General features: G+C 42.3%; 49 protein-coding genes, 1 tRNA gene and 2 pseudogenes (1 of these 52 only partly in view). 29 read left to right on the top strand and 23 right to left on the bottom strand.

Annotated features, from left to right (window positions below; all coding sequences use genetic code 11):
* Positions 1-341, bottom strand: the 5' portion of a protein-coding gene (locus D1367_RS24065) for a hypothetical protein (protein ID WP_118168794.1). It extends 55 nt beyond the left edge of the window; 341 of the gene's 396 nt are visible here — the first part of the coding sequence; it begins with the start codon at positions 339-341; its stop codon lies off the left edge, out of view.
* 788 nt (positions 342-1,129) lie between these two features.
* On the opposite strand from D1367_RS24065, the gene blaOXA reads away from it, so the two are divergent.
* Positions 1,130-2,032, top strand: coding sequence for a class D beta-lactamase (gene blaOXA, locus D1367_RS24060; protein WP_220450976.1), 903 nt, complete (start codon positions 1,130-1,132; stop codon positions 2,030-2,032).
* Here the strand turns inward: blaOXA and thiS are convergent.
* Both thiS and D1367_RS24050 read right to left on the bottom strand, forming a co-directional pair.
* Positions 2,029-2,241, bottom strand: a complete 213-nt coding sequence (thiS, locus tag D1367_RS24055; RefSeq protein ID WP_118168792.1) for a sulfur carrier protein ThiS — start codon at positions 2,239-2,241, stop codon at positions 2,029-2,031. The two genes, blaOXA and thiS, sit on opposite strands and share 4 nt — an antisense overlap.
* A gap of 101 nt (positions 2,242-2,342) precedes the next feature.
* The gene (locus D1367_RS24050) at positions 2,343-3,398 is read right to left on the bottom strand and encodes a thiamine phosphate synthase (protein WP_225892427.1); all 1,056 of its coding nucleotides are present in this window, start codon (positions 3,396-3,398) and stop codon (positions 2,343-2,345) included.
* A 617-nt stretch (positions 3,399-4,015) separates the two neighbouring features.
* On the opposite strand from D1367_RS24050, the pseudogene D1367_RS24040 reads away from it, so the two are divergent.
* Positions 4,016-5,242 (top strand): annotated as a pseudogene (locus D1367_RS24040) (RNA-guided endonuclease InsQ/TnpB family protein).
* Between the two features lie 207 nt (positions 5,243-5,449).
* Here D1367_RS24040 and D1367_RS31250 read toward each other — a convergent pair.
* Positions 5,450-5,587, bottom strand: coding sequence for a hypothetical protein (locus D1367_RS31250; protein ID WP_181984947.1), 138 nt, complete (start codon positions 5,585-5,587; stop codon positions 5,450-5,452).
* A 120-nt stretch (positions 5,588-5,707) separates the two neighbouring features.
* Here D1367_RS31250 and D1367_RS24035 point away from each other — a divergent pair, with 120 nt between their 5' ends.
* From D1367_RS24035 to D1367_RS24020, 5 genes are all read left to right on the top strand, one after another.
* Positions 5,708-7,561 carry a DUF1565 domain-containing protein gene (locus tag D1367_RS24035; RefSeq protein ID WP_118168786.1) on the top strand — a complete coding sequence of 618 codons (1,854 nt, stop codon included), beginning with the start codon at positions 5,708-5,710 and terminating at the stop codon, positions 7,559-7,561.
* A 202-nt stretch (positions 7,562-7,763) separates the two neighbouring features.
* Entirely contained in the window at positions 7,764-8,063 is a 300-nt protein-coding gene (locus D1367_RS24030; RefSeq protein WP_118168784.1) for a hypothetical protein, read from the top strand.
* A gap of 51 nt (positions 8,064-8,114) precedes the next feature.
* Positions 8,115-8,459 carry a DUF433 domain-containing protein gene (locus D1367_RS24025; RefSeq protein WP_118168782.1) on the top strand — a complete coding sequence of 115 codons (345 nt, stop codon included), beginning with the start codon at positions 8,115-8,117 and terminating at the stop codon, positions 8,457-8,459.
* 212 nt (positions 8,460-8,671) lie between these two features.
* Positions 8,672-8,848, top strand: a complete 177-nt coding sequence (locus tag D1367_RS31245; protein ID WP_181984946.1) for a DUF6888 family protein — start codon at positions 8,672-8,674, stop codon at positions 8,846-8,848.
* Positions 8,845-9,024 (top strand): DUF6887 family protein, encoded by a 180-nt coding sequence (locus D1367_RS24020; protein ID WP_100899738.1) that lies wholly within the window; start codon positions 8,845-8,847, stop codon positions 9,022-9,024. Before D1367_RS31245 ends, D1367_RS24020 begins: the two co-directional genes overlap by 4 nt.
* Before the next feature lie 580 nt (positions 9,025-9,604).
* On the opposite strand, the gene D1367_RS33450 is transcribed toward D1367_RS24020, so the two are convergent.
* Positions 9,605-9,823: a hypothetical protein gene (locus tag D1367_RS33450; RefSeq protein ID WP_476739231.1), complete on the bottom strand. Its 219-nt coding sequence runs from the start codon at positions 9,821-9,823 to the stop codon at positions 9,605-9,607.
* Positions 9,824-10,041: 218 nt separating this feature from the next.
* Here D1367_RS33450 and D1367_RS24015 point away from each other — a divergent pair, with 218 nt between their 5' ends.
* On the top strand, positions 10,042-10,467 hold the full coding sequence (locus D1367_RS24015) for a hypothetical protein (RefSeq protein ID WP_118168780.1): 426 nt from the start codon (positions 10,042-10,044) through the stop codon (positions 10,465-10,467).
* 134 nt (positions 10,468-10,601) lie between these two features.
* On the opposite strand, the gene D1367_RS24010 is transcribed toward D1367_RS24015, so the two are convergent.
* Positions 10,602-11,831, bottom strand: a complete 1,230-nt coding sequence (locus tag D1367_RS24010) for a TetR family transcriptional regulator (protein ID WP_118168778.1) — start codon at positions 11,829-11,831, stop codon at positions 10,602-10,604.
* A 172-nt stretch (positions 11,832-12,003) separates the two neighbouring features.
* Between D1367_RS24010 and D1367_RS24005 the strand changes: the two genes are divergently transcribed.
* Both D1367_RS24005 and D1367_RS24000 read left to right on the top strand, forming a co-directional pair.
* Positions 12,004-12,861 carry an acyl-CoA desaturase gene (locus tag D1367_RS24005; protein ID WP_118168776.1) on the top strand — a complete coding sequence of 286 codons (858 nt, stop codon included), beginning with the start codon at positions 12,004-12,006 and terminating at the stop codon, positions 12,859-12,861.
* Between the two features lie 161 nt (positions 12,862-13,022).
* On the top strand, positions 13,023-13,469 hold the full coding sequence (locus D1367_RS24000; protein WP_118168774.1) for a DUF29 domain-containing protein: 447 nt from the start codon (positions 13,023-13,025) through the stop codon (positions 13,467-13,469).
* Positions 13,470-14,410: 941 nt separating this feature from the next.
* Here D1367_RS24000 and rppA read toward each other — a convergent pair.
* Entirely contained in the window at positions 14,411-15,109 is a 699-nt protein-coding gene (rppA, locus tag D1367_RS23985) for a two-component system response regulator RppA (RefSeq protein WP_118171636.1), read from the bottom strand.
* Positions 15,110-15,184: 75 nt separating this feature from the next.
* Between rppA and hisG the strand changes: the two genes are divergently transcribed.
* Positions 15,185-15,829 carry an ATP phosphoribosyltransferase gene (gene hisG, locus D1367_RS23980; protein WP_118168770.1) on the top strand — a complete coding sequence of 215 codons (645 nt, stop codon included), beginning with the start codon at positions 15,185-15,187 and terminating at the stop codon, positions 15,827-15,829.
* A 184-nt stretch (positions 15,830-16,013) separates the two neighbouring features.
* Here hisG and D1367_RS23975 read toward each other — a convergent pair whose 3' ends face one another.
* Both D1367_RS23975 and D1367_RS23970 read right to left on the bottom strand, forming a co-directional pair.
* Positions 16,014-16,508 carry a hypothetical protein gene (locus D1367_RS23975; RefSeq protein ID WP_118168769.1) on the bottom strand — a complete coding sequence of 165 codons (495 nt, stop codon included), beginning with the start codon at positions 16,506-16,508 and terminating at the stop codon, positions 16,014-16,016.
* Between the two features lie 357 nt (positions 16,509-16,865).
* Positions 16,866-17,966 carry a D-alanine--D-alanine ligase family protein gene (locus D1367_RS23970; RefSeq protein ID WP_118168767.1) on the bottom strand — a complete coding sequence of 367 codons (1,101 nt, stop codon included), beginning with the start codon at positions 17,964-17,966 and terminating at the stop codon, positions 16,866-16,868.
* Between the two features lie 357 nt (positions 17,967-18,323).
* Between D1367_RS23970 and D1367_RS23965 the strand changes: the two genes are divergently transcribed.
* From D1367_RS23965 to D1367_RS23950, 4 genes are all read left to right on the top strand, one after another.
* Positions 18,324-19,097, top strand: a complete 774-nt coding sequence (locus D1367_RS23965; protein WP_118168765.1) for an S-layer homology domain-containing protein — start codon at positions 18,324-18,326, stop codon at positions 19,095-19,097.
* Between the two features lie 3 nt (positions 19,098-19,100).
* On the top strand, positions 19,101-19,226 hold the full coding sequence (locus tag D1367_RS32920; protein WP_267255615.1) for a hypothetical protein: 126 nt from the start codon (positions 19,101-19,103) through the stop codon (positions 19,224-19,226).
* Positions 19,227-19,324: 98 nt separating this feature from the next.
* Positions 19,325-19,627: a WG repeat-containing protein gene (locus D1367_RS23960; protein WP_244944961.1), complete on the top strand. Its 303-nt coding sequence runs from the start codon at positions 19,325-19,327 to the stop codon at positions 19,625-19,627.
* 622 nt (positions 19,628-20,249) lie between these two features.
* Entirely contained in the window at positions 20,250-21,941 is a 1,692-nt protein-coding gene (locus D1367_RS23950) for an NAD-binding protein (protein ID WP_118168761.1), read from the top strand.
* Positions 21,942-22,150: 209 nt separating this feature from the next.
* Here the strand turns inward: D1367_RS23950 and def are convergent, their stop codons facing one another.
* Together def and D1367_RS23940 are read right to left on the bottom strand one after the other, a co-directional pair.
* Positions 22,151-22,681 (bottom strand): peptide deformylase, encoded by a 531-nt coding sequence (gene def / locus D1367_RS23945; RefSeq protein WP_118168759.1) that lies wholly within the window; start codon positions 22,679-22,681, stop codon positions 22,151-22,153.
* A gap of 162 nt (positions 22,682-22,843) precedes the next feature.
* Positions 22,844-24,094 carry an HhoA/HhoB/HtrA family serine endopeptidase gene (locus D1367_RS23940; protein ID WP_118168757.1) on the bottom strand — a complete coding sequence of 417 codons (1,251 nt, stop codon included), beginning with the start codon at positions 24,092-24,094 and terminating at the stop codon, positions 22,844-22,846.
* 163 nt (positions 24,095-24,257) lie between these two features.
* On the opposite strand from D1367_RS23940, the gene dnaA reads away from it, so the two are divergent.
* On the top strand, positions 24,258-25,637 hold the full coding sequence (dnaA, locus tag D1367_RS23935) for a chromosomal replication initiator protein DnaA (RefSeq protein ID WP_118168755.1): 1,380 nt from the start codon (positions 24,258-24,260) through the stop codon (positions 25,635-25,637).
* Between the two features lie 576 nt (positions 25,638-26,213).
* On the opposite strand, the gene D1367_RS23930 is transcribed toward dnaA, so the two are convergent.
* Together D1367_RS23930 and D1367_RS31240 are read right to left on the bottom strand one after the other, a co-directional pair.
* Positions 26,214-26,465, bottom strand: a complete 252-nt coding sequence (locus D1367_RS23930; RefSeq protein WP_323808666.1) for a ferritin family protein — start codon at positions 26,463-26,465, stop codon at positions 26,214-26,216.
* A gap of 8 nt (positions 26,466-26,473) precedes the next feature.
* Positions 26,474-26,629: a hypothetical protein gene (locus D1367_RS31240; RefSeq protein ID WP_181984945.1), complete on the bottom strand. Its 156-nt coding sequence runs from the start codon at positions 26,627-26,629 to the stop codon at positions 26,474-26,476.
* A 484-nt stretch (positions 26,630-27,113) separates the two neighbouring features.
* On the opposite strand from D1367_RS31240, the gene D1367_RS23925 reads away from it, so the two are divergent.
* From D1367_RS23925 to D1367_RS23905, 5 genes are all read left to right on the top strand, one after another.
* Positions 27,114-27,791 (top strand): biliverdin-producing heme oxygenase, encoded by a 678-nt coding sequence (locus D1367_RS23925; protein ID WP_118168753.1) that lies wholly within the window; start codon positions 27,114-27,116, stop codon positions 27,789-27,791.
* A 90-nt stretch (positions 27,792-27,881) separates the two neighbouring features.
* Positions 27,882-29,264, top strand: a complete 1,383-nt coding sequence (hemN, locus tag D1367_RS23920) for an oxygen-independent coproporphyrinogen III oxidase (RefSeq protein ID WP_118168751.1) — start codon at positions 27,882-27,884, stop codon at positions 29,262-29,264.
* Positions 29,265-30,163: 899 nt separating this feature from the next.
* Positions 30,164-30,442, top strand: a complete 279-nt coding sequence (locus tag D1367_RS23915) for a GlsB/YeaQ/YmgE family stress response membrane protein (RefSeq protein ID WP_118168749.1) — start codon at positions 30,164-30,166, stop codon at positions 30,440-30,442.
* 172 nt (positions 30,443-30,614) lie between these two features.
* Positions 30,615-31,307: a manganese catalase family protein gene (locus D1367_RS23910; RefSeq protein WP_118168747.1), complete on the top strand. Its 693-nt coding sequence runs from the start codon at positions 30,615-30,617 to the stop codon at positions 31,305-31,307.
* A gap of 275 nt (positions 31,308-31,582) precedes the next feature.
* Positions 31,583-32,323: a DUF3891 family protein gene (locus D1367_RS23905; protein WP_118168745.1), complete on the top strand. Its 741-nt coding sequence runs from the start codon at positions 31,583-31,585 to the stop codon at positions 32,321-32,323.
* A 90-nt stretch (positions 32,324-32,413) separates the two neighbouring features.
* Here D1367_RS23905 and psaK read toward each other — a convergent pair whose 3' ends face one another.
* Positions 32,414-32,674: a photosystem I reaction center subunit PsaK gene (psaK, locus tag D1367_RS23900; RefSeq protein WP_118168743.1), complete on the bottom strand. Its 261-nt coding sequence runs from the start codon at positions 32,672-32,674 to the stop codon at positions 32,414-32,416.
* A 782-nt stretch (positions 32,675-33,456) separates the two neighbouring features.
* Here psaK and D1367_RS23895 point away from each other — a divergent pair.
* A pseudogene (locus D1367_RS23895) lies at positions 33,457-34,698 on the top strand (glycosyltransferase family 4 protein); the annotation flags it as partial.
* Positions 34,699-35,418: 720 nt separating this feature from the next.
* Positions 35,419-37,146 (top strand): Rqc2 family fibronectin-binding protein, encoded by a 1,728-nt coding sequence (locus D1367_RS23890; protein WP_118168739.1) that lies wholly within the window; start codon positions 35,419-35,421, stop codon positions 37,144-37,146.
* A gap of 617 nt (positions 37,147-37,763) precedes the next feature.
* Here the strand turns inward: D1367_RS23890 and D1367_RS23885 are convergent.
* From D1367_RS23885 to D1367_RS23870, 4 genes are all read right to left on the bottom strand, one after another.
* A tRNA-Phe gene (locus D1367_RS23885) sits at positions 37,764-37,836 on the bottom strand.
* A 75-nt stretch (positions 37,837-37,911) separates the two neighbouring features.
* Entirely contained in the window at positions 37,912-38,793 is an 882-nt protein-coding gene (locus D1367_RS23880; RefSeq protein WP_118168737.1) for a metal ABC transporter permease, read from the bottom strand.
* Positions 38,794-38,826: 33 nt separating this feature from the next.
* Positions 38,827-39,603, bottom strand: a complete 777-nt coding sequence (locus D1367_RS23875) for a metal ABC transporter ATP-binding protein (protein WP_118168735.1) — start codon at positions 39,601-39,603, stop codon at positions 38,827-38,829.
* A gap of 74 nt (positions 39,604-39,677) precedes the next feature.
* A complete protein-coding gene (locus D1367_RS23870; protein WP_410477594.1) occupies positions 39,678-40,625 on the bottom strand; it encodes a metal ABC transporter substrate-binding protein in 948 nt (315 codons plus the stop codon).
* A 405-nt stretch (positions 40,626-41,030) separates the two neighbouring features.
* Between D1367_RS23870 and D1367_RS23865 the strand changes: the two genes are divergently transcribed.
* The gene (locus D1367_RS23865; RefSeq protein WP_118168731.1) at positions 41,031-42,650 is read left to right on the top strand and encodes an iron uptake porin; all 1,620 of its coding nucleotides are present in this window, start codon (positions 41,031-41,033) and stop codon (positions 42,648-42,650) included.
* A 191-nt stretch (positions 42,651-42,841) separates the two neighbouring features.
* Here the strand turns inward: D1367_RS23865 and D1367_RS30200 are convergent, their stop codons facing one another.
* The 3 genes from D1367_RS30200 to D1367_RS23855 form a co-directional block, all read right to left on the bottom strand.
* Positions 42,842-43,060: a hypothetical protein gene (locus tag D1367_RS30200; RefSeq protein ID WP_147337393.1), complete on the bottom strand. Its 219-nt coding sequence runs from the start codon at positions 43,058-43,060 to the stop codon at positions 42,842-42,844.
* Between the two features lie 328 nt (positions 43,061-43,388).
* Positions 43,389-44,477, bottom strand: a complete 1,089-nt coding sequence (locus D1367_RS23860; protein ID WP_118168729.1) for a DUF6745 domain-containing protein — start codon at positions 44,475-44,477, stop codon at positions 43,389-43,391.
* Complete coding sequence (locus D1367_RS23855; RefSeq protein WP_228674756.1) at positions 44,464-44,901, bottom strand: hypothetical protein; 438 nt, start codon at positions 44,899-44,901, stop codon at positions 44,464-44,466. Before D1367_RS23855 ends, D1367_RS23860 begins: the two co-directional genes overlap by 14 nt.
* 352 nt (positions 44,902-45,253) lie before the next feature.
* Here D1367_RS23855 and topA point away from each other — a divergent pair, with 352 nt between their 5' ends.
* From topA to D1367_RS23835, 5 genes are all read left to right on the top strand, one after another.
* The gene (gene topA / locus D1367_RS23850) at positions 45,254-47,902 is read left to right on the top strand and encodes a type I DNA topoisomerase (protein WP_118168727.1); all 2,649 of its coding nucleotides are present in this window, start codon (positions 45,254-45,256) and stop codon (positions 47,900-47,902) included.
* A gap of 417 nt (positions 47,903-48,319) precedes the next feature.
* Positions 48,320-48,460, top strand: a complete 141-nt coding sequence (locus D1367_RS31235) for a hypothetical protein (RefSeq protein WP_167407621.1) — start codon at positions 48,320-48,322, stop codon at positions 48,458-48,460.
* A 7-nt stretch (positions 48,461-48,467) separates the two neighbouring features.
* Complete coding sequence (gene aroQ / locus D1367_RS23845; RefSeq protein WP_228674757.1) at positions 48,468-48,956, top strand: type II 3-dehydroquinate dehydratase; 489 nt, start codon at positions 48,468-48,470, stop codon at positions 48,954-48,956.
* 176 nt (positions 48,957-49,132) lie between these two features.
* Positions 49,133-50,077: an ADP-ribosylglycohydrolase family protein gene (locus tag D1367_RS23840; protein WP_118168723.1), complete on the top strand. Its 945-nt coding sequence runs from the start codon at positions 49,133-49,135 to the stop codon at positions 50,075-50,077.
* Positions 50,078-50,534: 457 nt separating this feature from the next.
* A complete protein-coding gene (locus tag D1367_RS23835) occupies positions 50,535-53,198 on the top strand; it encodes an HD family phosphohydrolase (RefSeq protein ID WP_118168721.1) in 2,664 nt (887 codons plus the stop codon).
* 379 nt (positions 53,199-53,577) lie between these two features.
* On the opposite strand, the gene D1367_RS23830 is transcribed toward D1367_RS23835, so the two are convergent.
* Together D1367_RS23830 and D1367_RS23825 are read right to left on the bottom strand one after the other, a co-directional pair.
* On the bottom strand, positions 53,578-54,072 hold the full coding sequence (locus D1367_RS23830) for a hypothetical protein (RefSeq protein ID WP_118168719.1): 495 nt from the start codon (positions 54,070-54,072) through the stop codon (positions 53,578-53,580).
* 465 nt (positions 54,073-54,537) lie between these two features.
* A complete protein-coding gene (locus D1367_RS23825) occupies positions 54,538-57,591 on the bottom strand; it encodes a beta strand repeat-containing protein (protein ID WP_118168717.1) in 3,054 nt (1,017 codons plus the stop codon).
* Positions 57,592-57,671 lie beyond the last annotated feature (80 nt).

The following is a 57,671-nucleotide window of genomic DNA, read 5'->3' as shown; positions in this document are numbered from 1 at the left end:
AGAACTATGGTATTACTTCCCTGCCGACGAAAACTTACAAAGTCATCTGAAGCAAGCCTCGGTGACAATCTTGGTTGAAATGAGGTTCTTGAAGAATTATATAAAATATATTCTCCATCATAATCACCAGTTTCTCCAGGTTGTAAAACTTGGCGTTCTGCCAGTACGGACGCTCCAAAATTATAAAAAGCTCTCGTCTCACCTGAATCATTGATAACTTGAAAACCTCCAGTAATTTCAGAGGCTTCGTCGAAGCTTAATTCAGATAATGAACCTTCATTAAGGTCATCAAATCTAATAGAAAAAGAATCTTTTTCAGTTTGAGAAGTTGTTTTCAGCATTATAGTACTCCAAAAATACTTCAGCTAATAAAACATAATTCAGTAGCCAGAATTAAGAAATTTAATTCTGTGTAACTGGTGGATAAATAAATGGGTTGAAGCCTCACACCGAAATAAAAGTTTGGTGCTTTAGTAGAAAGTGACGGTTTTGAATTTTCTACTAATTGATTCTAAATTCTGAATTCTGAATTTTGTATTATTATTGATAATGATGCCAAAATATAAGAATTCTGTCAATCAACTTAAAGTTGTTTAATAACTCTCTAAAAAGAATAATCTAGGCGGCTGGAAATCGATTCTATGTAAGCAAAGTCTGCTTCCGCGCCCTAATACTAAAATAGGGGTTTTAATTTTATTTGATGAGAGTATTTTGAGAAATTTTCCACGCTGCTTTAACTAATTCTGGCGATAATCCAGCAGTCTGCCAAAGCAATTATCGCTTTTCTCTGCGCCTCTGTATAAGATTAATATAAGTGCTATTGATAAATAACCTATAATACTAATTCACAAAAACTCTGATATAGGACTCATATTTGATTTTTGAACAAAACTCAGTACACCTTTATTCTTTGTTCCCAGTCCCCAGTCCCCAATCCCCAGTCCCTTACCTCTACAAGTGATTCAGAAATCAAATCGGATTGCTATACATATATATTTATTAAAATGGCAATGCCATGCCATTAGCAACTCATTTGTATGATTCTTCAACTTAAATTGTATAATCAATAGCTTTGAAAATGAGCAATATTGCAGTGTAGAATCTTGCTGGTGATTCCATGAAATATGCAATGAAAAATATCTTGTTTCGTATGTGGCGATCTCTTGGGCGTTACCGAACACAAGCTGTTATATTTACAGTTATTGGATGTATTGCTGTATTAAGTGTAATTACCTTTGGGGCAATGTATGTTGTGGCTCAACCTGCTTCAACCTCATCTGAACGTCTTACTATTAAAACACCAAATTTGGGGCGACACTTTCAAGAATTCGGGCGTGAAGGCTCAATATTGATTTACGATTCAAAAAATAACCGCTTCTATGAACACAATCCTCAACGTAATGTAACTGCGATCGCTCCAGCTTCGACATTCAAAATTTTTAACGCGCTGGTAGCTTTAGAAATAGGTATAGTCCCTGATGATGTGGCGGTTCTAACTTGGGATGGAATTCACCGAGAAATTGATGCTTGGAATCATGATACGAATTTGCGTCAAGCCTTTAAAGATTCAACTGTTTGGTTCTATCAAGTACTAGCACGTAGGGCTGGATATGAACGAATGCAGCAATTTATTAACAAAGTAGGTTACGGAAACCGTCAAATTGGCACAGCCGCAGACATTGATCGTTTTTGGCTACAACAGCAGTTATTGCAAATTACACCCAAAGAGCAAATTAAGTTTTTGCAACGGTTATATCAAGGCGATTTGCCTTTCTCCCAAAGGACAATAAATCTTGTCAAAGATATTATGATACGCGAACAAACTCCAGACTACACACTGCGGGGGAAGACGGGATGGTTAACAAGTACCAAACCAAACATTGGTTGGTTCGTAGGTTATTTAGAGCAAAATAAAAACGTCTACTTTTTCGCAACAACCCTTGATATGGATAAAGCAGAGGATGCACCCGCCCGCATCGAAATTACACGACGTAGCTTGAAAGATTTGGGCTTGCTGACTCAAATCAACTAACCACCGCCAACAATAGTTACCACTTCTAAGCGATCGCCTGGTTGCACTTTTGTTTGCGCCCAAAACTGGCGGTGTAAAATTTCGCCATTATATTCTACAGCCACCAAGCGGGGATTGAAACCCAATTCTTGGAGCAAGTCGGGTAAAAAAGTTTGAAACAAACAGCTATGGGTTTCCCCATTTACCTGAATGGTAATCTCATTAGACATAAATAATGTGGGGAGTGGGGAATGGGGAATGGGGAATGGGGTATTAGGTATTGGTTACTTACTAATGACAAAGGACTAATGACTAATGACTAATGACTCTTTTAAAATTCTGGTTTAATGCGATTGAGTTGGGAGAGCAAATATTGAGTCACTAGGGTGGGCTGTTCGGCTTGCATGAGCGATCGCACCACCGCTACACGTTCGGCTCCCGCATCGATCACATCATTGATATTATTGGCATCTATTCCTCCAATGGCAAACCAGGGAATTGAGCAGTTTTTAGCAGCATAGCTGACATATTCTAAACCTGTGGCTGCCTTACCTACTTTTGTCGGAGTTTCATAAACTGGCCCCACGCCAATATAATCTACACCTTCCGCAATTGCTGCTTGCATTTCTTCCTTATTTGTGGTAGAAAGACCTATCAGACGTTGCGAACCGAGTAATTGCCGAGCAACAGCAATGGGCATATCTTGTTGTCCTAGATGCACCCCATCTGCATCGACAGCTAAAGCTACATCCACGCGATCGTTCACAATGAACAAAGCACCGTAGATATGGCATAACTGGCGAAGTTTTCTAGCTTGTTCCAGACGCAAAGAATCATCGGCGGTTTTGTCGCGGTATTGTAAAAGCGTTAAGCCCCCTTTGAGTGCAGCTTCGACGTTGTTCAACAAAGTTTCATGTGGGGAAGTAACAAGATACAAATGCGATCGCCATAACAATTGATGGCGCTGATGACCCATTAAACTACTTTCTAGGGTATAAACCTGATAGCGCATCTGCTTACAAGCTTTGGCCATAGTTGGGTGATAAAGCTTGCTGTATTCTTCCAACACCCGTAATGCTTCTTCTATCCGGCAAAAATTAGCTTGTAACACCGATTTGATACTAGCTCGTTGTTCTTCTTGAGGATGGGTTAACTCAGTCCCAGGATCGCCTGGTGTATCTCGCGCCGCCCGCAATTCTGAAGTATGCCACTTGGCTACCTCTTGTCGCAAACGCTTACATTCAAGAGCCAGCTGGGCATTATTCAACCCAAAGCGACACCATTCCTCAATAATTCGCAAGCCCTCACGAGCGCGATCTAAATTGGCATCTAAAATGCGGTAGACAACTTGTTGTATCTGCTCTTTTTGGCTGTATGGCTCGACCATTAAAACAACCCCGTTAGTGCTTTCATCGAAGTGTGAATGATCATATATCCTAGTTACCATAAGTTAATTAATTTGCTTTTTTTTACTCAAGTTTTGCAGAATATACGTAAAATACGTAGTAGCAAGGGTTACGGGAAATTATCCCATTTTCCTATAGGCAGTGATAAGGGTAGTTTGAGGCTACAGTTTTGCACTAAGGTTAGTCAAGTATTTTAGGGTAAACAACAAGCCTACAAACGACTAGCGCCGCAAGGCGGAAGTCAAAAGTATTATGGTATGGAATCGGCTTTTTAGCTAAATCAAAAAGAAGCCCCACATCTGACCGAAGGCAGTGTGGGATGAATTTTTGGATGATGACGAATTGACCAACAACTAATTCAATCCTACGGATTGAGAGGGCAGTTGGTCGATGAGGAATCATCAGTCTTGGAGCTTGGCAACCTATCGATCCAATCCTCAATTATTTGTGTCACTGTTTTATCCTTATTTGCTGCATACTGCCTCAGCTTGTTTAATCTACGTGTTGACATTCTGACACTTAATCTAGAATTTTTCATAATGGGTACACAATGTTTACCCTTTTAGGATAAAGTATATCTGGTGCTGAGAATCAAGAAATGAGGATTGCATACCAGTACAAGCTACGTCCAACAAAAGTGCAAGCCGCAGAGATAGATAGATGGTTATCTATGTTGTGCGCTCAGTATAACTATTTGTTGGCAGATAGATTTAATTGGTACGAACAAAACCGTAGTCCTGTCAATGCTTGTCCACTAGTTTGTCATCTCCCAGAATTAAGAGATAATCCAGACTACTACTCTCAAAAGAAAACATTGCCTGAACTGAAGAAAAGTCATCCCCATTACGGTGATATTTATTCACAAGTTTTGCAAGATGTTGTCAAGCGAGTTAAGGTAACTTTTGACAGATTTCTGAAAGGTGATAGCAACGGTCAGAAAAGTGGCAAACCAAGGTTTAAATCTAGAAGTAGATACAAAACCTTCACTTATCCTCAGATGAAAGAAGACTGCTTGCAGGATAACTTGATTAATCTCCCAAAGTTGGGGTTAATAAAAGTTGTTTTGCATCGTCAACTACCTACTGGTTTCAAAATTAAAACTGCTGCTGTCACCAAAAAAGCAGATGGATACTACATCACTTTAAGTCTAGAAGACCCTACAGTTCCTACTGTTAAGCCCGACGTTAATCCCGAATCGATTACTGGCATTGACTTGGGATTAAAAGAGTTCTTAACAACTTCTGAAGGTGAAGTTGTTGCTATTCCAAAACATTATAGAAAAGCACAAAAACGCAACATAGTGGTTCAGAAGCGAGTATCTAGACGTAAAAAGGGCAGTAAAGGGAGACAAAAAGCAGTTAAGCAACTAGGTAGGCAACATAAAAAAGTTGCTGACAAACGTCGGGATTTTCACTTCAAAACTGCTAATGATTTACTCAAAAAATATGATGTCATAGTCCATGAGGGTTTAAACATCAAAGGACTTTCAAAGTCCAAACTAGCAAAGTCAGTTCATGATGCTGGGTGGTCAAGCTTTTGATCAATTCTTGCAAATAAAGCCGAAAATGCTGGTTTGCTTGTGATAGCTGTTAACCCAAAAAACACATCTCAAGATTGTTCTAATTGTGGGGCTAAAGTTCCTAAAAAGCTGCATGAGAGATGGCATAGTTGTCCTCATTGTTCATGCAACTTGGATAGGGATCATAATGCTGCGATTAATATAAAGAAAAGGGCGGTAGGGCATTCCGTTCTTAAAGCCAAGAGTCTCCTAAGCAATAGCCGGATTGTCTTGGAAGCCTACACTTACTGCGAAGCAGAAGTGTAGGAGATGTCACGGATTTTAATTGGCGATCGCCTAGCGTGTCCTTGAGGACAAGGTATTCTTGAACAGACACAATATCATTTAGGGACTTCCAATAAATAAATTATCCATCTTGTGGGGTGGGCATCCTGCCCGCCCTGAATACGGGACGGGTGAGGACACCCATCCCACAAAAAAATTTGGGATGTTTTTTTATTTGTCAGTCCCTTATTACCCTGTTTTAAAAATCGCCACTCGCTCAATATGTAAGGGAACTCCAAAAAATAAATTATTCCACATTAAAGTCGTTGACTGTTGACTGTTGACTGTTGACTGTTGACTGTTGACTGAAAACTCGTGAACCGTCAACGGTCAACAGTGAACAATAGCAATGGAATATTTTTTTACTTGGAAGTCCCTAATATTATCGACATAATACTCTTAGAGAGTATAAGAATATATGGTTACTTGCGAGGAGTTGTGTTAAATATGATTCACCATCGTGTGTTACCTAAGTACCATAGAGTAGATATTATGCTTGCGAAGCTTAAGTTTATGAAATCAGCAAGGCTTTTATTTTTTAGTTTATCAGTATTATCTTTTACCGTAGGCATGGGAACGGCGTCCCTGAGTAGCGCGTTAGCGGAGCTCGCCGGAGGCATCGCTCAGATGCCATCGACACCAAATTCAGCACCTCTGGTTGAGAAAAAAAATTCTCATAACGTGCTGTTTGTCAACCCAAATGGTGGAGATGACACAGGCAATGGCAGCGAATCCGCTCCTGTGAAAACGATTACTCAAGCGTTGCGATTAGCTAACGCCAACACTGTAATTATGCTCTCCACGGGCAGTTATAGCGCCGAGACAGGAGAAGAATTTCCCTTAATAATGAAACCGGGTATTTCAATTCAAGGCAACCCTAGCAATCAAGGTAAGGATATTGTAATTCAGGGAGGTGGTGATTACCTGAGCCGGAGCTTTGCCGGTCAAAATGTCACAATTGTTGGAGCAAACCAAACCTTGCTCACTGGGGTAACGGTGACGAACCCAAACCGCCGTGGTTACGGTTTATGGATTGAATCAAGTAATCCGGTAATCGCAGACAATACATTTACTGGCAGTACCCAAGATGGTATTTCTGTCTGTGGTAATGCTGCACCTACCATTAGTAAGAATTATTTTGATCGCAATGGAGCCAATGGCATCACAATTGCTGGTAACTCCAGTCCCAAAGTAAAGGAAAATGTATTTCACGAAACGGGTTTTGGCATCAATATTGCCCAAAATGCCACTCCTATAGTCATAGGGAATCAAATTCAGAACAATAGATCGGGAATTGTAGTGCAAGCAAATGCCCGCCCGATTTTACGGAATAATATTATTCAAGATAATAAAGAAGATGGTTTAGTTGCGATCGCTCAAGCAATGCCAGATTTGGGTAGTGCATCCGAACCTGGGGGTAATCAATTTCAAAATAATGCTCGCTACGATATTAACGCCAGCGCTGCTAAACAGGTGATTTCTGCTGCTGGTAACAACCTGGTGAGCGATCGCATCACTGGTAAGGTAGATATCAATGGTACAACAGCACTTGCAACCCAAAATTCTCAACCTGCCCCTGTCTCTAACAATGTGTTACGAGAAATACCACCAAGCGGGGAAATCACCTTCTCGGCTCCCGAAATATCTGAAACTACTAATAGGCAAACCAGCAACAGCATTTCAGCAAATAATCCTGTTCCTAGACAATTAAACAGTCAATTGCTGCCATTGTTGCCAGCTAAAGTACCGCTTTCCACGCCCATATCCAATCAACAGCAACCCACCTCTAAAGTTGCCGGCTTTCCTACTCCTAGCAGCTTGTCGGCTAGACAAATACCAACTAACACTTCAAGAGTTGCAACTCCCAGTCCAGCCCAGCCATCTGATACACCACAGTTGAATTATGTGCGGATTGAGCCTAATACGATTGAGTTTACTGCTCCTGAGTACCCATCCAATTCAGTTGCACAGCAGCCATTACCAATACAAGAAACTGCTGCTCCAGGTGCTTCTGCACTTTTACCACTTCCTGATAACAATATCCAAACAAGTTCTGCAAGTATTCCAGATGGCGGTAACTCTGCAAGAGAATTTGGTGTACGTTATCGCGTAGTAGTGCCATTAGCAACTAATAAAGATCAAGATTTAGTGCGATTCCTTGCTCCTGGTGCGTTTCCCACTGTTTGGCAAGGTCAAAAAGTTATGCAAGCAGGAGTATTTAGCAGTGAATATAACGCTAAAGAAATGCTCAAAACACTCTATACCAACGGTTTAAGAGCCATTATGGAGCCGTTGAATTGAGTAGGGAATTGGGCACTTGTACTGAGCGACTTGTGCCGAGCGACTTGTGCCGAGCGACTTGTGCCGAGCGACTTGTGCCGAGGTAAGCCGAGGTAAGCCGAGGTAAGCCGAAGTATGGGGCAAAAGAGGCGGAGGATACTTTCACGCTTTGATCGCCCCTGAATTCAAATAGCATAGAAGCAGATAACCACAAAACCGCACTATGACTCCACAACTCGAAGCTGCGATCGCTGCCATCCAACTGCTCTCATCTACAGAACGTCAACAACTGCTGCAAATCCTTACCCAAAGCAATTCATCCTCATCCTCTCAAACCGATCTTAAAAATCTTAGTAATCAGTTTTGGCAAGACACCACGCTCAAGCAGCTACTCGCCACCCAGACCCCTATTACCGTTCATAACCTCAAATATCTCGCTGCTAACTTTTGGCCTGAAGAAGACTCCATTGAGGATTTTCTCACCTTCCTGCGACAGCAGCGCCAAGAAGCGATCGCTCTTTAACGGGTAAAGTAAACTGAAGACAGAAATACCACAAATCCAAGAATTGCCCCCATGAGCGTTCAAATCGAATTTCAGGTTACCGCTCCACCGTTTCGTTGGGATGAAGCTGGAGGTATTCGCATTGGTCAGAGCCGCGTTACTCTCGATAGCTTGCTAGCAACATACCATAACGGCTCTACACCTGAAGAAATTGCTGTTCAGTATCCCGTTCTCTGTTTAGGGGAGATATACGCAGCGATCGCATATTATCTCACCCATCGCCAAGAAATCGACAATTACCTAGAGCAGCGTCGCAAAAAAGCTCAACAACAGCGAAATCAATTTGTCCAGCAGTATAATTTAGCTAATCTTAGGCAGCGCTTACGCGATCGCTATCAGCCCCAAGGAGAATTATAGCCAGTGCGTCTATTGACTGATGAGAACTTCAATGGTTCGATATTGCGGGGCTTGATTCAGACGTTTAACTGGATTGGATATTGTTCGTGTCCAAGATATAGGTCTAACATCAATCTCTCTTCACTTTTCAGCGGAATTTATAATTGACAAAAGCAATGTTATCCCAACTTGTCACGAATGAACCGATTTAATTTTATTCTATGGTAAAAGGTATGGAACCGACCATCCAGCAACTTAAAGCATTCTTTGACTTTTGTGTTCGGGCTAGTAATTTGTTTAGAGATATAGCATTGGTTAGATTTGATGAGAGGACAAGCCGAATCGTGATTTTGATAGGCGAAACCATCCAAGTAGAAATTCTTAGTAACGGGGAGAACATTATCCGATGACAGACTATTTAACTCTTAATGAGCAAGAATTAAGACAATATGTGATATCAAACCCCCAGGATGAGGAGGCATTTCAGCATTACCTCAGCATCATGAGAGCGAAACCGGGGGTAGTGGTCAGCACTCCAGAACAATTAGAGGCTGAGTTAAAACGGCGTATTAATCAAGCTAGTTAACATAGAACCCGTTACTGACATTCCAGTGAATTTTGGGACTTGCCTTTATTCAGCAACGCCGATATTACCGCGATCGCACACCCTTATATCTGCGCTGATTTGGCGACTTGCGTGTTGCAGTCAGCCTAGCAAATATGAAGGTCAGATCCTTTTCATTCCTTTTTTTAATTGTCATTGGCGATCGCCGGTCAAAATGATATCAATTGCTTTAAGAGAGCGATCACGGGTCAAAATAAAATAAATTGACTTGAGAGAGCGATCGCTTTTCTAATGTGGAAGAGGCGATCGCGGTTTCATCAAAGCAACAGATAATTTATAATTTTTTTACTACACTACGTTAGTGCCGCATTACACCTTCTGTACATCCTTACCCCCCTTAATCCCCCCTTGTAAAGGGGGGAAACCGGAAAATCTTGTTCCCTCCCCTTTACAAGGGGAGGGTTAGGGTGGGGTAATTCGAGGACTGGTAATAATTGGATAACTTATGTGTACACCCTAGCCTTTCCAAAGAGACTCTTATAGTTGAATTATATTTATGATACTTTTGAGCGCGATCGCCTTTGCCATAAGTTGGGTTGAGTTAAAGAAACTCATCATTTAATACTCCAACACGACTTTGAAGTACCTCAATACGACTTTGAAGTACCTCAACACGACTTTGAAGTACCTCAATACGACTTTGAAGTACCTCAATACGACTTTGAAGTACCTCAATACGACTTTGAAGTACCTCAATACGACTTTGAAGTACCTCAATACGACTTTGAAGTACTTCAATACGACTTTGAAGTACCTCAATACGACTTTGAAGTACCTCGATACGACTTTGAAGTACCTTTTGCTTATTTTATGTAACTTTTTTGACGGATTTAATAAATTTTTCAGTATAATCCACTAAAAATAATTAGGTCGATCTTAATTTGCTTGAATTTTTCCGAATTATCTCTCAGAGAAGTTTATTGTTGCATTGGCTACAGTACATACAGTAATCCTATAACTTCTTCAGGAGCGCATCTCATGGCACGACTAAAACGCAGTTCACCAGATTTAGAAAAGGCTCTCCGTCGAATTGCAGGAATGCGATCAATTAGCCCAACGCTTGAATTTGGCAACGGATTAAATTTGACAAACTACGACAGCCACATCCAAAACTTGCAAACCCAGCTATCAACCTACAACACTTTACTCTCTACCATAGATGAAATGGCAGGTCGCCTCTCTCTAATTGAAAAAGAATTGCGCGGCTACTCTGAAAAGATGTTAATGAGTGTGGCAACCCATTATGGCAAAGACAGTCTGCAATATATCCAGGCGGGAGGCAAGCCACGCAAGAAATTATCACGCCGTTCGAGCAACACCCAATCCCCATCTGAGAGTACAGCTACAATCTTGAATGGTGCAAACAACAATGGTAAACAAGAACAGTTAACAGTTAACAGTTAACAGTTAACAGTTAACAGATTTAAATCTCCATCTTGAATGGTGCAAACAAGAATGGTAAACAAGAACAGTTAACAGTTAACAGTTAACAGTTAACAGTTAACAGTTAACAGTTAACAGATTTAAATCTTCACTCTCTACCCTGGCTTATGATCCAAACGGGTAGCTTGCTCTAGGGCAGCTTTTTCTTTGGCTCGGCGGACATAGGGTTGTAATTGGGCGCGATCGCAACCTGTTAAAATACTCAAATTCTCCAAGGTAATCCCCCGCATTAACATTTCTACGCGCCAGGTTTGTTGTGCTTGTGCTATGGCTGGCGTTTGTCCTTGGGGGGTTAACAGTCCATCACTCCATATTTGCCAACGTGTCTGAAGCTCTGATTCTGAAAGCGGTTTGCCTGTTTCATTCAAAAACATGGCTGTTTGAGAATCTTTACGGCTTTTTAGCCATTTGATTAGAGGATTATTAGTGAAAGAGCCATAACGTTTGCCCAAAATCCACTGATTAACAGGTACTTGACGGACGAATCCGGGAATTGTGATTTGCAAGAAGTGCCCTTGAGTATCGTAGATTTGGTGCGATCGCTCTAAGCTGATTATTTCTGTGGCAGATAACCCAGCCCCAAATAACACATAAGCTAAGGCATAATCTCGTACACCAAATTTTCTAGCTTGTTGCAAAATTTCGTGAACTAAAGTAGCAGGCAAATCAGCAACTTCTGTGGTAATGAACCCTCCTTGTAAAGAGTTTGTTGCTGATTCTGCTGAGGATGACATGGCTCCATGTAAAAACAATTCCACCAAATTTTCCAGAAAATCATCGCGATCCTCCCAAAGTTCGTGAAATTCGCTGGTAAACTCAATTACGGCATACCCCAAGATCATCCCATTCAGCAAACTGGCTAATTTTTCTGCCGGTAAGTAGGTGTTTAGGTGTCCTTGCTGGATTACAGTAGCTAAATACTGAGCTACATAACGGTTTGCCTCTGTTACTCCCCTGCCTAGTGCGCGGCGATTTTCTGCCGGGAATTGGTCGGCTTCACCTACCACAGATCGGACAAACTCTGGCACTCGTTCTAATGCATGTAAGCTGTCACTTGCATAATCTTTCAGAGCTTGGTAGACATTGCCGGGAGGCGTTGCCCGCCGCACCAGCGACTCACCTAAATCCTTGAAAGCTGCGGACTCTTCCAGCACAGCCAAAAGCAGCCCATGCTTATTGCCAAAATTCCGAAATAGAGTCACTTCGTTGACTTCGGCTTTTTCAGCAATTTGGCGGGTTGTGGTAGCGCTGACTCCGTGAGCAGAAAACAACTCAAGTGCAGCTTGAATAAGGCGTTGACGAGTTGAAACGAGTTGAGATGACATAGAAAAATGCAAGTGGCACTTGCACGCATATCAGAGTTCTGCTAGCATAACAAATGTAAGTGATACTTGCTTTCCTCCACTGTAGCGAACTAGTATACAGGGTGGGTAAATCCTAGTGGGATTATGCCCAAGAAAAAGCAGATCGCTTCATGATCCATCAATAGGAACTTTTATGACCGCAAATTTTGGGGCGATCGCCCCTGAGAGAGGCAACTCACCTCAACTCAGTTGGACGAATGTAGTATTTTTTGCTACATTTCATGCTTTAGCACTTCTGTCTCCTTGGTTTTTCTCCTGGTCAGCATTAGGTTTGCTAGTGTTTCTGCACTGGTTATTCGGGAGCATTGGTATTTGTTTGGGATATCACCGACTACTGAGCCATCGGAGTTTCCAGCTTCCTAAGTGGTTAGAGTATGCGATCGCCCTCATTGGAGCGTTAGCTTTGCAAGGTGGGCCAATTTTTTGGGTAGGTGGACACCGCCAGCATCACGCCCACACAGAAGATATTAATTTAGACCCCTACTCTGCCCAAAGAGGCTTTTGGTGGAGCCATATACTATGGATTTTCTACCCACGCCCAGAATTTTTTGACTATGACACCTATAAAAAATATGCCCCTGATTTAGCAAGACAACCCTATTATTGTTGGTTAGATCGCTACTTCTTGCTGTTGCAAATACCCTTCGCGCTGCTGCTTTATGTCTTAGGAGGATGGCCTTTCGTATTCTACGGAGTGTTTCTCAGATGTGTATTGCTTTGGCACTCAACCTGGTTTGTGAACTCAGCATCACACCTGTGGGGTTATCGCACCTTTGATGCCAATGATGGCGCTCGTAATCTTTGGTGGGTATCCATTGTCACTTATGGAGAAGGATGGCATAATAACCATCATACTTATCCCCACATGGCAAAATCTGGGTTGTCTTGGTGGGAGATTGATGTTACTTGGTGGAGCATCCTAGTTTTGCAGACTTTGGGTTTAGCCAAAAAAGTTGTTTCGCGTCCTCCTCAAGGTGCAACTCACGGCTAAATTGCAACTAAATTATCATGAATTTGTTAAGCCGATTGCTTTTTGCAGTTGGCTTAATAAGCTATTAGGCATTTTAAGGGTATGCCGTGCCCCTACACCTTGCTTATCATTGTTGTTAAACCCTTCGGTTAAACTATTCCTAAAGCACTCTAAAGTTTTTTATGACTCAATCACCAGTAAAAACTCTCTATGTAACAGACTTTGCATTATGGATTGAGCAGACTGTCAACAGCTTAAAATTCCAAGATTATAGCAATGTAGACTGGGAAAACTTAATTGAGGAAATAGAAGGATTGGGGAGGAGAGATAGACGGGAATTAGAAAGTCGTTTGACAACTTTATTTGAACATACCTTAAAACGGAATTATGTAAATTTACCAGAATGTTATGGTGGTTGGGAAGCAACAATTAGCCGCACACAACAGGAATTAAGTCGTATTCTTAGAGATTCCCCTAGTCTACGTAATTATTTTTTAACTATATCTGATGAATGTTATCAAAATGCACATAAAAACATGAGTAAGGAATATGAAATAAAATTTCCTGATGATTGTCCTTTTCCTAATAATGTAGAAACATTATTGAATGATAGTTTTTGGTGTTGTTAAAAACCTGTACTCATCAGTTTTTGGTAATACCTGCATATATTTTAACAGAGAGATTGTCTCACCTAAAGGCTTGACTTGTAACCTTTGTGGCTATTTGTTGCTTTTGTATTGCATTTGGATTGCTGGGGTTCAAAATGAAACGATAAAGCCAAATATTGGAATCAATAAAGCATCGTGTCGAATCACCAGCGTTCATTTGCTTCTTCTCTGGTGAATGGTTTGAAACCTGCGATCTGGATAGGATTTGTTGGTGTTTGGGAAAAATCTCGAAGTTATCCAGGATTAACAACCCAGAATACCGGTGACACATATAGTTTTTCTGACTATCATTCAGATGCGGTACAACATTACATCACGAGGTGTAGGGGCATGGCGCAATGCCCATTGGTGTCAACTTAAGCTAAAATGCATGTCCCACAGGCGTTTTACCCCCCTTAATCCCCCCGATAGATTGGGGGGAGAAAAGAAATCTAGTTCCCTGCCCAATATATCGGGGAGGGTTAGGGTGGGGTAACGCGGATAGTGATGGGAAGTCAGAGAACTGAATATCACGTCTTGACAAGGGTTTCACGTTAAGTTGACACGCATGGGCACTGCCTATAGGTGTCAACTTAAGCTAAAAATCGCTTATCTGTTGGCTTCCACGCCCGCCTCGAACTAAAGTTCAAGGCTGATAGCTAAAGTCTACTGAAGTAGACTAAAGATTTTTCGTATTATTTAGTCATCAAAAGAAGACTTGAGCTAAAAGCCAAGGAACTTCAGTTCCTTGCGGGACATGGCTTTTACGTTAAGTTGACACCAATGGGCAGTGCCATGCCCCTACGGGTGTACCTTATGTAAACGAGAACCGCTATATCCAGAACCCTTGTCTTGACGTAGCACTGCCACGTCAAAACAATTCATTTTCACTCATATCTCTATTGTGATTTGAAAACAGGCAGCTAAACTGATTCCACTGAGGAAGCACCAAAACGATAGCCTTTGCCGTAGACTGTATGAATTAGCGCAGTTTCTTTACCTACCTCAATCTTACGACGCAGCAAACGAATCAATGCCGCGATTACATTACTACTGGGTTGTTCTTCCTCTTGCCACAAATTTTCCATAATTTGGGCATGAGTCATTAGTTGCCCAGTGTGTTCCATAAAATATTGCAGCAACTGGCTTTCTTTTTGCGATAACTCAATTATTCTTCCTTGGCGATAGGCTACTTGATTTTCACAATCGAGTTCTAAATCAGCGACGGTTAAACGTCCAGTGGTGGTTTCATAGGTTTGGGAACCGGAACGACGCAATAAAGCCCGGACTCTCGCTAGTAACTCCCGCAGTTCAAAAGGTTTAACCAAATAGTCATCTGCACCAGCATCTAAACCTTGTACGCGGTCATCTAGAGTATCTTTAGCTGTGAGAAACAGTACGGGAGTGGTTTTGCCTTGTCGTCGCAATTGCTGACAAATTTCTAACCCCGTTTTTCCTGGCAGCATCCAATCTAAAATTAGTAGGTCATAACTGCCTGTTTGTGCATGTTCGTTGCCACTTGTGCCATCGTAAGCGGCATCGACAGTATAACCCTCACGAGTTAATAAGCGACTCAAGGGTTCAGTTAGTTCAACTTCATCATCAACTAATAAAATTCTCATGCTGCTTGTGGTAAGCATATAGAGATATTCTCAATATTATTCAACTGCCAGAACGCCAAGGATACGAAAAAAAGAATGCTGACTGTTGCATTGCCAAAAGGGGAACTCCTTAAAAATAGCATCCGCCTGCTACAATCTGTGGGATTAGATTTTAGTGCTTTTTTAGATTCAGGTACTCGCCAACTTCAAATTCCTGACACTAAGGGAGTTGCAAAAGCTTTGTTGGTGCGGGCGCACGATGTACCTGTTTATGTGGAATATGGTCAAGCACAACTGGGTGTTGTCGGTTACGATGTGCTGCGGGAGAAGCAGCCGCAAGTTGCCCACTTGGTGGATTTGCAGTTTGGGCATTGTCGCATGTCGGTGGCGGTAAAAGCATCGAGTTCTTATCGATCGCCAATAGATTTACCAGCGCATGGTAGAGTTGCTTCAAAATATGTCAATTGCGCTCGTGAATATTTCCACAGTCTAGATTTACCTGTGGAAATAGTACCGTTGTATGGTTCAGTTGAATTAGGCCCAATTACTGGAATGTCAGAAGCGATCGTGGATTTGGTTTCTACAGGGCGGACTTTGCGCGAAAATGGTTTGATTGAAATTGCTACTCTCTATGAAAGCACGGCGCGGTTAATTGCCCATCCTTTGAGTTACCGCATGAACACGGGTAATTTAAGTGATGTGATTGCCAAGCTGCGAGAAGCCGTTTTGGTAGAGGTTTAAATATTAGTTGTAAAGACGCGAAATTTCGCGTCTTTACAGGGTTTTGGTAACAAACTAATCAATCAGAACTTATGAGACAGACCACTAGTTTGGGGGTTTAAGTCTCCTGCTTCTATCAAGTAGCGCGAATTGAAGCCTAAGCTAAATCCCCGTCACAAAACGTAATTGCGAATTGCGAATTGGTTTAATGCTGGCGTAAAATTGCAGACAATGAACTATCTTTACGAAGATCCATCAAATCTGCTAAAGATTCTGTGCGCGTATCCAAGTGGTGCTTGTGTTCTGCTGGCAGAACCGTCACCAGTTGTTTTGTTTTAAGTGGCATCTGCATAATCGGCATCAGTTGTTGCTGTGGTACAAAAACTGGTTGATTCTTGGGAAGGCGTGGTTCCAATTTTTGGTAATTGCTCTGTGCCAAGCGTACCTGATGACGCTTAACCTGTTTTTGGACTTTATTGCTAATCTTTGTCCGGTTGAGCATTCGGAAAATGAGCAAGCAACCACTACCACAGCACAGGACGATCGCAGCTACCATCCATAAAGGTGTAGGATTACTATTCTCAGAGGGCGCATTGATTGGTTGTTCAACTATAACCGGGATTTTTTCTGGTTCTTCTTGTGTTACCTGTCCAGCATTACCTAAGCTATACAGGGCAAAGGCACCTCCTCCTAAAAACATGGCTAAACACCCAGTTAACAATAGCCAAGGATGATGTGCAACCAGATATATCAGAACGTTCGAGCTTTGTTTTACTCTCGATTTCCTTTTTGTCAGCTCTGGAGTAGCCCTTCTGAGTTGGGTTGGCTCACGCTGTACACTCTGACTTTTTTCCATGATTACTTTCAGATTTGTACCCCTCTAGTGAATAAATTGTACTGGAGGAGTCAAGCATCAGGTATCCGTAACAAAATTTCCGATTCAAGTAGCTTTTTTGTAAAATATAGGCTACCAAATCTGGCTAATTTTTGTCAAATTTATGTATTTATTTTGACTTTTCGCCGTACTAATTTAAAATCAGTTTGCTGATTTTATCCCTCAGCTAGGAGAATGCCTTTCGATCGCAAGCTGAATTAATCGATCAACTAATTCTGGAAAGGAAATTCCACTATGGGCCCAGAGTTGGGGATACATACTAGTCGCAGTAAAGCCTGGTAACGTATTTATTTCATTAATCAAAACTTCTTGTGTCGCTTCCACATAGAAGAAATCTACCCTTGCCAACCCCGCAGCATCAACAGCTGCAAAAGCTTGCAAAGCCATGTCCTGAATTTGACGCGCGATCGCATCTGGAAGCGATGCAGGTATCAGTAAATCTGCCCGACCCTCAGTATATTTAGTTTCATAGTCATAAAAATCGCTGTTGTATGTAATCTCTCCAATGACAGAGGCTTGGGGTTGATCATTACCTAAAACGGCACACTCAACTTCTCTTGCTACGACACCCGCTTCGACAACTAATCGGCGATCGTAACTAGCAGCATTATCTAAAGCGGCTTCTAATTCTTGGCGCGATCGCACTTTGGCAATACCCACCGATGAACCCAAGTTAGCAGGCTTGACAAAAGCAGGATAACCTAATGCTGCCTCAATGTCATCACACAGTTTTGGAAACACACAAGGATTAGACCAAACTTGCGTTCTAGTTATCGCTTTATATTTTACCTGTGGTAGTCCCGCTTGCTCAAAAGCCATTTTCATGGCAATTTTATCCATTCCCAGTGCGGAACCTAACACCCCAGAACCCACAAAAGGGACTTGCATCAAAGTTAGTAACCCTTGAATTGTCCCGTCTTCACCGTTGGGGCCGTGGAGAACGGGAAACCAAACATCCACTTGGGTAACTTGAGAGGGAGATTCCCACTTACTCAGGGTTTGGGCTTGAGGGTTAGATGTGAGATTTCCAACAAATGTTGATTGTTCAGATTCTAGTAGCGGATTGCCGGTTGCTAAAACCTTTTCGGGTGCTTCTCCAGCAAGAGTGCGTCCATCTTTTTGGATGTAAAAAGGCAGGATTTCGTACTTATTAGCATTTTGCTCTGCACTTAAGGCTTTAGCGATCGCCCGTGCTGATTTGATCGAAACTTCATGTTCTCCCGAACGACCGCCAAACAATAACCCCACGCGCAGCTTAGTCATTTTGGGTTCCTCGACACTTCTCAAGCAGATAGCGTATCATAACCTACGAAAGTTGCCATATTTTTCTTTTATTTCTTTTAGGGTTAGGACTAGCCCTTTGAAAGTGGCTCAATAGCTCTGTGATTGAATTAATTACTTTTAAACCGCAGAGGCGCAGAGAACACAGAGTAAAGAGATTCAAGAGACTTCCAAGTAAAAAAATATTCCATTGCTATTGTTAACTGTTGACCGTTGACGGTTCACGAGTTTTCAGTCAACAGTCAACAGTCAACGACTTTAATGTGGAATAGTTTATTTTTTGGAGTTCCCCAAGAGAAATTTTTGGCTAGAAAAAACTCTACTATGTGAGGTGTCAAAATTTTTTCAGATATTCAAAACCACTGGGCAAAAGCATCTATTCTCGCAGCAGCCAAGCAAAATATATTCAAAGGTTATGTAGACGGGACTTTTCGTCCCAATGCACCTGTGACTCGTGCTGAATTTGCGGCGATTATTTTCGTAGCTTTACCGAAACAGCCATTATCTCGGACTGCGATAACTTTTACAGATGTACCCGCCAATCATTGGGCGGCTAAAGCGATCGCCCAAGCATATCAGACAAAATATCTGTCTGGATATCCTAATTCTGTTTTCAAACCCAATGAACTAATCCTGCGTGTGCAAGCAATAGCAGCTTTAGCTTCCGGGTTAAATTATGGGGTGACAGTAGACCCGATAAATACTTTGAAAAAATATTACAGTGATTTCGGGCAAATTCCCAGTTATGCGACGAGTGCGATCGCAGCCGCAACTGAAAAGCGGATTATTGTTAACTACCCAGATATCAAAAGCTTGCAGCCAAACCAAAGCGCTACCAGAGGCGAAATAGCAGCATTTATTTGTCGAGTTCTGGAAATTCCTACCGTACCTTCCAAGTATATTCCGGGTGTAGAACTGTTCGTGATTCCCCCACAATTTGATGCTGCTGATGATTTTGTGGAAGGATTCGCACGGGTGCAAAAAGGTAATCAGTGGGGCTATATCGACAAAACCGGAAACTTTGTGATTACGCCACAATATGATGAAGCTCATCCTTTTTCAGAAGGATTGATATTAGTAAAAGAAAATATAAATAAATCAAACCCTACATAATTCATGGAAATTCGTGGTATTTGGATTACTACAACGGCTAGCGAAGTTTTGAACTCCAGAAAAAATATTGCTGAGGCGATGAACTTTCTCGCCGAAACAGGATTTAACGTAGTATTTCCTGTTGTTTGAAATAACGGCTCGACTAACTATCGTAGCCAAGTAATGAAAGAAAAAATCAAAATAAAATTAAATTTGAGTTAGATGATGCTGCAATTTTTTCTGGAGGTTTGGCATTAGTTAAACTTGCGAATAAATTCGGCTATATAGATAAAGAAGGAAATTTTATTATAGAGGCACAATTTGATGAAGCTGATATATTTTCGGAACGATTAGCTCCTGTTAAAAAGGGAGGTAAATGGGGATATATTAATCAGTTCGGTGAGTTTGTAATTCAACCAGATTTAGATTTTGCTAAACCTTTTTCTGAAGGTGTAGCATTAGTTAATATTGGTGGAGAATTAAAACAAGATAAGGAACAAGAGAAAGCATATTTTCTGGGAGGTAAATGGGGATACATTCGCAAACCCTAAAAGGGGAGTATCCCAAATGTGCAAAAACCTTGATAGCCCTCATCCCCTAACCCCTTCTCCCAAAGATGGGAGAAGGGGAACTAGAATTATGTCTCCCCTCTCCCAAAATTGGGAGAGGGGCTGGGGGCAATACAGTTCAGTTAAGCCCAAAAACCTTGGTAAAGACGCGAAATTTCGCGTCTCTACAGGTCTAAAATTAGTACCAAAAATCCTTAACTGAACCGTATTGGGGCTGGGGGTGAGGGAAAAGATTTAGTAACTACACGAGATACCCACAGACGTAGGTTTCATTACAATACGCTTGGGTTAGAGCCAAAAACCTTAAACTGCGTAGGTTGGGTTGAGGAACGAAACCCAACATTTATCAGAATTTGTTGGGTAACACTAAAGTTCAACCCAACCTACGATTATCCTTAACTGAACTGTATTGGGTTTCATTAGTCCACGAACGTGGACTTAGTTTGTGTAGTAGCGAATTCTATCCGCCTAATACTCTTGAAACTTCCAGCCTCCAATTAAAACAATCGTGTTGTCAGCTACAGTTATATTCCAAGGAATTGGGCAACAATATTAATAACTAACTAGAAATGCAGCCCTACCTGTACAAAGATGCTGCCGTTTCATGAAACCCAGAATTATTGTTTGTGGCTTAGGACGTACCGGATATAAAACCTTTCGTCTGCTGAGACATCAGGGAGCCTTCGTTGTTGGTATTCATCACCAATCTATCTCTGGCGAAACAGCAGGAGATGTGATTGTTGGTGATTTAGAAGCAGCTTCTACCCTAACAGCAGCAGGAATTCAACAGGCACACACTCTAGTCATCGCTGGATCTAAAGATGCTCTGAATTTGTCTATTATGATGCAAGCGCTGGTGCTGAATCCCCAGATTCGGATTATCAACCGTTTTTATAATACAAATTTGGGGGAGCGCCTAGATCAAAGTTTGCCAAATCACTTGAGTATGAGTGTTGTCGGATTAGCAGCACCCGTATTCACCTTTGCAGCAATGGGAAATCGAGCGATCGGACAAATCAAGTTATTTCAGCAAAATTGGCCAATTCACGAAGAATACATTGATGAAAACCATTTCTGGAAAGGTCTAAAGCTGAGTGAATTGTGGGAAGATCGATCGCGGATGCTGATTTATTACTTACCAGTAGAAGGTGAGATGGATTTGGTGTCAGGTGTAATATCTGGACAAGAGATCAAGGCAGGCGATCGCTTAATTATTGGCACCCAACCCCGCATCCGTACCCCCCGGAGATCATTGATTAAAAAACTGCTGAAAGTCTTCACCAATTTTAGGCAGTTTCAGGAACACGGGCGATCGGTAGTGATGGGTGCTATTGTACTTTTGGCGGTTATTCTAATTGCTACATTCACCTATATGTCGGCTGAGTTGAGTTTGTCTCCTGTCGATGCTCTATATTTTTCTGTCGGCATGATTACCGGAGCCGGTGGTAATGATAAAGTAGTAGAAAATGCTCCTAACACTATTAAGTTATTTACCGTTGTCATGATGCTGGTTGGAGCAGTGGTGATTGGTATTTGGTATGCAATGCTCACCGATTTTGTCTTAGGAAGCCGTTTTAAGCAATTTTGGGATGCAGCCCGAATTCCCCAGCGATATCACTACATTGTCTGTGGCTTGAGTGGTATTGGAGTGAGAATTGTCCAGCAACTCCACGCCAGTGGACATGAAGTTGTAGTAGTTGAACCAGACTCCAACAACAAATATATTAACACCGCCCGCGAACTAGGTATCCCCGTCATTCAGGGCGATGCCAGTTTCCGTACAATACTCAAATCCAGCAATATAGACTCTGCCGCCGCAGTGCTTGCTGTTACTAGCAATGATGCTACCAATCTGGAAATTGCCCTCAAAGCCAAGGGACTGACACCCAGCATTCCGGTGATTGTTCATTATGCCGATCCCGATTTTGCTGGCATAGCGCAACAGCTATTTGGCTTCGAGGCTGTACTGAGTCCGGCTGAACTAGCAGCCCCAGCTTTTGCTGCTGCTGCATTAGGGGGACGCATCCTTGGCAATGGCATCACAGCAGATAGTCTTTGGGTGGCTTTTGCGACTGTGATTACACCTTCACACGTCTTTTGTGGTCAGTGGGTAAAAGATGTAGCGATGTCTGCTGATTGTGTACCTTTGTACGTAGAAACAAACCATCAAACTCTTCATGGATGGGATTTATTAGAAACTAACCTCAGTGCTGGTGATGTTTTATATATGACAATGCCAGCGACGCGCTTGTATCAATTATGGCGGGGTGATCAAGTTTGTGAAGTACACGCTTAAATAATTCGTAATTAATATACTACTTCCCACTCCCCATTCCCAATACTGTTCGGTTCAGGCAAGAGACGCGATGAATCGCCGTCTCTACAATAACCAGTCTTTTGTAGAGACGGCGATTTATCGCATCTTTGTGATGATTTATCGCGTCTTTAGCGATCTAAAATTTTCATCAAAAAACCTTAAATGAACCGTATTGTCCCCACTCCCATTTATTTGTTAACAACTCGTTGTTGGTATTCCTGCTCAGTAATCATCTCGAGAGTATTTTCTATACGATCTACAAATACGATACCGTCGAGATGATCGGACTCGTGTTGAAAAATCCGAGCGATAAAATCGGTTAATTCTTGCTTTTGTAAGTTGCCTTGAGAGTCGGTGTATTCTACTTCAATAGATTTATATCGAGGAACTAACCCCCGAATTCCTGGAACACTTAAACAACCTTCCCAATCTTTGACAACTTCAGTTGAATGAGCAATGATTTTGGGATTAATCATGGCAGTAGGTTCCATTTCCGGGGCATTGGGATACCTGGCATTAGGACGGGAAGCCACAATAAATAAACGATAGGATTGTGCTACTTGAGGCGCTGCAATTCCCACGCCGTTAGCTTTAGCAACAGTGGCGATTAAGTCTTCAATTAACTTTTGGATATGCTCATCTTGAATATTCTCAACCCAAGCAGCTTTTTGGCGCAATGTTGGATTGCCTAATTGAATGATTGGCGCTAATTCAGTCATAATATAAACTCCTTTTGGTAATGGGGAATGGAGCATTGGAAGTGGAGAAATTTTTATAACTCCTAACCCTTCGGCAGGCTCAGGGCATCGCTCCTAACTCCTAACTCCTAACTCCTAACTCCTAACTCCTAACTCCTAACTCCTAACTCCTAACTCCTCAAATCATCCTTCACGTCTCACGGGCAAAGGAGCAGGTTGGACTGCTAGTTGGACAGTTTGCCCATTGCGTTCCACTTCTATTGGTAATTTAGCGCCAATTTTGCTATTTTCTACTAGCTTTTGTACTTGTTCAATTTTAGTAACAGGCTGGTTATTAATGGTTTTAATCACATCACCGACTCGGAGTCCAGCTGTAGATGCAGGCGATCGCGGGACGATATCAACCAGCAAAACGCCTTCATCTGCTGTAAAATTCAAGCGATCGCCTGCTGTATTTTTTATTTTTTCTTTAATATCTGGTGTCAGTGTCACCATTTGAACACCCAAATAAGGGTGATCTACTTTCCCGTTAGCAATTAATTCTTGGGCAATTTTTTGCACAGTATTAATGGGGATAGCAAATCCCAAACCTTGAGCGCCTCGAATAATCGCTGTGTTCATCGCAATTACCTGGCCACGAGCATTAAGCAATGGGCCACCAGAATTACCAGGGTTAATCGCAGCATCCGTTTGGATGTAATCAACTCGCTTGTCACTAGCACCGATATCAGTAGCAGAGCGACCTGTAGCACTAATAATCCCAGAAGTAACGGTATTATTCAAACCTAACGGGTTACCAATGGCGATTACTGCTTCTCCTGGTTGCAAGGCATCGGAGTTACCCACAGATAGAGTTGGCAGATTATTAGCATCAATTTTGATCGTAGCTACATCAGTCACCGGATCTTCACCCAGTACTTTCCCGTCAAAAGTCCGGCCATCTTTGAGTGTGACAGTCACTCTATCAGCACCATCTACCACATGAGAATTGGTGACAATTTGACCTGAAGAATTAATGATAAATCCAGAGCCGCTACCCCGCTCTATCTGTTGTCTAGGCTGTGGCGCACTTTCTCCAAAAAATCGTCGGAAAAATGGATCGTTAAATTCGTCTGGTACGCGAGAAGTGATTGTTCGGGAAGAATCAATGCGAACTACCGCAGGCCCCACCTGTTGCACTACTTTTACCACAAAATTAGCATCTCCAGACGAGGAGATAATGGCTGGGGGGGCAATTACCGGATTGGCCGGATTGGGTTCTATTGTGTTTTGGGCTTGAGTGTCGCTTTGTCGAGTCTCAAAAGTCTTAGCAGGTAGAACAGAGCAGCTGCCCAAGAACACCACTGCTACCCCATAGCAGAGCATCCATAACCTGTGAGGTAAACTCCTGGGATTAATCCTTTTGGGCGCTAAATCATGGTTTGTTGTCTTCATGTGTCGTTCCTTCTCCATATCAATCACTGGTGTTAGGATCTTGCCTACCGGGTATGTCCCAAAATGATTACAACTTAAAAGCTTATTCTAGGTCTAGCGTGTCTGGATGCTAAATTAGTGCTTTCTCTTCTATTGTGACGATTAGCAGTAAAGGTGGTGGATAATGGAAATTCCCATAGAAACTCTGTGGAGTCAGGTACTAGAGCGCCTACAGCTTGAACTATCCCGCCCCACCTTTGAAACTTGGATCAAAACTGCTAGTGCGGAGCGATTAGAAAATAATTGCTTGGTAATCCGTACTCCTAACCCATTTGCTCGTAATTGGTTACAGAAGTATTACATCAATACCATTGCTCATGTAGTACAAGATATTCTCGGCCATCCCGTAGGAATTTACATTACCGTTGCTCAAGGTGATGAAGTTTCTCATTTTAGTGAACGAGAGGTTTCTTGGGAATCACCAGATCCTAGCAGTATTTCTGAAGCTGCTCCTAATCGCAATCAAAAAACTACTGAATTAAACTCTAAATATGTCTTTTCGCGGTTTGTAGTTGGTGCCAATAATCGGATGGCTCACGCTGCTGCTTTAGCTGTTGCCGAATCTCCAGGTAAAGAGTTTAATCCTTTATTTTTATGCGGTGGCGTAGGTTTGGGTAAAACTCATCTCATGCAAGCTATTGGTCATTATCGCTGGGAAATTTCGCCTAATTGTAAAATATTTTATGTTTCGACTGAGCAGTTTACTAATGATTTAATTACAGCGATTCGTAAGGATAGTATGCAAAGTTTTCGAGAGCATTATCGAGCCGCAGATGTTTTATTAGTTGATGATATTCAATTTCTTGAAGGGAAGGAATATACCCAAGAAGAATTTTTTTATACTTTTAATACTTTACATGAAGCTGGGAAACAAGTTGTCATTGCTTCCGATCGCCCTCCTAACCAGATTCCTAGTTTGCAAGAACGGCTTTGTTCTCGGTTTTCTATGGGGTTAATCGCAGATATCCAAAAGCCGGATTTAGAAACGAGAATGGCAATTTTGCAGAAAAAAGCTGAGGATGAAAATATTAGTCTTCCCCGCGATGTCATTGAGTATATTGCTTCTAACTATACTTCTAATATTCGAGAATTAGAAGGAGCTTTAATTCGGGCGGTGGCTTATATTTCTATTTGGGGCTTACCGATGACGGTGGAAAATATCACACCAGTTTTAGAACCGCCTAACGAAAAAATGGCAGCTACCCCAGAAGCAATTTTAAAGGTGGTGGCGGATAATTTTGATGTTTCAATAGACGATCTCAAAAGTAACTCACGACGCAGAGAGATTAGCTGGGCGCGTCAAATAGGAATGTATCTCATGCGCCAACACACGTCTCTAAGTTTGCCGAGAATTGGCGAGGAGTTTGGTGGTAAAGACCATACAACGGTAATCTATAGTTGCGATAAAATTACCCAACTCCACCAGAGCGATCGCACTTTAGCACAAACAATCCGCCAACTGAGCGATCGCATCAATATGACTAGTACATCACAGCGTAAATAAACATACCACTCAAAATGGTGTAAAAGCTTAGAATACAATTAATTATGCGTAACTTTTGACTTCCCCGTAAGGGCTGACTTCCGCCTTGCGGTGCTGGCCGTTCTCAAAAACCATCCTGAAGATGTATTTGAAGTTTTCCACAACCACCACTCTGATAACTAGCATTGACGGCTAAATAATTAGTCAAGAATATTAAATAACGGATAAAAATTGATTAAATTTAACTTATATTGTCGAAAAATCTTACTTTTTGTGGATGTATCTGGGGAAAACTTGAGATTTTGCTAGTAAAACTTAATTAAGTATAATTACCTTGTGGAAAAGTACTTGACTTTTTCCACAAGTTTTCCACAAGGTAAACCATTAGTTACAAGGGGTGAACAAGTTCGTAGTCAGGACTTTAGTCTGGATTTTTAAGCACGCTTTGTGCTTACTACAAACTCAGCAAAATTAATCGTTTGATTTTTGACTTCCGCCTTGCGGTAGTAGACATCTCCAGAAATTAATTATGCGTTACCTGAAACCCTTGTCTTGACGTTGCATTGCAACGTCAAAACAATTCATTTTTGCAGATGTCTAATGAACTGTCCCTCTCAATAATTCAGCATCAACGGGTTTAATTAGGTAAGTCTGCAATAGATGCCCAACAATGGAGGCGATCAAGGGTAATTTTTGACAGAATTTTACAACTGGTGAGCGATTGCTGTTATAAATCTCTGCTAGTTTCAGATTAAGGTCAGAACACTTCTCCAACCGTTGGAAAAACTCTGGATGATTTGTATTCAAAATCAAAGGAAATGCCCGTGCAGCAGTGTTAGGGAACTCCAAAAAATAAATTATTCCACATTAAAGTCGTTGACTGTTGACTGTTGACTGAAAACTCGTGAACCGTCAACGGTCAACAGTGAACAATAGCAATGGAATATTTTTTTACGTCGTTGACTGTTGACTGTTGACTGTTGACTGAAAACTCGTGAACCGTCAACGGTCAACAGTGAACAATAGCAATGGAATATTTTTTTACTGAGAAATAAACTCATTACCCGTTGTTTATGGAGAGTTTAAATGCCTATTCCACAATCAGTTTTGTTACTACTTAACTAGGATGTGCCTAAGGGTGAAAATCAGAAAAACCTAAATAAATACTAATATCTTTATCGTTATATATAAATTAATAGTTAAATAATCTTAGGAGAAATAAAAATAGCTGGGATCTACATCGGCAGTGGTACTTGCCAGATAGAGTGATGCAGATCCATCTCTAAACCTAGTGGTCTGTCTCATTAATTCTGAAGGGTTATAAAAGTTCGTAGTAAGGACTTTAGTCCTTGATTTGAGCGATAAATCGCTTACTACAAACCTGGGCATTACTAATGGAACAGACTACTAGAATAACAATCTTTTAGCTGGCACTGGCAGGCATCCTGAGTCGGTGACTGCCCAGAAGCCTTGCCCTTGAACATAAAGGAAGCAACAATGAGTAGTAATCTAGCCATCAAACTGCGCTCTGGAACTGAACAAGCCCACACCTCAGCAGAAAATGTGGGATTCATGAAATGTTTTTTACAAGGAGTTGTGGATAGAGACTGCTTCGCCAAATTCTTAAGCAACTTGTATTACGTCTACAGCGAACTAGAAGCAGCATTAAAGAGCCATATAGGGCATCCTGTGATTAGTGCGGTTTACTTCCCCGAACTTAATCGCCAATCTTCGCTCGAAAAAGATATGGTGTTCTATTATGGGGATAATTGGAGAGAGCAAGTTACACCCTCACCCGCTACCCAAAAGTACATTGACCGCATTCGGGAAATTTCTGTTAGTGAACCAGCCTTATTGTTAGGTCATGCCTACACTCGCTACATGGGCGATCTTTCTGGGGGTCAAATGCTACAAAAAGTTGCTGAGTCAGCCCTGAAGCTTTCTGGCTACGAAGGCACATCCTTTTATAATTTTGAGCAAATTCCTGACAAAAAGGCATTTAAAGATAAGTATCGTCAGGCATTAAATGAATTGCCCGTTGATGATATAACAGCAGAACGGATTGTTGCAGAAGCTAATAATGCCTTTGGGTTCAATTTACAAATGGCTCAAGAGTTAGAAGAAAGTTTAATTAAAGCACTCGGTCAAGTTATGTTTAATAGCCTAACTCATTAGTCATTAGTCATTAGTCATTAGTCATTTGTCATTTGTCATTATTCCCCATTCCCCACTCCCCACTCCCCTCATTCACTGGAGAGCAACTCAATGGTTTTTCTATTACCTGGTGTCAAGTTTGATCTGGAACTGATTCAAAAGTACGACACTCGCGCCCCTAGATACACCAGTTATCCGCCCGCTACAGAGTTAAGCGAAACATTCACCGAAACTGATTTTAAGGCCGCGATCGCAGCCTCGAATCAACGCAAAACTCCTATGAGTTTATATTTCCATATCCCCTTTTGCCAAAGTGCTTGCTACTTCTGCGGCTGTAATACGGTAATTTCCAACAATAAGAATATTGCCAAACCTTACGTGGAGTCTTTAGTTCAAGACATCAAAAACACCGCAGCTTTAATCGATCCAGACAGAAAAGTGCTGCAAATCCACTGGGGAGGCGGTACTCCTAATTATTTGGATCGTCACCAAATAGAATTTTTATGGAAAAACATCAATCGCCATTTCAACATCGATCCACAAGCAGAAATCTCAATTGAGATTAATCCTCGTTATATCGATAAAAACTACATTTTCTTTCTCAGAGAAATTGGGTTTAATCGGATCAGTTTTGGCATTCAAGATTTTAATAGCCAAGTTCAAGTAGCTATAAATCGTGTTCAGCCAGAAGAAATGCTATTTGATGTCATGAGTTGGGTTAAAGAAGCTAAGTTTGAAAGTGTGAATGTAGACCTTATTTATGGTTTACCTTATCAAACCCGCGAGACATTTCGGGAAACATTGAAAAAAACTGTTGAGTTAGATCCTGACCGAATTGTTGTCTTTAACTTTGCATATATACCGTGGATCAAGCCTACACAAAAAAATATTCCTCAAGAGGCGCTACCACCAGCAGAGGAAAAGTTAGAAATTCTGAAAATGACCATTGAAGAATTGACGAATAACCAATATCTATTTATTGGGATGGATCATTTTGCTAAAACTAATGATGAACTAGCGATCGCTCAACGCAATGGCACTCTCAAACGCAATTTCCAAGGCTACACTACCCACGCTGAAACAGAACTATTTGGTTTTGGTTCTACATCCATCAGTATGCTAGAAGATGCTTATGCTCAAAACCACAAGGAATTAAAGGATTATTATCAGGCAGTTGCAGCAGGTGCTTTACCTATTAGCAAAGGTATTAAACTTACTCAAAATGACATCATTAGACGCGATGTGATTATGGGTATTATGTCTCACTTTCAGTTGCATAAGGAAGATATCGAAAAGAAATATAATATCAATTTTGATGAATATTTCTCTGAGGAACTAGAGGCGTTAAAACCATTAGAAGCCGATGGTCTAGTCAGTTTATCAAAAAATCAGATCCAAATTACAGATATCGGCAGATTACTAGTCAGAAATATTGCCGTCATCTTTGATACTCACACAAGAACGCGAGATACAAAATTCTCCCGCGCTATTTGATACCATTTATACAAATATTCGCTACATATTATCTCCTCAATCTACGTTGAAAATCAAGATTGAGGGGATTTAACTAATTAGGACTTACGCATCAAGTATCTATAGTGGAATGGCACTAAGAAAAGCCTTTAGGCTTGTGTAGCCTCGTTAAGAGCCTCCAGGCTTGTGTAGCCTCGTTAAGAGCCAATACGGTTCAGTTAAGGATTTTTGGTACTAATTTTAGACCTGTAGAGACGCGAAATTTCGCGTCTTTACCAAGGTTTTTGGGCTTAACTGAACTGTATTGCGTTAAGAGCCTCCAGGCTGGGAATGTATTCCGAATGGGCTGCTTGCCTCTCGTTAGGCCACCGGAGGCGGAGCCTAAGAGAATGGTTTCTCAGCCTGGAGGCTGGGAACCAGTCAGAGCAAGGGCTGTATCTTTTCTTAGTACCATTCATCTATAGGACTCATATTTGATTTTTGAACAAAACTCAGTACACCTTTATTCTTTCTTCCCAGTCCCCAGTCCCCAATCCCCAGTCCCTTACCTCTACAAGTGATTCAGAAATCAAATCGGATTGCTATATAGTCGTAACTTGTCTTGGTACAAGCCCTGCTAATTACGAATTCCGAATTATTTTAATTCATCTCCAAAAAGTTAGATTATTTTTTTACATCTTAAGGTAGATATCAAAAAATATAATTTTCATGCCTAAACTTGTATATTCAATAATTCCTGATTGATCTGACAAAACTTTTGTTTAGTATTTTTATTTATAAAATAAAAATGCCGATTTTCATCCAAATTTTGATGTAAAGTTTTTTGTCTAACTTTTGGATTTAGCATTTATCCCATCTGGTAGAAAGAATTCTGAATCAGAGTTGATAACTTAGATACAAGTGAGATTGTTGAGGTAGTTATGAGTATTCTTGCTTGGGTAGTTTTAGGACTTTTGGCAGGTGCGATCGCTAAAGCTGTTTATCCTGGTTATCAAGGTGGTGGAATTCTCTCCACAATGATTTTGGGTATAATTGGGGCTTTCGTCGGTGGAAGTCTCTTTACCTTACTACGAACAGGAACTCTGCAAATTACTGCGGCTGGCGCTGGTTTAACTCTTCCAGGTATTTTAGTGGCTGTGGTTGGTGCAATCGTTGCTATTTATATATGGGGATTAATCAGAAGAAGCAGCAATGCCTAATCACTGATTGGCAGTTATAAACACTGACATGAGTACAGTATTTTATTGGTCTTCTAGTTAACTAGTTTGAGAAGGTATCAAATCTCAAATTAGCTATATCTTGAAAGATGCTAAAAGACAATAAAATAGTTTGTCAATTCTGTAAAATCATAATTTTTGGAAGTGTAAATCTATGTTTTTTCACAAAAAAGAGCCTATTCATGCAGTTAACGTTACTGAACCAAACCCTCGTTTTGCTCAGTTGCTTTTAGAGCAGTTTGGCGGAGCTACCGGAGAACTTAGTGCTGCACTTCAATATTGGGTTCAATCATTCCATGTCGAGAATGCTGGAATTAAAGACATGCTTCAAGACATTGCGATCGAGGAATTCAGCCATTTAGAAATGGTTGGTAAACTCATTGAAGCTCACACTAAAAATACGGATCAAACAGAGGCTTATAAAAGTACCCTCTTTGCAGTCCGAGGGATTGGGCCTCATTTTCTAGATAGTCAGGGTAATGCTTGGACTGCAACTTACTTGAATGAAGGCGGAGATGTAGTCCGTGATTTGAGAGCCAATGTTGCAGCTGAAGCTGGCGCTCGTCAAACTTACGAAGAGTTAATTAAGTTAGCAACTGACAAAGGAACCCAAGAGACTTTAGTCCATCTGTTAACACGAGAAATTTCTCATACCCAGATGTTTATGAAAGCTCTAGATTCGCTGGGCAAGTTGACAGATCCGTTCTTTGGTAATATTAAGCCAGATGAAACTGTTGCTCTCTACTACAACCTTTCTACAAATGGAAATGGTAAAGATGAGCGTGGCCCTTGGAATTCTGAACCAACATTCAAATATATTGCGAATCCGTTAGAAAGCCACTCTTAAAACAGTCAACAGTCAACAGTCATCAGTTACCCGGCGTATCAGCGTAGGTTTTGAAACAGTTATTCAGTTATCAGTTGCATGATGTATTTATCTGATTCGTCAGAGTCCTCGACTTCTAACAAGTGGTAGGTAACAGGGCGGGGTCAAATCCCCGCCCTGTTACTGTGATAACTGTTCACTGTTCACTGTTCACTGATTTAATATCTACCCCGACGTTTCTGAATTCAGAAATTAATTCAACTCAAAATCAAAACTAAGAATCAGGAGATTGATTTGTGATTGTCAACGCTACGCCAAATGGTTGGGAAGTTATTTATCACCGCGCTCATGCTTTGCTAGCAGCTCAACTTGCAGGACAGTGGCGACGTAAAGATGCTCCACTAAGGTTATATGAAACCGTCGCTGCAATTTCTCATCACGATGACCTAGAAAAAGAGTGGGAAGAGGACATTCTTACTGAAGCAGGTGCGCCAATGGACTTCACCCTCTCCTCAAATCCCGATGTTGATGCTGGTGTCCAAAAATTGGCTGAACTGGCAAAGAATGCCCTTTACCGTGGACGGTGGGTGGCTTTATTAATTTCCATGCACATCAGCCGTTTAAATGAGCCAAGCCGGGGTAAGGGTTCCAAGCTAGATAAATTTTTAGATGAGCAACTGCAAAACCAGCGACGTTGGCGCAAAGAACTAGGCATCGAAAAGGAAGAAGTTGATGCAGCCTATGCATTTATGCAATGGTGCGATCGCCTTTCTCTCATATTATGTCAGCAAGAACTACCCGACGATGAGCGGTTTTTAGAAATTAGCAAGGGCCCTGATGGTCAGCGCTATGACATCATGCAGCGCAGCGATAACTTGGTTGTTGTCAAACCTTGGCCCTTCCAAGACGATAAATTCACGGTCAACGTCGAAGCCTGCGACCTCTCCCAAGTAAAATTTGAGAGCAGCAACGAACTAGCTCAAGCACTACAAGAAGCTCCCATTAAGGTACTAGAGTGGACATTCGTTAAGAGTTAGATAGTTATAAAAAAGAGCCAGATAACTAACTCTCTGGCTCAAAGCTGGAGACAAAAAAATCATTGAATAAAGGCTAACTTGGGTAAAAACCTAAATTCTTCCCAGGTTATGCAGCCCTAAGATAACGCCCACGCCTAAGATATGACCAAAAGCCGTAGTTGCTAAAAGGGCTGGTAAACCAAAACCACCAAAGAAATTTGCTGAGGGTAGTGCTGGTTCAGCGTTGGGATACTTGATGGTAGATTTACCAAAGGCAATGGCAACGATATTAACGATAATCATAATCAGTCCAACTGTCGGACTCCATTGCAAAGGCGTGGTTGCAGCAGCGAGTAAGGTTGAAGTAAACACCTGATTTGCTCCTGAAATTTATTAATGATTGCAAATATAATCTGAGACTTTCCGAAGCAAATTCCAGAAAGTACCCGATTTTGCATCAATATTTAACACTTATTCTCACTACTTAATACAACGTGAGTTCAACTTAGAGGCAGGGGGCAGGGAGACAAGGAGACAAGGAGAAAGACTTGTTACAAGTTCTCACCTCTTGTCCCCTTGTCCCCTTGTCCCCTTGTGCCCTTCTTCACGAGATAAATTCAGGACTGACGCAAAAATCGCTAAAAAGCTTAATTTATCGAACTACTTTTTCTACAAGAAGCTGTGCGTGCGGCTGCTTGTTTGCTTCGTCAAACTCACACTAATGCATGTATCTATGGGATTATATCTGCACAAACAAGACTAGAACTATAATAGTTATCTATCGAAAGTATTAGATATTTTGAACTAATATCGCAATCCGAATTGAAAAAGAGAAAGCACAGAAGCTAAAAGTACCTATTTATAAGCTTTTCAGCTATTTTAACTATCGCAGAACGTCTACAATACATAGAAAAAATATAATTTTCATCTATCAAAAGTATGAAATATAAAAAAATGAATTTTCTATATCTAAAAAAATTAAATATTTGTATTTAATCTAATAGTATACTTCTGGCATAATAAGATGTAAAAAAATATTAGATATAGTAAATTAAAATCAATATTAATCAAGGTTCCTAAACAATTCAGGTAAGTGTGCTATACACGAGCTTGGAACAGCTTAAAACTTTGTTAAAATTAGCAACACACAAACTATGAACTCTACCACCGGAAAACGTATCGCCTTGATTTCCGTCCACGGAGATCCGGCGATTGAAATAGGGAAAGAAGAAGCTGGGGGACAAAATGTTTATGTGCGTAACGTGGGTGAAGCACTAGCGCGGCTGGGATGGCAAGTTGATATGTTTACTCGCAAAGTGAGTCTGGAGCAAGACTCGATTGTTAAACACAGTGAGAATTGTCGAACTATTCGTTTAAAAGCTGGCCCCCTTGAGTTTGTACCGCGAGATGATATTTTTGAATATCTGCGAGAATTTGTAGATAATTTCCTCAAATTTCAAGTAGAAAATGACATTACATACCAGTTAGTTCACACTAATTACTGGCTCTCTAGTTGGGTGGGGATGGAGTTAAAGGAAATCCAAAAGAGTAAACAGGTTCACACCTACCACTCATTAGGAGCGGTCAAGTACAACACTATACAAAAAGAAGATATTCCTCTGATTGCTAGTAAGCGATTAAAAGTAGAAAAAGAGGTGTTGGAAAAAGCAGAGCGAATTGTGGCGACAAGTCCGCAAGAACAGGAACACATGCGATCGCTAGTTTCTACTAAAGGCAATATCGATATCATTCCCTGCGGTACAGATATTCAGCGCTTTGGCTCGATTGCACGAGAAGCAGCTAGGGCTGAATTGGGGATTGAAAAAGAAACCAAAGTTGTCTTATATGTAGGGCGTTTTGACTCACGCAAAGGCATAGAAACCTTGGTGCGGGCAGTAAACCAGTCTGGGCTACGTGACTCCAAGAATCTCCAGTTAATTATTGGTGGTGGTAGTACTCCAGGTAACAGTGATGGCATTGAGCGCGATCGCATTGAGCAAATCGTCAACGAATTGGGGATGAGTGACTTTACCACTTTTGCAGGTCGTCTGAGTCAAGATATTTTGCCAACTTATTACGCAGCTGCTGATGTTTGCGTTGTTCCCAGTCACTACGAACCCTTTGGACTGGTTGCGATCGAAGCGATGGCAAGTGGTACACCAGTGGTAGCAAGTGATGTCGGTGGACTTCAGTTTACTGTAGTTAATGAAGAAACTGGTTTATTGGCACCACCACAAGATGTAGATGCCTTTGCATCTGCCATTGACCGAATTCTTTCAAATCCAGAGTGGCGAGACGAATTGGGTAAAGCTGGTAGAAAGCGCGTCGAAAGTAAGTTTAGCTGGGATGGCGTAGCACATCAACTGAGTGAACTTTACACCGAACTGTTGCAGCCACAACCATTAGCTTCAACAGCAAAAGAACTAGTCGAGTCAACAGTCGAATTAGTGCAGTCAACAGCAAAAGAACTAGTGGAGTCAACAGTCGAATTAGTGCAGTCAACAGCAAAACAGGCAGTTTTGGTTACTAAATAATTCTCTTGCGTAACAAATAATGGTGAATGGGTAACTCGGAAGTAAGCAATAATTTTATTTTCCTAGTCCTCACTCACCATTACTCAATCATTTATTCTAAATAAAGTGATTTCCATTATTAATTTAATTAGCTTAGAACTTGTGCCATTCCCAAGAACCGCCTCAGAATTCATTCTGAGGCTAATAGCTAAAGTCTACTAAAGTAGACTAAAGATTTTTCGGATTATTTAGTCATCAATAGAAGACTTCAGCTATTAGCCAAGGAACTTCAGTTCCTTGCGGGACATGGTTTTTACGTTAAGTTGACACGTATGCAAGGCCTTGCGCCCCTACAAATCTATAAATAATTTGGGATAATTTATTTTTTGCAAGTCCCTTAGCTGACAAAACTTGATACTAAAAAATGTATAAAAAGGGTAAGCTATTATCTAAGTGCTGAGAGTCTGTCTGAATATATAGATTTCTGCGTTAGCTATCACCAAACCAAGTAACCGCTATGATAGTTGAGGTCTGCTATGCTTTGACTAAACGAAGATAAAAGCATAGCGATCGCTACCATTTGAATGTTAACAATTAATCGCTTTGCAACCAGTTGACTTTACCACTCTCACAGCTGCTTGTAGCGAAATCCGCGCTAACTGGCTACCATCACGCTTAGAACAGGTTTACCAGCGCGATCGCTACACTATTGCGATGGCATTACGCACCCTGAAACAGCGAGATTGGCTACAAATTTCTTGGCATCCTCAAGCTGCACATATTTGCATCGGCGATCCACCACCGCGATCGCCAGATACCTTTACCTTTAGCCAACAACTGATACACCAATTGAGTGGTTTAGCACTGGTAGCTATTGAAGCGATCGCCCCTTGGGAGCGGGTTATTGATTTGCAATTTGCCCGTCGTCCTGGAGAAAGCGCCCTATATCATGTCTATGCAGAAATCATGGGCAAGTATAGCAACGTCATTCTCACCGATGCCAACAATATAATTATCACTGCTGCCCATCAAGTTAGTCAGCAACAATCTAGTGTCCGTCCCATCCAAACCGGACAACCTTACGAAACACCGCCAAAACTGACTGGAACAGTCCCCAGTTTGAACGAATCCCAAGAACGTTGGCAAGAACGGGTAAGTTTAGTGCCAGGAGCAATCAAGCGGCAATTGCTCAAAAGTTATAGTGGCTTGAGTGCAGCACTACTAGAGTTAATGCTGTTAGAAGCAAATATCGCACCAGAAGCATCCACCGATACTCTCAACCCCGACGACTGGCGACGGCTGTTTGAGCGTTGGCAAGAATGGCTACAAGCCTTGGATTCGAGCAAATTTCAACCCGCTTGGACAAAAGATGGCTACACCGTCATGGGTTGGGGTGTAGTTGAAAAGGTAAAAGATATCCAAGAGTTACTCAACCGCTACTACAGTAACCAAATTGACCAACAATTATTTTCTCAATTGCGCCATCAGTTGAGCCAGAAATTGAATAATATTCTGGCGAAATTACGGAATAAGGCTCAAACCTTTAAGACGCGCTTGCAGCAATCAGATCAAGCTAATGACTATCGGCAAAAAGCTGATTTATTGATGGCTCATTTGCAAAACTGGGAACCGGGGATGAAAGAAATTATCCTTGCTGATTTTGATACAAATTTGCCAGTAGCGATCGCTCTGTTGCCAGATAAAAATGCTGTCCAAAATGCCCAAAGTCTTTACAAACAGCACCAAAAGCTCAAACGCGCTCGTGCTGCCGTGGAACCGCTACTGTTAGAAGTGCAGACAGAAATTGAGTATTTAGAACAAGTAGAAGCTGCGATCGGCCAAATAGACACCTACCAAACAGCAGAAGATTTGCGAGCTTTAGAAGAAATCCGCGAAGAGTTGATTGGACAAAAGTATTTAGAAGATCCAGAATATCGCAGCCGCAGTGCCAATGAACCCCCCAGCACCAACTTTCATCGTTACCTTACTCCCAACGGCTTTGAAGTATTAATCGGTCGCAACAATCGCCAAAATGACCAATTGACCTTTCGTGTAGCTGGCGATTATGACATCTGGTTCCACGCTCAAGAAATTCCAGGGAGCCATGTACTACTGCGTCTAGAACCCGGTGCTGTTGCAGAAGAAGCTGATTTACAATTTGTAGCTAATCTTGCCGCCTACTACAGTCGCGCCCGTCAGAGTGAGCAAGTGCCAGTAGTTTACACTCAGCTAAAACACGTCTACAAACCCAAAGGAGCAAAACCGGGAATTGCAATTTACAAGCAAGAGAGCATCCTCTGGGGAAAACCACAAATAGTCATTAGTCATTAGTCATTAGTCATTAGGGACTTCCAAGTAAAAAAATATTCCATTGCTATTGTTCACCGTTGACCGTTGACGGTTCACGAGTTTTCAGTCAACAGTCAACAGTCAACAGTCAACAGTCAACAGTCAACGACTTGAATGTGGAATAATTTATTTTTTGGAGTTCCCTTAGTCATTTGTCAAAAATTAAGAATTCTTCCCCTGCTCCTCTACTCCCTTCTTTTTCTACCCTGCGATTTACTGAATTATCCTGATGGATAGAAGCTTTTAAGCTTTGTTCATATCTTTTTTTGATGAAGTTTCACGAAAAATCTGTGTTGACTGTTACAATATTGTTAAGAAAAGTTGCCCGTTGCATTTTGGGAACGCGCAATTGGGTTTTAACTCTCTTGAGAAGACAACGCAAAAAAACAAACATTTTATAGACCGGCTGTGGGAGGCTGGTCTTTTTGTTTTTTAATCAGTGCGTTCTGATTTATTCCAACTTTCTCAGTATAGATTAGCCAAAAATAGTCAACATGGCCTAAAACGACCATTTTTACACCAATAACAAGCACTGAAATAGAGTTTTTTGATAAACAATAAACCCCTGAAGGCTAAGGCTTTCAGAGGTTTTAATGTTATGCCAGGAACCGGACTTGAACCGGTGACACGAGGATTTTCAGTCCTCTGCTCTACCAACTGAGCTATCCCGGCTGGGGCTTTTGTGAGCCACGATTAATAAATGTAGCAAAGATTCAATAAAATAGCAAGCCCTTGGAGAAAAAAGATTTATGCGGCTTTCAAATTCAACTTAAACCAGATGAAAACGGCTACAAATAGCAGAAATTGAACAAGAACAATACTTGGGCCAGAAGCAAAGTTGAAAATACCTGACACAATGATGCCAGCAATGCTGCTAATGAAACCAACTATCACTGACATGACTAGAAAGCGGCTAAAGTGATGACTCATCAGTTTGGCGGTAGAGGCGGGAATCACCAAAAAGGCGTTCACCAGTAAAACGCCGACAGCTTTAATCGCTACAGCAACAGCGAGTGAAAGCAAGACCACAAACACATAGCGGTACAACTGGACGGGAATACCTTGAACTTGCGCTACATCGGGGTTAAGAGTCAATAAAATTTGCTGCCGCAGGGTTGATAATAAAAATATGCTGCCTCCCAGAAGTACTAGCAGCGTCAAAATCAAATCTGTGGTATCGATCGCTAGAATATCGCCGAACAGCACAGCCATCAAGTTGCCACGATATCCTTTAATTAGGCTAGTGAGAATCACACCGATCGCTAATGCCCCAGATAGCACTATGCTAAGAACGCTATCGCTACCTAAGTCGGTTTTGTCAATAAAGTAGAGGACAATAACCCCAAAAACCAACGTGAAAGGTAACAGCATCCAAGTCGGATTTATTTGTAGCAGCACACCTAACGCCACACCTACTAATGCTGCATGACCAACCGCGTGGCTGAAAAAAGATAACTGGCGCAAGGTGACAAAACTGCCTAACAGCCCGCCAAGTATACCCATTAACACAGCACCGACGATCGCACGCTGCATAAAGGGGAATGTTAACAATTCTACCAAGTCATTACTACTGGCGATCGCTAGCCTTGCTATCTGGCAATCATTGCAGAAATCTATAATTACTGGCATCTTTCATTCTTTAATTACGAATTACGAATTATTCTAATGTTGGTGCTGGTAACGGCTAAAACTTGGGCCGTAGGTTGCTAACAGGTTTTGCGGTGAAAGGGCAATTTCCGGTTTACCAGTACAAACAATGCTTTGATTCAGGCAAAGCACGCGATCGCAATGGCGATTTACCATATCAATATCATGAGAAACTTGTAATACCGTCCAACCCTCCTGCCGCTTTAATTCATTTAGCAAAGCGTAAAAATCTGCTGCACCTTGCACATCAACACCAGCAAAGGCTTCATCAAGTACCAAGAGTTGGCGAGGCATTACTAAACAATAAGCCAATAAAACCCGCTTGAGTTGACCACCGCTAAGAGTACCAATAGCTTGATGCTGTAAATGATAAGCATCGGTTCGCCGTAAAGCTTCTCCTACGGCTGCCGATTTTTCTCGGTCTTGTCTCCACAGCCGAGAGAAAAATAAATCGCCTTTTTTCGCTTCCTTGTCCCATCCAAGTCCTACTAACTCGCTGACAGAAATAGGAAAGCTGCGGTCAAAAATGAAGTTTTGCGGCATATAGCCCAACAAGTGACGTAAACGCCCCAGTCTTGCAATTGGACGACCGAATATTTGAATCGTACCAGAACTTCGAGGTATCAAATCTAAAACCGCTTTTACCAGAGTACTTTTACCAGCACCATTAGGGCCGACGATAGCTGTATCTGTTCCTGGCAATAATTCAAAAGAAACATCTCGAACAGCTAGATAGCTGCCTTGATAGACAGTTAATCCTTCTACTTTCAAAATAGCAATGTCTTTATTCATTATTTAAAAAATGATGGTTGATAAATCAGGATTTTTAACTCCTAACTCCTAACTCCTAACTCCTAACTCCTAACTCATTTACACGCCGTTTGCAGAGTTTGCAAGTTAGCTTTCATAGCCTTGAAATAATGCTGTGGATCTGTTTCGCCAGTTTCTAGAGAATCCAGAGGACGCAAAGTTAATTTTAAATCTTTGGAAAGGCTGGATAGAAGTTTGTTATCTACTCCTGGTTCGCTAAATAAAGCTTTAACATTGTACTTTTTCACAGCATTTACTGCATTTTGCACATCTGTTGGTGAAAGTTGGTCTTCGGGAATTTGTACCACAGCAACTTGCTTGAGCTTATAACGTTGAGCTAAATATGGAAACGCATCATGAAAGGTAACAAAGGTGCAACTAGGAGTTTTCTGCAAAGTCTGTTGAAATTCGCCGTTTAAACTTTCTAATTCTTTAATATAAGCCGCAGCATTCGCCTCATAAGTAGCTTTATTCGCCGGGTCAGCAGCAATTAATCCATCCCGAATATTAGTTACCTGCTGTTTTGCCAAAACTGGATCTAACCAAACGTGAGGGTTACCTTGAGCGTGTTCATGGTCGTGGTCTTCTTCCTCTCTCTCTGTTTTTACAACGGGTGAAATTTCATTTAAGGGTTTAATACCAATACTTGCATTAATTTCAGTTAATTTGTTATTTTGGGCATTTTTGACAGTATTTTCCAGAAACTGCTCCAAACCTAAACCATTTTTTACTAACACATTTGCAGTAGCGATCGCCTTGACATTTTGTGGTGTCGCTTGGTATTCATGCACCTCCGTACCAGGTGGCACTAAAATTTCTACATCTGCCACATTCCCAGCTACTGCCTTAGTAAACAAATATATCGGTAAAAATGTTGTCACTACTTTAGTTTTTCCCGACTGCACCGATGGGGTAGAAGCAGCTTCCTGTGCTTGCGGCGACTGTTCGGAAGTTGTTCCCTGATTCGGATTCGATTGACTACAGCCAGCAGTTATTAACAACATCAGCAAAGCAATTATGGGCAAGATGTCGCTTCTTTGTCTACCTCTTCTAAGTCCTCTGTAATTCATCATCACGGTATTTTCCCCTCAAAACGGATGCTTGCTTTGTCTCTGTCACAATTTCTATTGACAATGAGACGTATACTATATTTTAGATTATAATAATTCTCATTCTCATTTGAGACACATAATATCATTCTGGGTTTGCTGTGTAATGAGTAACAACAAAACTTTTTCAGACGGTACAACCCTCTGTAATTTAGTTTTCCTTGAATAATTAGGATTTCTTGACTTTGTTTCTTAAAAAGGTTGCTTAATTCTGATAAGATTGCTGAGAAATATTCTCATAGAATACACGTTTAAAAAACGTGGTTTGGGTGTGAGTTGGATATCAGTGTGAGGAGAGAAATGCAAAAATTCTGGAAATATCTGCTAGTTAGTCCAGCAGTCTGCGGTGTCATGCTATTTTTTAATACTGCTACATTTGCAGGTGAAACATCGGGTAAGTCTGAAATCAATCAACCGCAAGTTTTAGCTAATCCAGACGCAAAAGCTACGAACATCGCGCCAGTTCAGCCAATGGCGCAAGTTACCTCCGTGTCTCAATTTTCTGATGTACAACCCACTGACTGGGCATTTCAAGCATTGCAGTCCTTAGTTGAACGCTATGGTTGTATTGCAGGATACCCAAATAGCACTTATCGCGGTAATCGGGCATTAACGCGATATGAATTTGCGGCTGGTTTGAATGCTTGTCTCGATCGGGTTAACGAACTAATTGCTACAGCTACTGGCGATTTAATTAACAAACAAGATTTAGCAACATTACAAAAGCTGCAAGAAGATTTTTCAGCAGAACTAGCGACACTCCGAGGTCGTGTAGATGCAGTAGAAGCTAAAAGTGCTGAATTGGAGGCGAATCAGTTCTCAACCACAACCAAACTACAAGGACAAGTGGTTGCAGTCGTTAGCGATGTTTTGTCAGGAAATACAGTCAACACTGAGGAAATTACAGACAAGAATACAACTTTAGGGGTACGAGCGCGGATAGAACTTGTGACCAGCTTCACAGGAAAAGATACGCTGTTTACCAGAATCCAGGCTAATAATATTGTTAGTCCTAACATTAACACCCCAGAGGGTAACTTGTTTTTTGCTGGTGACGGTACCACCAATGCTTCTATAGATGCACTGTTCTACAGATTTCCCTTGGGCGAAAAAACAGAGGTTGTCGCGATCGCCAACGCAGGTGCAGCAGATGACCTTACCAGTACTGTTAATCTCTTTGACGGGGATGGCGCTTTTGGTGCTTTATCTACCTTTGGTACACGCAACCCAATTTATTATCAGATAGGCGGCGCGGGGTTGGGAGTAACGCACGAGTTCAGTGATAAATTGGCACTGAGTTTAGGGTATTTGAGTGGTGCAGCTAATGACCCTAATCCCAATAATGGTTTGTTCAATGGTAGTTATGGAGCGTTGGCACAGTTGACGGTTAAACCAAGCGATCGCATTACTATTGGTTTAACTTACATTAATTCCTACAATCAGCCACTACTTACTGGTAGCAATGCAGCAACATTTCAGAATATAGCAACTATCCAGGCTTTACCGCAAGAGGAAGTAGCATTTTCCAGTAATTCTTACGGTGTCCAAGCATCCATCGGCATTACTAAAAACATTGTCTTGGGTGGTTGGGCTGGATACACCAACAGCCAAAGCTTGAGAGGAAACCGTGGAGACATTGATATTTGGAACTATGCCGTTACTCTCGGCTTTCCCGACCTTGGTAGAGAAGGTAACTTAGCAGGTATCATCGCTGGTGTAGAGCCGAAAGTAACAAGCTCTAACATCGCAGGATTGAATAGCGATCCTGATACATCCTATCATCTTGAGGGGTTCTACCAGTATAAGCTGAGTGACAATATCACTATTACCCCAGGAGTCATCTGGTTAACATCCCCAGATCATAACAATAACAACGATGATGTTGTTATTGGCACACTGAGAACCACATTCAGTTTCTAATTTTCAAAATCTCTAAAGAAGACGCAAAAGTTAAATTTGCGTCTTTTATAGCGGTTCTCAATTGCGTGAAATACAGACCTAACCCCCAGCCCCTTCCCTACTAGGGAAGGCTACGGTGTACACACAAGTCGAATTACCCCCCTTAATCCCCCCGATGTATTGGGGGGAAAAGAAATCTAGTTCCCTCCCCTTTACAAGGCTACGGTGTACACAAAAGTCGGAAATAGTAGTCTGTCAAGGAATAATTGACGAGTATATTCTCTGTAGAGACGGCGATTTATCGCGTCTGTGTAACGTGCCAGTTTTTTAGACGCGATAAATCGCGTCTCTACATGAGGGCTTTCTGGCTTATCCCAAGCGTATTGGGGTAAAACTGGATCTGACTTGTGTGTACACCATAGCCAATACATCGGGGAGGGTTAGGGTGGGGTAAAAGGCTGGTTAATCAGCTATTTCAGACTTGTGTGTACACCGTAGCCTAAAAGGAGAGAGCAATGGAAGTGAGGTCAGCACAATTCGCAATTCGCAATTCGCAATTCGCAATTAAAGCCCCCGGATTTATCCGCTTGCTCTGAACCCTGCATTGTTTAAAATTTATCTATCCATAAATAAATTTAGTTGCTCTGTACCATCAAGGAATAATTGGTCAAAAAAATGTATTGCATTCAAACGAGAAGCACTATATTTTGTGTATAGTCTCAAAAATAAAACCCAGTAAAAATGCTGGGCTTGATAAACTCAGGTTTGCACAGCAAATTCTTCTGGATCTACACCCCAATTTACCCAGCTAATTGCTTCACGCGCTGAATTCATATTTGGTGGAACTCGCAAGGCGTGAATAAATCCTGTGCTAGGGCAAGTCATTTTTAATAAATAAATTGGTTCTTGATCAACATCAGCATCAATTTTTAATAACGTGTATTCTTGCCAAGTATCTAATTCAATAGCTTGCAATTCTTGGCAAATTCTGGCGTAACCGATACCCTGAATTAGTACTCGCCGTAGTTCGGCGTTTTCCTCTGTCAAAAGCCATTGAGCTTGCCATTGCTGCGGGTGGATTTTACCGTATTTTTCAGGTAAGGTTACACCGTGGTATGAGTACAAGCTATATCCATCAATAAATTCAATGGCGGGTTCGCCTTCAGCGTGGAGGCGGTTTTCATTGTCGAAGCGCAGGTGAAGGGGGCGATCGCAGATAATACAAATGTCATCATACGCAAACAACCAACCACATTCTTGAATTAAAGATTGAAATATTTTCCATTCCTGTTGAGGATGAACAATGTTCAAAACAGAGATACAGTAATCAAACCCAGTCATCCAATTAACGTGGCTTTCAGGTTTAAAGCAATCATTAAGTTGAATTTTAATCCACCACGAAAAATCCTCTCTTTGCTCGTTTAGCTCAATGCTAAATTTTTCACTTAAGTTGTTATATATTTCATGATTTAAAGGATCATCTGCCACACGATAAAAACAGTTGTCTAATTGTTGGCTTCCCAACTGCTGATTGAGTATACTCGAAAGTTCGTGAGAAAAATGAGCCGAAAATAAGCCCCCTAAACTATTCGGTTCATTGAGGTAACTCTCTAGAAATTCTGGTGACAATCGTTTTAGCATCCAGTTGCAAGCTGCGTAAGGACTATCCTGAAAAAAGATTTCAGGCTTTTCATAGCCAAAGTCAATTGCAATATAGGCAGCTTTTACCGCTTCCGCCGCTTTTTCACGATCAATCCGCTCAGTTGAAAGCGCGATCGCTCTCCACTTTTGGCGATAAACTGGAATCAAAGCCTCTTGCTCAGGCGTTAACTTTTCAATCAGCGACATAACGCCAACCTTCAGGCTCGTATTCCCGTTGAATTTTCACCATCCAGTCACCTTGGGGAATAGAAATAGCTTTATGCTCCTCATGGGCAAGCAATGCCAACTCTGAAAACACACGCAAATAGAGTGTGCTATCTTTTTCGTATAATTCTGCGTTCCCCTCAGTAATGCGATGCTTATGCCCTGTAACTTCGCCTTCTGCCAAAGTTAAGTGAGGTATTTTTTGTCCTTCAATTTGCTGCACAGGCAGTAAGATTACATCACCTTGGCGAATCGGTTTCATAGTTTTGCTTTCCTGGCATGGGTACAAACCCCACTTCGCTTTTGCTCTCAAGTTTAGTTTAATCTTGGCACAAGCTCTTAAAAATTGGGCATTGGGCACTTGTACTGAGCGAAGTCGAAGTATTGGGCATTTGTCATTTGTCATTTGTCATTTGTTCCTCACTCCCTCACTCCCTCACTCCCTCATCTCCCTCATCCCCCACTCCCCACTCCCCACTCCCCATTCCCCATGCCCAATGATATTTTGAAAACTGTAGTCGCCAATTATGCGTTAGATAAGTTAAAGATTGAAATAGCTGGAAATTCACACCCAGCGTTTCCCTCCCCTAACCTCTGGGACAGACTGGGCCATAAGTTCAGCAGATTTTCTCCCAAGCAGGCAGTTTATGTGAGGATTAAATCACTGTCCTAAGCGTGACCTTTTATCTTGACAATTTGCAAAAATTAACTCAATTTGACTGTTTAGCTTAGTAGCTCTTCTTTTTATTGAAATTTCCATGTCAACTCTCGTCATTGTCGAATCTCCAACCAAAGCTCGTACCATTCGCAACTACCTGCCAGCAGGCTATCGGGTGGAGGCGTCTATGGGTCATGTACGTGACCTACCCCAGTCGGCTAGTGAAATTCCTGCTGCCGTCAAAGGGGAATCATGGGCGCAGCTAGGGGTAAATGTGGACGCCGACTTTGAACCGGTATATGTTGTCCCGAAAGACAAAAAGAAAATTGTCACCCAGCTTAAAGAAGCCCTCAAGGATGTAGATGAACTGATTCTGGCAACGGACGAAGACCGGGAAGGTGAAAGTATTAGTTGGCATTTATACCAATTACTGAAGCCGAAAGTTCCGACTAAGCGGATGGTGTTTCACGAAATCACCCAAGAAGCGATCAAAAAAGCTCTGAAGAACTGCCGCAATATTGATGAGCAGTTGGTTCGCGCCCAAGAAACGCGGCGGATTTTAGATCGACTGGTGGGTTATACCCTGTCTCCCTTGCTATGGAAAAAAATCGCCTGGGGATTATCTGCTGGACGAGTGCAATCTGTAGCTGTGCGGCTTTTAGTCACTAGGGAACGCCAACGTCGCGCTTTCCATGAGGGTACATACTGGGATTTGAAAGCTAGTTTGTCAAAGGAAAAAACCCCCTTTGGTGCCCAGTTGGTAACATTGGCAGGAACCAAAATCGCTAACGGCAGCGATTTTGACGCAACGACCGGACAAATTACCGCAGGTCGCAATGTCTTGTTACTAAACGAAGACCAAGCTGTAGCGCTTAAGGAACGCCTAACTGGGAAAACCTGGAGTGTTACCGATATGGAGGAACGCCCAGTGACGCGCAAACCGTCGCCACCGTTCACCACTTCGACGTTGCAACAAGAATCTAACCGGAAATTACGCCTCTCAGCCCGTGACACAATGCGGGTTGCCCAGAATTTGTACGAGCAGGGGTATATTACCTATATGCGGACAGATTCGGTACATTTGTCAGATCAAGCGATCGCAGCTGCTCGGAGTTGTGTAGAAAAGCTTTACGGTCAACAATACCTCAGTCCCCAACCCCGGCAATACACCACCAAATCCAAAGGCGCACAAGAGGCGCACGAAGCAATTCGTCCAGCAGGTAGCACCTTCCGCACTCCCCAAGAAACTGCTTTGGGCGGTCGAGAACTTGCTGTCTACGATTTGATTTGGAAGCGGACTGTTGCTTGTCAAATGGCTGATTCTCGCCAAACTCAAATTACCGTGCAATTGCAAGTCGAGGATGCTGGATTCCGTTCTTCTGGCAAACGGATTGAATTTCCCGGATACTTACGCGCCTACGTCGAAGGTTCAGACGACCCAGAAGCAGCACTAGAAGACCAAGAAGTGATTTTGCCGAATCTGAAAGTAGGAGATCATCCGAATTGTACAGAGCTAGAAGCAGTTGGGCACGAAACCCAACCGCCAGCTAGGTACACCGAAGCAACTTTAGTAAAAACTTTAGAAAGCGAAGGTATCGGTCGTCCCAGTACCTACGCCAGCATCATTGGCACGATCATCGACAAGGGTTATGCCCATTTGGTGAGTAACGCTCTTATTCCTACCTTCACCGCTTTCGCCGTCACCGACTTACTGGAAAAACATTTCCCAGACATCGTTGATCCCAGTTTCACCTCGAAGATGGAGCAAACCCTTGATGACATTGCCACAGGTGAAGCAAAATGGCTACCCTACTTGCAGCAATTCTATCTGGGAGAGAAAGGGCTGGAAACCCTGGTAAAAGAACGGGAAAGTCAAATTGATGCCACCAAAGCTAGGACTGTAGAACTGGAGAATCTAGATGCCAAAGTCCGCATTGGGAAATATGGCCCCTACATTGAGGTCGAAAATGGTGAGGGGGTTATTACCGCCTCAATTCCCAAAGACTTGACACCAGCCGACCTCGACCCTAAACAGGTAGAAGTATTGCTGCGACAAAAAATCACAGGCCCCGATCAGGTAGGTCGGCATCCCGAAACTGGCGAACCGATTTATGTGAAAATTGGGGCTTATGGGCCTTATGTCCAATTGGGTGATAAAACCGACGAAAACCCCAAACCGAAACAAGCCTCCCTACTTAAAGGTGTCACCCCCGAAACCGTTACCCTGGAAATGGCTGTTGGTCTGTTGGCACTACCCCGAACATTAGGAGTTCACCCAGTCACTGGCGGCAAAATCCAAGCAAGTTTGGGGCGCTTTGGCCCTTATGTGGTTCATGACCAAGGTAAGGAGGGGAAAGACTACCGTTCTCTAAAAGCTGCTGACAATGTATTGACAATTACCTTAGAACGTGCATTGGAATTATTGTCTGAACCCAAAAAAGGACGCAGTTCTACAAACAGTAAGTCCAAGGCAGCTTTACGCGAATTGGGTACACATCCAGATGATGAAGAAACAATTAACATCTACGATGGCCCCTATGGCCCTTACATTAAGCATGGCAAAACTAATGTGAGTATCCCAGAAGGTCAAACGGTAGAAAATGTCACCTTGGCTGAGGCGCTGAACTTGTTGTCAGCTAAAGCATCAACAGCGAAATCGACTCGCAAAACGACTAAATCAACGAGTACCAAATCTAAGTCAACTGCTAAGTCAACAACCTCTACGAAAAAAAAGGGCACAGAAGGTTAATTGCAAGTCAGCTAATTTTGGACTTCGACTTCGCTCAGTCGAAGGATTTTGGACTTCGACTTTGCTCAGTCGAAAGATTTTGGATTAAAAGAATTTTGGGGTTTATGCCCTGCCCCTCGTAAGCGAAATAAATCTAAAATCCAAAATCTAAAATCTAAAATTCCTAATCAAGAGTCCAAAGTCCGATCCCTAACTCTTGACCCTTGATATCCATCCTTGATAGGATGCAGTTCAGTAGGTGCAAGTGTGATACTCTAAAAAGTAAGGGAAAACACAACGCCAAATTTTAGAAGTGGCTTATGTCCCAAACACGGGATTGTGTATCAGCCCGGTTGGAAGCCAGAGGTGCGAAAATATGCCAATTTCTGCGTACCTGTTAATCAAAAATTGAGGTAGTATCTCAGGAGCCGTCAGTTCATGGACTATATAGAAAAGGTGCTGGAAAAGGTTAAGGAATTAGCACGGAGGCTAATTGAGAGCCTGTTAGGGCCAGAGGCAGAACCGGAACCGGAACTGATTCCGATTCCTGTAAACGATCGCTCGCGTCGTCGCCACTAATCTCAAAGTGCTGAACTCGACGTTGCAACCCTTAAGCATTCTGGCACTGCATGGGCCAAACTTAAATTTGCTAGGACAGCGAGAACCAGGAATTTATGGTGCGCTGACTCTAGCTGAAATTAACCGCCTGTTAGATGAAGAGGGATTCAAGTTACAGGCGAAAGTTTTTTCTGTGCAGTCAAATCATGAAGGAATTTTGGTAGATACTATTCATGCCGCATTAGGACAACATCACGGGATTTTGATTAATGCAGGGGCATATACCCACACAAGTGTGGCATTGCGAGATGCGATCGCGGCTGTTAACTTGCCCACTGTAGAAGTACATCTGAGTAATATTTACCGTCGGGAAGATTTTCGCCATCATTCATATATCGCCCCAGTAGCGATCGGGCAAATAAGTGGTTTTGGCGGACAAAGTTACTTGTTGGGCTTACAAGCTTTGGTGAATCATTTAAGAGAGGCGCGATTAATCGTACAAGAGAGACGCGATTAATCGTACAAGAGAGGCGCGATTAATCGTACAAGAGAGGCGCGATTAATCGTACAAGAGAGACGCGATTAATCGCGTCTGTACAAGAGTTAGGAATTGGTAGTTGGTAGTAAAGTTAGGAATTAGCAATATTTCATTAACTCCTCACTCCTCACTCCTCACTTTTAACTACATACTTTATGCGTTACTCTCCTATAAGTCGCTTTAAAGGTACTTTACTCGGAGCATTTCTGGGGGAAAGTTTAACTTCTCGTGGTAAAATACAGTTTCAGAGTTACCCAGATTTTGGCAGAATGGCGGTTCTGGGTACTCAGAGTTTGATTGCGTTGGGTAGATTAGATTTAGATGATTGGATAGGGCGTCAGCAACAAGAATCTCTTGATTTAGCAGCAACTGATGACATATCGATAAAAATAATTCTTGCGACAGTACCAATAGCACTTTTTTTTCACGAAAATCCAATTAAGCTTCGACATAACTTGCTGCATGTCCTAAAAATCTGGGAGGATGACCCAATAGTAAGGGATGGAACACTAGCAGTAGGATATGCGATCGCTCTTGCTTTAACTGAAAAACTCAACCCTTTAACCCTCATCCCACAAACAATTTCTTTTCTCCAAGAAACACCGACATCAATACCAAAAAAATTATTAACAGTTCAGAATTTATTAGAGCAAGGGGCGGGATTGTCAAGGGCGCAAGCTGAGTTTGCTAGAGAAGAACAACTCAGTAACATTATAGCTATGGCATTTTACTGCTTTTTGAGTACCTTGGAAGACTTTCGTCTGGCAGTTTTGCGGGCTACTTACAATAGCAATTCTAAAGTGCAAGATGCTACGCCTTTAAGCTTACAGGCTACAGGTGCAATTACTGGTGCTTTATCAGGAGCATATAACGGTATAGGCTCAATTCCTGTAAATTGGCAAGTCTTGCTCTTGCAAAGGAATTCTCCAATATGGGGACTAACTAGCTTTTCCCAAATGTTAAAATTAATTGATGCATTTGTGGCGGTGTGGTCAGGAGTGTATGATATTGCCTTAAATCCAAGGGAGTTAACAGAGGAGGGATGTGAGGTGGCTTTGCTTTCAGTTTACGCAGCCCCTCGTGTTATTCGGTCGCGTTAATCCTATTTTCGCCGAACAACGGTGTGAAGACTACTAATTTAGCCAAGAACTAAAAAACTTATATACTAGAATTTTTCAGCAAACCTTCGGACTGATCAAACTTTAATTGGGCTTTGCCACCCTAGTGGTCTGTCTCATTAATTCTTAAAGGTTATAAATAAAAGTTCGTAGTAAGGACTTTAGTCCTTGATTTGAGTGATAAATCGCTCACTACAAACCCTTTATAACTAATGGGACAGACTACTAGTAGTTTGTCAAGCGAAGTTTGAAGGGTAAAGAAAGGAACGACAAAGATGCGAAGTACGCGATCGCGCAGCCTCTCGTAGAGAAGAGAAGGAAGAAGGAAAGAAGAGAAAAAGTTGAATTGACAGAGTACTAATTGCAGCCCCCGCAGAGCAAACTTCCCTGATGATTGTCTATTTTGAGCCATCAAAGTCAGCAATTGCAGGCAGAAATAATGAAAATCAAGCAATTTTTGCAGTTCTTAACCCAGCAATTGACTAACTGGCGGCGACAGTACAAAGGACTACGCCGTAAGGGAAAGTTAATGAGAAGTCCCAAAAGCAAAACCCAGAGAAGGGAACTTCTAAGGACTGTGCTTAAGAATATAATTCTATTTTTATCAAAAACCAACGATAAAAGCGAGCGCCGAAAACAAGAAAGAGCGCTCAACTCAAAAACAAAATCGGTCAAAACTAAGAGTACTATTTATGCAGTCTGTTTAAATTGGGTGCATGAACAGCGTTCGTTGGTAATTTTAGCGATCGCTTTAGTGTCTCTCACTGGTGTTATTGGACATAAATTATATAACCAGACTCAAATCCAAATCGGAAATCCCGCGCCGCAGACGATTACAGCGCCTTACACAGCTAGCATCGAAGATCAGAAAAAAACCGAATCACAGCGCCAAGCCGTTAGTCAAGCATCCTTACAAGTGTTGATGGTTGATGGGCGAATGAACGAACAAATCAAGGAAAATTTGCAAAAACTTCTAGATGATGGCAATGAAATTCGCGCCGTTGCTGGAGCTTTTCCTTTTTTTGATCCTATAATTTTGTCCATCTCTACCCAGCGCTACCTCCGCTCTTGTGCTGACTCGGAATGGCAAGCACTGCTAGTAGCTGTAGAAAATACTAAAATTCAGCACAAGAAACCAACAGGACGAACCGTCGCCTCATCCGCACCCAATCAGGCGCCAACGCCACAGAAGACAAAGCCTGTCGATTTTTCTCAAAACACTGATTTTACTCAAGCAGTAGCAGAACTAGAATCTTACGGCGTCACACCTTCTGAGAAAAACTTGTCTTTAGTGATTGCCCAAATTTCCCAAGCCCGCCAAAGATACACCCAAGCTAATGCCAAACTTTTACAGTTAGAGACTGTTACCCCAGAAGCAGTATACGAAGAATCCCTACTTTTGGATTTGTCAGATGAGGATTGGGAAACAACACAAATGGGAATCCACCAGAGTGCAGAGCGGATTCTCACCCAAGGCATCCCACAAGGACTGCCAAAAAATATTTTACAGGATGCGGTGAGTTTACAATTGCAGACCTTTGTACCAGAATCCGCCGAATCTTTGGCAAAGAACCTGTTGTTAGCTGTACTCAAGCCGAATCTGCAAAAAGATGAAGAACAAACAAGAGAAAACGCTCAAAAGGCTGCTGCTGGTGTGCCACCTGTGATGGTGAAGGTACGGGATGGTGAGGTGATTGTCAGAAAAGGAGCGCAGATTACTGCATGGAACTTTAAGGTGCTGGAGCATTATCACCTGGTTCGCCGGGAGGTAAAATGGCACGAGTTGGTGAAGTTAGCAGGCGTTATTGCGATCGCCATTGGCATTTTTGTCTGGGTAGAACGGCATATTGATTACGAATTGCGACAACGCGATCGCTTGTTGGTGTTACTGCTAACTCTGAGTGTGCCAGGGTTGGTAACGATGGGATTGCCTTATACCACTTGGAGTGCTTTTGGTTTATTGTTGGGAAGCTTCTACGGCCACATTTTGGGCTTGACAGTTGCCCTTCTGCTGTTGCCGATATTAGCTATTAGTTTGGATATCAGCAAGGCTGCGCTTTTAGCTGGTGTCGGGGGAGGAATATTAGGTAGTTACATAGCGCAACGATTGCGATCGCGTGAGGAATTAGCATTATTGGGTGTGGCGATCGCTTTAACTCAGGGCGGCATTTATCTAGTTGTTAAAATCTTAATTGGTCAAGCATTTGGTTCAACTTGGTATATTGTCCTCCGAGAAGCCGGATTGTTTGCTTTATCCGGTTTAGGCTGGAGTGTTGTCGCTTTAGGGTTGAGTCCTTATCTAGAAAAAGTTTTTGATTTAGTTACTCCCATCCGTTTAGCGGAGTTAGCGAACCCCAACCGCCCTTTATTAAAACGACTTGCTACAGAGACTCCCGGAACTTTTCAACATACGTTACTTGTGGCTACCCTTGCTGAAGCTGCTGCCAAACAACTAGGATGCAATGTTGAACTAGTCAGGGCTGGTACATTATATCACGATATTGGCAAAATGCACGACCCCCTTGGATTTATAGAAAATCAAATGGGGGGGCCGAATAAACATGATACAGAGATTAAAGATCCTTGGAAGAGTGCAGAAATTATTAAAAAGCACGTAACTGAAGGGTTGGTGATGGCGCGTAAACACCTTTTACCGACAGCAATTCAAGCTTTTATTCCAGAGCATCAGGGAACGATGCTAATTGCCTATTTCCATCATCAAGCCCAGCAAATGGCGCAGTCAGATCCAAGTTTAACAGTAGACGACGCAGATTTTCGCTACGATGGGCCGATTCCCCAATCACGGGAAACCGGAATTGTCATGTTAGCAGATTCTTGTGAAGCGGCGCTGCGATCGCTCGAAGCATCGGCTAAACCTTTGGGAGGGAAGCGATCGCTTAAAGATGTTTCGACTGAACAAGCTTTAACAATGTTAAATAATATTCTGCGTACCAAATGGCAAGACAATCAACTCGTAGACTCAGGATTAACACGAGAAGAAATGTCACAAATTGCCCAGATATTTGTAGATGTTTGGCAACAATTTCATCACAAACGCATTGCCTATCCTAAATTGAAGGCTAGTAGTCCTGTGCAAAATTGATCATACGATTAACTGTGGAACTGCTATATGCCCAGAATCATCTCTATTTTTTCTAGTTAAATAGTTGAAAATTTTCTCAACTATTTTCGAGATTCCAAAAAACCTACTCTTGAAAGCCTAAAAAAGGGGAGGCTCAAAATGCCTTATTTCCCCCCTTTTAAGGGGGACTAAGAGGATGTTTTAAAAGTCCCAGAAGGTATAATTTTGCTGTTCTCAGTTGGGTTAACTTCGACGATAAATCAAGGTTTTAGCCATGTACTGAGATACTTTGCTCTGCTAACTACCAGAGCAAAAGACCTTTTTAAAACATCCTCTAAGGGGGATCTCAAAATTACTTGAATTGTCCGCGATTTTTGGCGCAGATTGATTGAGAGAAGAACTAGAGACTGGGTTTGATCAATTCACCGCTAAATGTATTAGTGAACGCTGGTGAGGGGTCAGAAGCCTGGGGATTGGCATTAAGGGGAAAGAATCGCCCTTCCAGGGTTCCCTGAATTATGTTTTTACCCGTCACGGTTGCTTTGTAATCAATTCGCCCAATCTGTTTATTCTGACCGTTGAGAGGCAGGGTAAAATCGATCGTTCTGGCAGTAATCTGATTACCGACGCATTTCCAGGTTCCTAGTTGACTGGTAAAGGGTGCAAAATTCGTGCTACCACCCTCATTAGAACTGGTCACAGCCAGGGTACCGTGCTCCTCGAAGCTGATTACCCCCCGTGCAACAAAACCCGAAGCTGACTGAAGGCTAATAATGTAAGCACCAGATTCGGGCAAACACTTGTTTTCTGAAGCAGTGGCTGCCCCTGAATTGAGAATTGCTGGCATCAGGAGGGAAGCAAATACGGCGGTAGAGAAGGTTTTACGAATGTTCATGGTACAACTACAGTAAAAAATTTAGGTAACTCTACTTAATATACAGATAGTGAGAAATATTATTTAGTAAATTTTAGTTAACTCTGGATAAAAAAAACTTTATCCTAATTGCGATGACTGCGGGGGGGGCGTAGCGATCGCAACTGCAAAGCTTGGGTATTATCGTTGCCAAACTTGTGCTGTAGAGACGCGAAATTTCGCGTCTCTACAGAGGATTTTGGGCTTAACTCAACGGTATTGGGTTATATCATGTCCGCTTGATTGCTTATTAAACCCGAATCACCCCAAAGAGCCAAAGCGTAGCTTTGTCTCCCCTCCCCTTATTCTTGGGGAGGGGTTGCGGGTGGGGTGTAATGACTGTGGTAAGCATAACTAATTATGCGGACATGATATTACGCAAAAACTCTCTGAAACTACTTCTCAAAGTTTGCTGTTTGGAACTCGAAGTTTGCTGTTCCAAGCGAACTAGGCTTGGATAATAAAATCAGATGCCTTGAGAATTGGCGCACCAGTTAAAGTCACAAATAGACCACCACTGCCGAAACCAGCTGTGCTGCCATTTTCGTTGTAGAACAACTGCCCACTCACAGGATCGTAGACAATTTTCGCCGCGCTAGTCCCCGCAGAAGAAGTGATTTCAAAATCACTCTCGTTACTAAAACCTATTCCCGGAACAGAAGTAATTGTATTAAAGGTAGTCTTATCTAGTACAATCTTGTCACTTTGTGTAGTGGCTGCAAAAAATCCACCGTAGAACCCACTAATACTATCTAGACCAACATCAGCGCTGTTAAAAGTAGCACTGGTGTTGTAAATGAATCTGTCAACACCCTCACCACCTATGAGTAAGTCATTGCCAGCACCGCCGACCAGAGTATCATCGCCAGCACCACCGATAAGTGTATCATTACCAGTTCCACCCCGCAGCAAATCATTGCCACTATTGCCGGAGATGATGTCATCACCTCCCTGACCATTAATCACATCGCTGGAGCCTTTAAAACCCGTAATGTTATTGTCAAGGTCATTGAGGAATGTAACGGTGTTCGGGTTAAATAACTCAGTTTGAGTGGAGTTAGCATCGAAGACATCAAAACTGTCAACAATGCCCCTCTGGTTATCAAACAGGATATTGCCAATACCTGGGCTGGTATCAGATGCTGGTAAATTATTCAAGTTTTCTAACAGGAAGTTTTCTAAAATAATTTTGGTATTGCTTGTATCTTCAAAAGTGACTTCTAGATTGTTGCCATTTTGATTTAATTGCAGATTTTTAGCAGTCAATCCTAATCTAGTAAAATCCAAGGTATCAACTTCAGCAATTACCGCCACTGATGGATTTAAAGTATCAGCAGCAGTTACCGCCACTGATGGATTTAAAGTATCAACAGCAATTACCGCCGCTGATGGATTTAAAGTATCAACAGCAATTACCGCCTCTGATGGATTTGAACCAATACCTACACCGCCAAAGTCGGTTATGGTGTCGATGCCATCGCCTGTTGAGAAGATGAATTTGTCTCGACCACCATTACCAGTGAGCGTGTCGTTACCAGCTTTGCCCTCGATGATGTTGTTGTTAAATGTGCCGACGAGGATATCTGCATCAGGCGTGCCCGTGATCAATTTCTGGACAAAACCCAAAGTGGTGGTTGCCACTGCACTGGTGTTACTCAAATCTTGCCCGTCATCAACGACAAACTCAATTGTGGTGTTAACAGTGGTAGCTGTACTGTTGTACGTAACGCTGCTGAGGACTTGTCGATAATTGGCAATGGTATCCGTGCCGCTAAGAGTGAGAGTGCCTGTGGTGGAGTTGTAGGTAGCGGTGATGTTGCCGATGGCAGTGGCATTGAGACTTTCGGCTGCGCCATTCAAGAGATTGGTAATGGTGATGGTGGCACCAGCTAGGGTAGTGTCGTTGTCCCCCAAGGTGAAGTTGCTATCGATGATGGAGACGGGAGTGCCGCTAAAGGTGGTGCTAAAATCAATACCCTCTGAGTTGCCGTTGAGGTCGAGAACGGGGGCGCGGTTGCCAAACACCACATAGGTTTGCCCTGAGATGATGTCGTTGGGGTCGGCAAAGGGTGTCCCGATAATCAGGTCGTCAATACCGTCGCCGTTGATATCTCCGGCACTGCCAAGAGAGTAGCCTGAACGGTCATCTGAATTGATACCGTTGATGGCAAAGCCATTTGTGCCGTTGAGGGTGGAGAGGTTCAGTTGGGCACCAAAACCCTCCTTGCTGCCAAACACCACGTAGCTTTGCCCTGAATTGGTACCGTTGGGGTCGGCAAAAGGTGCCGCTATAATCAGGTCATCAATGCCGTCGCCGTTGATGTCTCCGGCACTGCTGACAAAACTGCTGAAGAAGCCGTCACCTTTATTGAAGCCGTTGATGGTGAAACCATTAGTGCCGTTGAGGGTGGAGAGGTTGAAGCTGGAATCAAAACCCTCCTTGCTGCCAAACACCACGTAGCTTTGCCCTGAATTGTCGCCGTTGCCGTCGGCAAAGGGTGCCCCAATAATCAGGTCGTCAATACCGTCGCCGTTGATGTCTCCGGCACTGCTAACAGAGTTGCCTAAGGAGTCATATTGATTGATACCGTTGATGGTGAAACCATTAGTGCCGTTGAGGGTGGAGAGGTTGAAGCTGGAATCAAAACCCTCCTTGCTGCCAAACACCACGTAGCTTTGCCCTGAATTGTCGCCGTTGCCGTCGGCAACGGGTGCCCCAATAATCAGGTCGTCAATACCGTCGCCGTTGATGTCTCCGGCACTGCTAACAGAGTTGCCTAAGGAGTCATCTTCATTGATGCCGTTGATGGTGAAACCATTAGTGCCGTTGAGGGTGGAGAGGTTGAATTGGGCAGCAAAACTTTCCTTACTGCCAAACACCACGTAGCTTTGCCCTGAATTGGTACCGTTGGGGGAGGCAAAGGGTGCCCCGATAATCAGGTCGTCTAGACCGTCGCCGTTGATGTCTCCGGCGCTGCTAACAGAGTTACCTAAGGAGTCATATTGATTGATGCCGTTGATGGTGAAACCATTAGTGCCGTTGAGGGTGGAGAGGTTGAATTGGGCAGCAAAACTTTCCTTGCTGCCAAACACCACGTAGCTTTGCCCTGAAGTTATGCCGTTGGGGGAGGCGCCATTTGCCCCGATAATCAGGTCGTCTAGACCGTCGCCGTTGATGTCTCCAGCACTGCTGACAGAGTTGCCTGAACGGTCATATTGATTGATGCCGTTGATGGCAAAGCCCGACCTGCCGTTGAGGGTGGAGAGGTAGAATTGGGCAGCAAAACTTTCCTTGCTGCCAAACACCACGTAGCTTTGCCCTGAAGATCTGCCGTTGCCGTCGGCAGCATCTGCCCCGATAATCAGGTCGTCTAGACCGTCGCCGTTGATGTCTCCCGCACTGCTAATAGAGTTGCCTGAACGGTCATCTGGATTGATGCCGTTGATGGCAAACCCATTTGTGCCGTTGAGGTTAGATAAGTTGAAAACTGAATTTGCCATGAGTTCGTCCTTTTGTTTTGAAAACTAAAAATTTAAACAATTGAACTTAAAGTCAGAATGACTGTTGAGTGTTGACCTTT

This window comes from Nostoc sphaeroides (genome assembly GCF_003443655.1).
Classification (GTDB): Bacteria; Cyanobacteriota; Cyanobacteriia; order Cyanobacteriales; family Nostocaceae; genus Nostoc; species Nostoc sphaeroides.
This window is presented reverse-complemented; position numbering and strand designations above follow the sequence as displayed.

Bases quoted from the DNA above. Each gene is read 5' to 3' on its own strand.
- blaOXA (WP_220450976.1), top strand. From the start codon at position 1,130: ATGAAAAATATCTTGTTTCGTATGTGGCGATCTCTTGGGCGTTACCGA.
- thiS (WP_118168792.1), bottom strand. From the start codon at position 2,241: ATGTCTAATGAGATTACCATTCAGGTAAATGGGGAAACCCATAGCTGT.
- D1367_RS24050 (WP_225892427.1), bottom strand. From the start codon at position 3,398: ATGGTCGAGCCATACAGCCAAAAAGAGCAGATACAACAAGTTGTCTAC.
- D1367_RS24035 (WP_118168786.1), top strand. From the start codon at position 5,708: ATGATTCACCATCGTGTGTTACCTAAGTACCATAGAGTAGATATTATG.
- D1367_RS24030 (WP_118168784.1), top strand. From the start codon at position 7,764: ATGACTCCACAACTCGAAGCTGCGATCGCTGCCATCCAACTGCTCTCA.
- D1367_RS24025 (WP_118168782.1), top strand. From the start codon at position 8,115: ATGAGCGTTCAAATCGAATTTCAGGTTACCGCTCCACCGTTTCGTTGG.
- D1367_RS31245 (WP_181984946.1), top strand. From the start codon at position 8,672: ATGGAACCGACCATCCAGCAACTTAAAGCATTCTTTGACTTTTGTGTT.
- D1367_RS24020 (WP_100899738.1), top strand. From the start codon at position 8,845: ATGACAGACTATTTAACTCTTAATGAGCAAGAATTAAGACAATATGTG.
- D1367_RS24015 (WP_118168780.1), top strand. From the start codon at position 10,042: ATGGCACGACTAAAACGCAGTTCACCAGATTTAGAAAAGGCTCTCCGT.
- D1367_RS24010 (WP_118168778.1), bottom strand. From the start codon at position 11,831: ATGTCATCTCAACTCGTTTCAACTCGTCAACGCCTTATTCAAGCTGCA.
- D1367_RS24005 (WP_118168776.1), top strand. From the start codon at position 12,004: ATGACCGCAAATTTTGGGGCGATCGCCCCTGAGAGAGGCAACTCACCT.
- D1367_RS24000 (WP_118168774.1), top strand. From the start codon at position 13,023: ATGACTCAATCACCAGTAAAAACTCTCTATGTAACAGACTTTGCATTA.
- rppA (WP_118171636.1), bottom strand. From the start codon at position 15,109: ATGAGAATTTTATTAGTTGATGATGAAGTTGAACTAACTGAACCCTTG.
- hisG (WP_118168770.1), top strand. From the start codon at position 15,185: ATGCTGACTGTTGCATTGCCAAAAGGGGAACTCCTTAAAAATAGCATC.
- D1367_RS23975 (WP_118168769.1), bottom strand. From the start codon at position 16,508: ATGTTTTTAGGAGGAGGTGCCTTTGCCCTGTATAGCTTAGGTAATGCT.
- D1367_RS23970 (WP_118168767.1), bottom strand. From the start codon at position 17,966: ATGACTAAGCTGCGCGTGGGGTTATTGTTTGGCGGTCGTTCGGGAGAA.
- D1367_RS32920 (WP_267255615.1), top strand. From the start codon at position 19,101: ATGGAAATTCGTGGTATTTGGATTACTACAACGGCTAGCGAAGTTTTG.
- D1367_RS23950 (WP_118168761.1), top strand. From the start codon at position 20,250: ATGAAACCCAGAATTATTGTTTGTGGCTTAGGACGTACCGGATATAAA.
- def (WP_118168759.1), bottom strand. From the start codon at position 22,681: ATGACTGAATTAGCGCCAATCATTCAATTAGGCAATCCAACATTGCGC.
- D1367_RS23940 (WP_118168757.1), bottom strand. From the start codon at position 24,094: ATGAAGACAACAAACCATGATTTAGCGCCCAAAAGGATTAATCCCAGG.
- dnaA (WP_118168755.1), top strand. From the start codon at position 24,258: ATGGAAATTCCCATAGAAACTCTGTGGAGTCAGGTACTAGAGCGCCTA.
- D1367_RS23925 (WP_118168753.1), top strand. From the start codon at position 27,114: ATGAGTAGTAATCTAGCCATCAAACTGCGCTCTGGAACTGAACAAGCC.
- hemN (WP_118168751.1), top strand. From the start codon at position 27,882: ATGGTTTTTCTATTACCTGGTGTCAAGTTTGATCTGGAACTGATTCAA.
- D1367_RS23915 (WP_118168749.1), top strand. From the start codon at position 30,164: ATGAGTATTCTTGCTTGGGTAGTTTTAGGACTTTTGGCAGGTGCGATC.
- D1367_RS23910 (WP_118168747.1), top strand. From the start codon at position 30,615: ATGTTTTTTCACAAAAAAGAGCCTATTCATGCAGTTAACGTTACTGAA.
- D1367_RS23880 (WP_118168737.1), bottom strand. From the start codon at position 38,793: ATGCCAGTAATTATAGATTTCTGCAATGATTGCCAGATAGCAAGGCTA.
- D1367_RS23875 (WP_118168735.1), bottom strand. From the start codon at position 39,603: ATGAATAAAGACATTGCTATTTTGAAAGTAGAAGGATTAACTGTCTAT.
- D1367_RS23870 (WP_410477594.1), bottom strand. From the start codon at position 40,625: ATGTTGTTAATAACTGCTGGCTGTAGTCAATCGAATCCGAATCAGGGA.
- D1367_RS23865 (WP_118168731.1), top strand. From the start codon at position 41,031: ATGCAAAAATTCTGGAAATATCTGCTAGTTAGTCCAGCAGTCTGCGGT.
- D1367_RS30200 (WP_147337393.1), bottom strand. From the start codon at position 43,060: ATGTATTGGCTATGGTGTACACACAAGTCAGATCCAGTTTTACCCCAA.
- D1367_RS23860 (WP_118168729.1), bottom strand. From the start codon at position 44,477: ATGTCGCTGATTGAAAAGTTAACGCCTGAGCAAGAGGCTTTGATTCCA.
- D1367_RS23855 (WP_228674756.1), bottom strand. From the start codon at position 44,901: ATGACAAATGACAAATGCCCAATACTTCGACTTCGCTCAGTACAAGTG.
- topA (WP_118168727.1), top strand. From the start codon at position 45,254: ATGTCAACTCTCGTCATTGTCGAATCTCCAACCAAAGCTCGTACCATT.
- D1367_RS31235 (WP_167407621.1), top strand. From the start codon at position 48,320: ATGGACTATATAGAAAAGGTGCTGGAAAAGGTTAAGGAATTAGCACGG.
- D1367_RS23840 (WP_118168723.1), top strand. From the start codon at position 49,133: ATGCGTTACTCTCCTATAAGTCGCTTTAAAGGTACTTTACTCGGAGCA.
- D1367_RS23835 (WP_118168721.1), top strand. From the start codon at position 50,535: ATGAAAATCAAGCAATTTTTGCAGTTCTTAACCCAGCAATTGACTAAC.
- D1367_RS23830 (WP_118168719.1), bottom strand. From the start codon at position 54,072: ATGAACATTCGTAAAACCTTCTCTACCGCCGTATTTGCTTCCCTCCTG.
- D1367_RS23825 (WP_118168717.1), bottom strand. From the start codon at position 57,591: ATGGCAAATTCAGTTTTCAACTTATCTAACCTCAACGGCACAAATGGG.